This window comes from Aeromonas veronii bv. veronii (assembly GCF_000820225.1).
Taxonomy (GTDB): domain Bacteria; phylum Pseudomonadota; class Gammaproteobacteria; order Enterobacterales; family Aeromonadaceae; genus Aeromonas; species Aeromonas veronii.
This window is the reverse complement of the sequence record NZ_CDDK01000018.1, coordinates 345,385-402,812: the sequence shown is the minus strand read 5'-3', so window position 1 is coordinate 402,812 and position 57,428 is coordinate 345,385. Positions and strand designations below refer to the sequence as shown.

Below are 57,428 nucleotides of genomic sequence, written 5' to 3'. Positions count from 1 at the left end.
ATCCCCATCAGCATCATGCTCACCTTCTGCTTGCTCAAAGTGATGGATCGCACCCTCAACATCATCTCGCTGGCGGGCATCGCCTTTGCCGTCGGCATGGTGCTCGACGCCGCCATCGTGGTGCTGGAGAGTATCTACCGGCGCCACGAGCGGGGGGATTTGAGCAAGACGGAGGCGGCGCTCGAAGGTACCCGTCAGGTGTGGACGGCGCTGGTCGCCTCCACCCTCACCACGGTCGCCATCTTCCTGCCGGTGCTGCTGCTCAACGATGTGGAGGGTCAGCTGTTTGCCGATCTGGCGCTCACCATCGCCTGCGCCGTGACGGTCTCCATGCTGGTCGCCGTCATCGTGCTGCCTGCGGTGGCGGCGCGCTGGATGGGACATGAAACGCTGACCGACCCCTATGAGTCGCTGTGGCAGCGCACTACCCGTCACGTGATCCGCTGGACCTCGACCTCACGCCAGCGCTGGACGGTCATCACCCTGATGATGAGTCTGCCGGCACTGGCCACCTGGGCGCTGCTGCCCAAGATGGACTATCTGCCGGACGTGAAACGGGACGCGGTGGATGTCTGGATGAACTTCACCCCAGGGGTCAACCTCAAGGCCCAGCGGGAAGAGGTGATCGATACCCTGATCGCCCGCCTCGCCCCCTACATGAAGGGGGAGAAAGAGCCTGCCCTCAAGAACTACTACATCTTGCGCTACCCGGGGGGCGCCCAGATTGGCGTGCGCCCCAAGGACGAAAATCGCATCAAGGAGCTGGAGAGCCTGTTGATGAAACAGCTGCTGGTGGGTATTCCCGACACCCGAGTGTTCGGCGGTCAGGGGTCGCTGTTTGGCGGCTTTGACAGCGAGAACGGCGTCTCCTTGCTGCTGCAGGGAGGCAACCTGCCCGAGCTCTATCAGGCGGCCCGTGCCAGCATGGGGATCCTCAGCAAGGACTTGCCGGGAGCACAGATCCGGCCCGAGCCGAGTCTCGACTTCACCGCCCCCGAGCTCAAACTGGTGCCGCAAGATCGGCGCCTCGCCGAAGTGGGTTGGGATCGCACGCCCCTGCCCACCATCATCCAGACCTTTGGCGACGGCTTGCGGGTTGGCGAGTATTTCGATGGCGAGGATCGGCTCGACATCATGCTGATGGGGCAGAGCTCCGCCAATCCGGACGAACTGAAGGCAGTGCCGCTGGCCACCCCCTCCGGGCGCATCGTCCCCCTTGGCGAGCTGCTGCGGGTGGAGCACGACATGGGCCCGGCCAGCATCTTCCGGGCCGATGGGCGGCGCAGCATCATCCTGCAGATAGCGCCCCCGGCAGGCATGACCATGGAGCAGGTGATCGACACCCTGAAAAACCGCAGTTTTGCCGCCATCCGCCCCCTGTTGCCCGCTGGTGGCGAGCTGCGCATTGCCGGCAATGCCGACAGCCTGCAACAGGCACTCGACAATCTGGGGACCATCTTCCTGTTCGCCGTGGTGATCCTGCTGGTGCTGCTGTGGGGGGTGTTTGCCTCCATCAAGGATGCCCTGCTGGTGCTGCTCACCCTGCCCCTTGCCTCGGTTGGCGGCGTGCTGGCGCTGCAACTGAGCGGGCTGCTGGTGCCGCTGCCGATGGATCTGCTCACCATCATCGGCTTTGTCATCCTGCTGGGACTGGTGGTCAACAACGCCATCCTGCTGGTGCATCAGACCCGCACCGCCGAGCGGGACGGCATGAGCCGTCAGCTGGCGGTGGCCGATGCCCTGCAAAGCCGGATGCGTCCCATCGCCATGACCAGCCTCACCAGCATCTTCGGCATGCTGCCGCTGATGCTGAGCCCGAGCGAAGGGAGCGAAATTTACCGCGGGCTCGCCACCGTCATTGTCGGCGGCATGAGTTGCAGCACCCTGTTTACCCTGATCCTGTTGCCTGCCTTCCTGCGTCTCGGGGAGCAGGTGGCGATCCCACAACCCCTGCGCCAGCGGGCCTGAGCAAGGAGCTCATCAATGACACATATGATTACCCGAATGTTGGCTGGCGCGGTGCTGATTGCAGGCAGTGCGCTACCGGTATTGGCCGCTCAGGGCAAGATGGTGACCCTGGCGGATGTGACCCAAGGGGATGCGGCCGCCAATATCTGGGTCAGCGGCACGGTGGCGAGCCGTCAGCAGGCGGCGCTCAGCGCCGAAGTAAGCGGCCGGGTGGAGTGGATCGCCGAATTTGGCAGCCGGGTCAAAAAAGGGGACGAGCTGCTGCGCCTCGACAGCGCGGCACTGCGCCTCTCGCTGGAGCAGGCTCGCGCCGAGCAGGCGAAATGGCAGAGCAACCTGCGCTTCGCTCGCGCCGAATCCCAGCGGATCACCCGACTGCACCAGCAAAAGAGCGCCTCCCAGAGCCAGTACGACAAGGCCAGTTATGATGTGGAGCAGGCCGCGCTGGCCGAGCGACTGGCCGCCATACAGGTGAACCAGATTGAAGAACAGCTGCGCCGCAGCCACATCTATGCCCCGTTCGACGGAGTGGTGAACAACCACTTCATCCAGCCCGGCGAGCATGTGGACGCGGGCGAGCAGGCGCTGGAGCTGGTCAACCCGGATCAGCCGGATATCCGCCTGCAAGCCCCCATTCTATGGGCCCAGCAGCTGGCGCCGCAAACCCGGCTGCGGGTGGAGGGGGAGCAGCTGAGCGGTCACGGCGTCTATTACCAGCGAGCCGCCAGCGCCGATCCCAAGTCGCGCCTCATCGAGCTGCGCCTCAAACCGGAAGCGGGCAACTTCATCATCGGCTCGCCGGTAAGGGTTGCCCTGCCACTGGGGGATCAGCAAAGCATGCTGCTGCCCCGGGATGCTCTGGTGCTCGGCACCGATGGCAGCGTTGTCTATCAGGTGGCGCGAAGCGGCAAGTCGCTCAAGGTTAATCGGGTGCCGGTCACCGTGCTGTTTGGCGACAGCCAGCAGGTGGCGGTGAGCGGCGCCCTCAAGCAGGGGGATCGGGTGGTGGTGCGTGGCGCAGGCAGCCTGCAGGATGGCGACACCATAGCGTTGTTCAAGGGCTAACCAGGCTCGACGCAGGCTGGCCAATCTTTGCCCGCTTGACCCGGGACATACAGCCAAACAGGCCACAGTTTGCTATCTTGGCGGCCATCACTCGCGTTTAGAGCAATCAACACCCATGAGCATTATTTTGGGCATCGATCCGGGTTCGCGGATCACCGGATACGGGGTTATCCGGGTCGTGGGCGGCAAGGCCGAATACTTGGGCTCTGGCTGCATCCGCACCGATTGCGGCGAGCTGCCGGAGCGCCTCAAGCAGGTCTATGACGGGGTATGCGAGATCATTACCCAGTTCAAGCCCACCGAGTTTGCCATCGAGCGGGTCTTTATGGCCCGCAACGCCGACTCGGCCCTGAAACTGGGACAGGCCCGGGGCAGCGCCATCGTCGCCGCGGTCAACGCCTATCTGCCGGTGAGCGAATACTCCGCCACCCAGATCAAGCAGGCGGTGGTGGGCACCGGCGGCGCCGCCAAGGAGCAGGTGCAGCATATGGTGACCCATCTGCTGAAACTCTCCGCCACCCCGCAGGCGGATGCAGCAGATGCCCTCGGCGTCGCGCTCTGCCACCTGCACACCCGCCAGAGCCTGATCAAGATGGCCGGCCGCGCCAGCAGCTCGGTACGTGGCCGCTATCGCTGAGCCCTTATGTCGCCCACGGCTCATCTCGGTATCGTTAAATAAAAAACCGCCTCAGCTCTCCGGGGCGGTTTTTTATATTTCCCCACATAACGGGGCCATCACTGATGGCCCCGTTATGTGTCTCATGTTGAATGGATTTGCTCTACACCACCTCCCCCAGTGCGCCGATCAGGGCGTCGAGTCCTTGGTCAACCTTCGAGCGCGGGCAACCGACGTTGAGGCGGATATAACCTGTGCCTTCCGGGCCGTAGGTGTCGCCGCGCATGATGGCGACCCGATATTTCTCCACCAGCAAGGTTTGCAGCGCATCCATCCGTTCGGTGGAGTCGATGCCAAGGCCGCGCAGATCAATCCAGGCGAGATAGGTTCCCTCGGGCACCCGATAGTCGATGGCGGGGAAGGCGGCGTTGAGCCGCGCCGCCACATGGGTGAGGTTGCCGTGCAGGTAGGCTTTCAGGGCATCGAGCCAGGCAGCCCCGTCCCGATAGGCGCTGATATGGGCCAGCACCCCGAGAATGGGGGGCGATGAGAGGCCATGGGCCGCCTTGAGCCGTTGCAGATAGGCGGCCCGCGCCGCGGCGTTGGCAATAAAGGCATAGGCACCGCCAAGGGCGGGAATATTGAAGGATTTGGAGCCCGAACTCACCAGTGCCCAGCTCTCGTCCGGTGCCACCTCGCTCCACGGCAGGTAGCGGGCAAAGCTCACATCCATATGGATGTCGTCCGAGATGACCTTGACCCTGTGGCGCTGGCAGATGGCGGCCATCCGGCCGAGTTCATCCCGCGTCCAGACCCGGCCGGTGGGGTTGTGGGGGCTGCAGAGCAGCATAATCCGGCAATCGGGGCGAGCGGCTTGCTGCTCGAAACATTGCCAGTCGATCTGGTAACTCCCCTGCTCTTTTTTAAGCGGGCATGGCAGCAGCACCCTGTCGTTGGCAGTCAGCATATTGCCGAAGGCGTCGTAGGCGGGGGTATGCACCAGCACCCCCTCCCCCGGCGCCGACCAGAGGCTCACCAGCTGGGCAATCACATAGATGACCGAGGGGCCGTAGACCAGCGTCTCGGGGTCGAGGCTCGCCCCGTAGCGGTGGGCAAACCAGTTGCTCACCGCCCCCTTGAAGTCGTCGTGATTCCAGCGACTGTAGCCAAAGACCCCGTGCTCAAGGCGGGCTGCCAGGGTCTGGCGAATGCAGGGGGCGGTCTCGAAATCCATGTCGGAGATGGTAAAGGGGAGCAGATCGGCATGGCCAAAACGGTCGGCCACATAGTCCCACTGGGTGCAGTAGGTGCCGTGGCGGTCGACCACATGGTCGAAGTCATAAATATCGTGCATGAAGTTTCTCCCTCCATAAACAGGAGACATATTGGGAGAGGCAAACAAGGGAGGCTTGCGCCCCCCGTTCGGATCTTATTGGCCGGTTCAGGCCCCCATCAGGCTCTGCAGCTGGTTTTTCACCAGATGTACCTGCGGGCCGATCACCACCTGCAGGTTGTGCTCATCGAGCTTGATCACCCCGATGGCACCGTTCGCTTTCAATACCTTGTCATCGACCCGGCTCATGTCCTGCACCGACATCCGCAGGCGGGTGATGCAGTTATCGAGCGCCAGAATGTTATCGGCGCCGCCAAGTGCGTTAAGGATGATTTCACCGTTGTAACCGCTGTTGCCTGCCTTCTTGCCTGCGGGCTGGGCAGTCTCGCTGGTTTCAATTTCGCGGCCCGGGGTTTTCAGGTTAAAGCGCACGATGGCGAAGCGGAACACGCTGTAGTAGATGGCAAACCAGATAGCGGCCGCGACCGGCACCAGATACCACTTGGTGGCGGTGCCTTGCAGCACGCCGAACACCAGAAAATCGATGAGGTTGCCGTCAGTGTTGCCGATGGTGACGCCGAGCAGCCCCATGGTCATAAAGCCCAGACCCGTCAGGATGGCGTGAATGACGTAGAGCACCGGCGCCACGAACAGGAACAGGAACTCCAGTGGCTCGGTGATGCCGCCGATGACGCAGGCCACCACGCCGGAGACCAGCAGTGCCTTAATCTTGCCACGATTTTCCGGACGGGCGCAGTGATACATGGCGAGCGCCGCACCCGGCAGGCCGCCGAGGAAGGCAGGCATCTTGCCCTGAGAGAGGAAGGAGGTGGCAGAAACAGAGAAGCCGGAAGTGTCGGCGCAAGAGAGCTCGGCGTAGAAGATATTGAGGGCGCCGCTCACCTCGTGACCGCATACCAGCTGGGTGCCGCCCGCTTCGGTAAAGCGAATGAGCGCCACCAGAATATGGTGCAGACCGAGTGGCAGCAGCAGACGCTCACCGGTACCGAACAGGAAGGGGCCGAAGGGACCGGCGTGGGAGATGAGCGCCCCGATGCCGTTGATACCAGCAGCAAACCAGGGCCAGACAAATGGCACGACCAGACCGACTACACCCAGCACCAGTGCGGTAATGATGGGCACGAAGCGGGCACCGCCGAAGAAGGCGAGCGCATCGGGCATCTTGTAGGTGTAGAAACGGGCGTGCAACTTGGCGACAATCACCCCGACGATGATGGCCCCCAGAATCCCGGTGTCGATGGAGCTGATACCGAGGATCGATTTCACCCCGTAGGCCTTCTCCGCCGCCGCGTCACCGATGACGTTGGCCACGGTGAGGTAGAAGTTGATGGAGAGGTTGAGCGCCGCATAGCCGACGAAACCGGCAAAGGCCGCGACCCCCTTCTCTTCTCGCGCCAGCCCGAGCGGAATGGCCACCGCAAACATCACCGGCAGATAGATAAAGGCCACCAGCCCCACCTTGGTCATCCAGAGGAACAGCAGTTGCAGCACGGTATTGTCGAGGAAAGGCATGCTCTGCTTGACCGCATCGCTGGTGAGCGAGCTGCCGACACCGAGCAGGATGCCCGAGAAGGCCAGCAGGGCGACCGGCAACATAAAGGTCTTGCCGAGGCTCTGCAGGAACTCCCAGATGGTGGATTTGGCTTGAGGCTTGGCCATGAAACGGCTCCTTGTGAATAGACAGCAATATCTGCGGCTTTCCCCGTGGCTGCTCGTAGCAATCTCGAAGCAGAGGCGCGGGTCAGCATCAGGTTTTGCCGGATGATAAAACGTTTTATCAACTTACAAGTGCCGACAGGATCACAGAATAAGGGGGCTGGCTGGCAGCAGGTTCCAAATTTGTGAGCCGGATCGGCCCAATGGTGATGTAACGTTTCACTTGAGCATCTGAGCAGGTATGCTGGGGCCTCGCTCTCAACATGCCATCGTCCGTTCACCCTATGTCGCCCAAATCCCTCTCTGCCAAAGCCACCAAGATCACCGATGTCGCCCAGCGGGCGGGAGTGTCGGTCACCACCGTCTCCATGGTGCTCAACGGCAAGGGACGTATCTCCCCGGCCACCGCCGAGCGGGTGCAACAGGCGATAAAAGAGCTCGACTATGTGCCCAACAGCGCCGCCGCCAACCTGCGCAGCCAGCAGTCCAATCTGGTGGGGCTGATCCTGCGCGACATCACCGACCCCTTCTATACCGAGGTGACCGCCGGGGTGAGCGAGGTGCTGGAGCAGCAGGGCTATCTGCTGTTTCTGACCCAGTGCGGCCACAGCCCGGAGCGGCTGCAGCAGAGCATCCACTCCCTGTCACGCCAAGGGGTGGCGGGCATCATCTTCAATCCGGTGCGCGGCGCGGCGGCCAAGACGCTGGAGACCCTGATCGACTCCGAGCTGCCGGTGGTGTGCGCCGCCCGTTCCTACTATCGTGATGACGTCGACTTTATCGGCCCCGACAACACCCACGCCGCCAAGCAGGCCACCACCTACCTTATCGAGCAGGGCCACCGCCATATCGCCTACGTCGGCGGGCGAGCCGACTCCCTCACCCGCGCCGAGCGCATCGGTGGCTACTGCGCCAGCCTGTTGCAATATGGCCTGCCCTTCAAACCGGAGTGGGTACTGGAGTGCGAGCGCACCCAGCGCAGCGCTGCCGACACCATCGCCCAGCTGCTGCACCAGCACCCCAAGGTGACCGCCGTGCTCTGCCACTACCCCGAGGTGGCGCTCGGCGCCATCTATGGTGTCGAGGCGAGCGGCCGCACCGTGGGCAAGGACAACTACATCGGCCAGCAGGTGGCCCTGCTCGGCTTTGACGATGTGGCGGAGGCCGAACTCACCTCCCCCGCCCTCACCTTTGTCAGCTCACCGGCCCGCGAAATCGGCCGTCAGGCGGCAAAACGACTGCTGACCAGGATGCAGCAACCCGAGCTCGCCCCCAACCGCCATATCATCACCCCCAATCTGCAAAAGCGGGAGTCGGCCTGAGCTCCCGCCATTTACTAGATGAACATGAGTTGGCCCGCCACCCGGCAAGCATGGACATTTATCTCCAATCTTCTTGGGAACCATTTCTCGACAAAGCTCACATGCGTGACGAATGGCAGACAAGTCTTCTGGCCTGATTGAAGCCATCTTTTATATGATGAGGTCATTAGGTTCACCCGCAGCGAGCCATATCTCTACGGGTAGTTCCCACTCTCTTTGTAACCAGCAAGGGATCATGCAATGGGTGAATTGAATCGTCATGGCCAGCCAGTCGCTAACTACAATGCAGCACGCAACCGCGACAAGCAGTTGAATAATCTGATGGGGATCTTGGATGGCATAATCGCAGACAGTCTCATCGATGAGCAGGAGATCCTTTATCTGGATACTTGGCTCAAAGAGAGTGCCAGCCTCAACGGCTGGATCTTTCGTGAGCTACGAGAAATGGTCGCTAATGTGCTGCAAGACGGTAAGTTGTGTGAAGAAGAAAAAGTCCACCTTATGAGTGCGCTTCCCCGTCTGATGGAAACATATCGTCATTTACCGGGTGTCGACTTCTATTCAGAGGAATCAGACAAGCTATTACTCGAGGGGCTCTGTCAGGGGTTGATGGGAGATCAACAGCTGTCCGATGACGAGATCCATTACCTGAGTTGGTGGATGAAACAAAACAGCATGCTGAGGGCCCACTATCCCGGAAAACAGCTGTATCAGACAGTGGAGCGTATCCTGTTGGATGGCATTATTACTGCCGAAGAGAGAGAGGAGTTGCAGCAACAATTGATGTTGTTTATCGGCAATCCCTTCGAGCAGGGGGCTGTCACGGGTATGGCAACCAAGTTGGCCATCAGTAACTCCGAAATAGATACCCTATATGACTGTACTGTTTGCTTCACCGGCATGTTTCTTTCCGGTACACGCCGACAGTGCGAGGAAACAGCCTTGCTGTTGGGGGCAACTCCCCAAGATTCTGTCACCCAGAAACTTGATTACCTCATCATCGGTGAGCTCAGTTCGCGGGATTGGCGCTTCTCCTCATACGGCAGAAAAATCGAAAAGGCCATGTTGTTGCAGGAGAAAGGACACTCGGTACGTATCGTCACCGAAGAAGCCTGGCTTGCCCATGCCAACACTCTGCACGAGTCGGCTTGAACCTTATATTACGGCGGGGGCTCACGCCCGCGCCTTGATAATTCACTCCTTCTGCTAGCCAACAGCACGCCAAAACGTGAGGCTGCTCACTGCGCCGGCAAGGAGAGATTGAGAGCCAAGTGGAGAGATATATGATGGGTGTCTCCCTCTCTTCACGAGCCTCTTTATGAGCAACCCGCACGACCAGAATCCGCCGAGTGAAATCCATCGCTGTGACCAATGCGGCGAACGTACCCGCCATATCGTGGTGCTGGTGCCACGGGATCACAGCCAGGATGTGATGCCCAAAGACCCGCGCAAAGCCTTCTGGCAAGCCTTTCGCTCCAGCAGCCTGACCAATGCGGTATTCGGCCAGACCCTCGCCTATCAGGCCACCCATGTAAAACATCTGGTCTGCGAACGTTGCGGAGAGAAGTTTCTGGAATATTGAGGCTTAGAGGGCGGTGCGCCCCGGACAATCACCAGCACAAAGCAAGATAAAAGCGCGATAAAGATGAAGTTTGTCGAGATGGCCCCCGGTCAACTGCCGCTGGCGCTGCTGCTGGAGGCCGATCCCGCAGAGCAGAGCATCGCCGCCTATCTGCCCGGCGCCTGGGGCTTTGCCGCCCTGGCGGGCAACGAGGTAGTGGGCGCCTGTGTGGCGGGTCTGGTGGGGGAGCAAACAGCCGAGATCTTCAATATCGCCGTTGCCCCCAATCGCCAGCAGCAAGGCATCGGCTCCGGCCTGCTGCGCTTCGTGCTGACGGGCCTGGCCGGGAAAGGGGTATGCCGCGTTGAGCTCGGCACCGGCAGCTTCGGCCACCAGCTCACCTATTACCAGCGCCACGGCTTTCGTGTGGATGGCGTTGTCAAGGATCACTTTCTTATCCACTACCCGGAGCCCCTGATGGAGCACGGCATCCAGCACAAGGATATGCTGCGACTCTACCTTGAACTGGTCTACCCTCAGCAGCCTGTAGCGCCATGGAGATAAATGTTGGGGGGATCAATTCAGCGTCGCCATATCTCATCGAAAGCAACGAGAGCCATATCGATCGCCATGACACTGGTAAAGGGATGAATGCAGGATGCAGACAAGAAAAGCCAGCCCAGATGAACTGAATGCCATCTTCTGGATGGGCTTTAATGCTTGGGGCGAAGGACTGTCACCGACTGAATATCTGGCGAGCTGCCACGCCAGTCAAAAATACCGCTCCGGTGTGTGGTATGTCCTTATTGTGGGCAATCAGCCCGTCTCTTCCCTTATCGTCTATCGGGACCTATTTGGCCTTGGCCAGGGCTGTTTTGGCATAGGTTCACTGGCAACGACACCTGCGATGAGGGGGCAAGGATTTGGCACTCATCTACTACGTGGGGTGACAGGCATGCTGCTGGATAGTCCCGATGCCGTCGCCACCTTCCTCCATGCAGATATCGACCATCACTTCTACGAGAGGCTGGGGTATAGGCGCATTCCGGGGGGTGATTGCATGCATTTCTCTCATAGGCTGCCACGCTATGTCGGCGAACCGCCAACCTACTTTTAATCCACTCCCAGCGTCATCACCTCTACCTTCCAGCCTCCACACATTCTGTGACCAAACAAGCGGTGCGATTAACAAGGACGTTATGTTCAAGCTTGAAACAACACATCTTATACTGCGCGATATGCAGCCAACTGATGAGGCGGCATTTGTCGCTATCTCGCAAGAGAGCAAGTATCAGCGGTTTTACAGCGAGTCAGATTGCGACCCGGATAAATATCGACAGCTCACCCGACTGTTTATCGAGCAGGCGAGCGAACACCCTCGTAGATCCTATCAATTGGCCATCGAGTACAAAGCGACTGGGGAATTTATTGGCACGGTCTGCCTGCGTCTTGAAGCAAATAATCAGGCATCGATGGGCTGCGGCATGTCCCGGGAGTATCAGGGTCATGGCTTAATCAATGAAGCAGCGCATGCCTTGCTGGATTTTGGTTTCCGGACCTTGGCGGTACACCGGGTCTATGCAGAAACCATCAGCCGGAATCGCGCTGCGAGACGGTTATGCAAAACGTTGGGCATGAGGCAAGAGGGATATTTTCGCGAACACCGTTTCTTCAAAGATCAGTGGTGGGATACCGTGGTGTTCGCCATCCTCCAGCGCGAGTGGCAACAAAGTTCGTCACCAGCCAATTAGGCATATAAAGAGCGCTCATAGATGAAACGTATTCTGATTATTGGCAACTCGGGATCGGGCAAGAGCTGGTTGGCGGCTCGATTGGCTGAACAGTTAACTATCCGCGAGGTCAATCTCGATACCATCGTCTGGCAACCGGGCGGCTTTAACCAAAAACGGCCCCAGCATGAGATTGATCATGCCATTCAAACACTTGCTCAAGAGCCATCATGGGTGGTCGAAGGGGTATTTGGCGCCCTGGTCGAGCAACTGCTTGATGCCGCCGATACCTTGCTATCTCTGGATCTCGACTGGTCTGTATGCCGGGATTCACTGCTATCGCGCGGGTCACAAAGCGCCAGGCAACGGGATGCAGTGGCAGCGGAAAAGAACTTTCAACAACTGCTGGTGTGGGCATCGGAATATGGGCAACGAGCCGGCAAAAGCTCCCGCCACTTCCATCGCGAGCTGTTTGATCGATTCCCAAACGACAAGCACCATTTCACGACTCGTGAAGCGGTAAATAGCTATCTCACTCAACTGACCACTCATAGCTAACGGGGTAGAGGATGACGCAAGAGGAGTTGGCGAAAATGGGGGGCGCTTCGGTAAATATCCAGCTGCTGGATGGCAAACCCTGTATCAGAAAAAGCGGCGCATCGCCTGTCGAACGCCATTTCTACCAACGCGCCGCACTGCATTTAAGCAGGCTCAACACTCCTGCCCTGCTCAAGGTCGAAGGGGAGACCCTGTTCCTTGAGCAGATCCCTCATCCGGTCACGCTCACGCAGCTGCACCACAACGAACAGACCTTTGCTCAGCTGGCCAACCTTCATAACGCCAACTATCAGCCCGACTTTGCGGTGAAAACTCACGGCTGGTCGCTCGTCGACACCAACGAGGCGCTCTCTGTACTCTGCTTGCCGGAAGCGGTAAACGAGAAGATCCGCCATATCCAGCAAGTTGGTCACGAACTATTCGAGGAGTCATGCCTGATTTCGGGAGATAGCAATGAAGGCAACTGGGGCACCCGCAACAATGGTGAGCTGGTGTTATTTGACTGGGAACGATTTGGTTATGGCAGCCCGGCCATCGATCTGGCCCCGCTGGTGCCGCGGATGGGTTCACGGGCTGAGTATGAAACCATCATTGAACGCTATCAGCGCCACAGTTCGCTGCACTCTGGCGACCGGTTGCTGCGCCATCTCGTCATGGCCAAGTGCTGGCTGATTATTGAGGTCACCAATCTGCTGACCAGAAGGGAGAAGCCGCAGGCACAGCAATATCTGGAGTGGTATCGGCAACAAGTGCCCCGCTGGTTGGAGTCGGTGGCGCATATTGTGTAATCACCAGCAACATCTCGCAGGTTGTCGCCAAAGGCAGTGAAGCCCAACAGTCACCACCAAAAAAAACATAATATTTCAATATCTTATAAAAATCACTTACCTATATAACATGACCCAAGACAAACAGACTCCAAAACCTGACCATATGTTTTTCAGAAAATTTATATCCTATCTGGCTATTACCTTGCCTATCGGCCTGATCCCGGAATTTATTCGGCAGGACTTTCATCTGGATTTGCTCTCATGGCAGGAGGGCGGCCGCCTCACTCTGATAATGATTGGCGTCGCGGCAGCAATGGCGGGAATTGACTGGCTCGTGCATCGCTATCGAACCAAACGACAGCAGCCAAAGGGCCCGGTTGGACCAAACAGGTAAGGGAAGATCGGGCTGCCAAAGATATGGCAGCCCCACGCCTCAAGAGAGCATGCTTCTTAGCATCCAGGCGGTTTTTTCATGAATATCGATGCGCTGGGTTAGCACATCGGCGGTGGGCTGGTCATTGACGGCATCGACCAGATCGAACAGTTTTCTGGCTGTTCTCGCCGTGGCTTCTTGCGCCAACACCAGATGTTTGAGCATTTCACTGGCACAGGGCACCCCTTCGACCTCCTCAATGGAGGAGAGACGGACAAACTCCTTGTATGTGCCGGGAGCGGGAAAGCCCAATGCGCGGATCCGCTCGGCGATAACATCCAGCGCAGTCCACTGCTCGGTGTATTGATCCATAAACATATTGTGCAGACTGTTGAACTGCGGGCCGGTTACGTTCCAGTGAAAATTGTGAGTCATCAAATAAAGGGTGTAACTATCGGCAAGCAGTGCCGACAATCCATCTGCAATTTTCTTGCGATCGGCGGCTGAAATACCGATATCCATTTCTGGTAAAACCACACTCTCTTTTTTCATCACACTAACTCCTGTTATTGGCTTTCGGCTTGATAAATTTGGCCGATGCTTTTGCAACAATCATCCCGCCGACCGACGCTACGGCATTCAGACGATAGATACCGTGACGCTGGTCGACTATTCTGGCCGAGAGCGCTACTTTGCTGCCGATATCGATGGGAGCAATAAAACGAACGGTCAGCTCCGCTGTTAATCCTCTTATTCCCCGTTGCAGCAACGCATGTGTCATCACCGCATCGAGCAGGGTGCTGGTCATGCCGCCATGCAAAATATCGCTGTAACCCTGATGGCGCTGGTTGGCAATAAACAGCCCTTCCGTCGTCCCTTCCTCCCCCTGATAAAAGCGAATTCCCAGTGAATCCGGGTTATGAGTGCCACACACCATGCAACGGGCGTGGGACATCATGGTCTGTTGATAGTTCTCTGATTGATATTCATCCACTTGATCTATTCACTCGCTATTTGGCCACTCGCATGTTGAGAACAGAGTGCTAGGAGAGCAGCTCTTCGATGGCGGCATGTGCCTGGGTGCCATAGATGATGGAGGGGCCGCCTCCCATCAATACCGCGACATCCACGGTGGCAATCAGCTCCGCTCGCGAAGCACCGGCCTTCACGGCCCCGGCAACATGGGCGGCAATGCAGCCATCGCAGCGAGAAGCGATACCAATACCGAGGGCAATCATTTCCCGATATTTCAACGCCAGCGCCTCGTCCTCTTTCATAACGGCTTTGTGCAGCGCAATAAACGCATTCATGGTATCCGGGCTGCTCTTGCGATAAGCAGAGCCAAGCTGGTGTTGTTCTTTATTGATCTCTCGATAATTTTTCATCACGTTATTTCTCCGGTGTGAAAATCTCACCTTTATAGAATGACTGCACTGTCATGCTGATTAACCAGATGATCAATACAATCAGGGCACACACCACTGTTTTGGCCAGATAATATGGAATGATATTCCCGGTTGCGTCGGCAAACATGGCCGAGGCTGCGGAAAATGCCGCCAATGGAAATGAGTACGCCCACGAAGAGAGAAAGAATTTCAGTTTCAAAAAAGTGAGGGTGTTGTACATCAGCAAGATAAATACAAACAGCGCAAAATAATAAATGACATGGGCAAACAGGTCGCTGGAGCTGGCTATTTCGCTATACGAGATAAATCCGATGGAAGGCGGTGCCAGCAGAATAAACATGGTGGGCATCAGCTTCTCGGGCAGACTCTCATGAAAGAACAGCCGATAGAGCACTATGGTCAGCAGAGAGAACCAGAAAATAAGGCCAATGCTGAAGAAGAACAGGCTGATCTCGTGAAAGCCAAGCGGCACGCCACCCAGAGGCACCACGATATTGCCGACAATCGGAATAAACCATGCCGGATTGGTATGGGTGATTGTGAAATGGTCGCGATGGATCCAGTTGCTCATGATGTAGAGGGTGAAGAGCAGCTGCAAGCTGGCTCCCGCCGACCAGAGGGCCAGCGCTGCATCATGCCAGCTGGCCCAGTAGGCGGATTGCAGCAGCAGGCTGATTGAGATGGTCGGGAAGAAATTGATCCTGACCGGGTGTTTCAGCTCATGCAGGAACTCGTCATTGTGTCTGAGGATTTTCCAGCCATACATCACCAGAAACGTCACCAGTAGCAGGGAAGACAAGACCCCGAACAGGAAACCTGCCGACTGCAACAGCAGCAGATCCGGAAATGCTTTGCGACAGGCAATTGCCGCCCCCGTCAGCCCCATGATGATTGAAAACAGTGTGACAGGCATATGTGCAATCTTGGTTATGGAGGGGATTTGCTTACCCTCTTGATTCAGGTTTTCCATCAACTTTCCCCTCCAGTTCGGCCTAACGGTTGTGCTTACTCTTCACAACATTTCTTGTGGTTGCGCTGACGGTTACCCTGACAACCCTGCTGTTGTCCGGAGGCTGACTTGCAGCAACCCCCTTTGCCAAGGCGGCCACGGGGAGCGCATTGACGGCTTCCCTTGCCGTGATGGCCAGCCCCCTCGGCGCAGCGCGATGCACTGCCCTGTTCAGCGGATGTCAGCTCGGTCAGATGGCCCGACTCATTGCTCAGCATGTCGGCCATAGCGAGACGCCCCTGACTGGCCTGATAGACGGCAAGCCCGCTGCCCAGCAGCTTGCCAAGCATCTTGCTACCGATATTTTTCAGCACGATACGACGGGCTCCCTGCGCCTGGAGCAGCTCCGCCAACACACTTTTACACTCGTTGCCTGCCACCGGGTTGGCGATTTCTGCCAGGGTGCTCCCCTGTTCATCTACGAATACAAAGCGCTCTGCCTTGGCAAAATGTCCTGCGATATGGTCGTCATTCATCGGAATGGCTGTGATGATGGTCATTTGACCTCCTGCTATCACTGTTGATATTCCAGCCCTGCCCCTTACCACTCTGCACTCGTCCCCTTGTTCAGGATCTTCCCGCAGGCTTGCCGGTTGGCATGGCCATGTTCCCAGCCTCTTGCAGCAACCAGATGAAGAGCCGTACGCATCAACTTTTACTGGTTTAGTCACGCATCATTCGGCTCGATAAGCGTCTGATCATGATGCCGCCGTAATTGGCATATGCCATGTATACGCTCAGTTTATGGCATATGCAACAAACTATTTTTTCCAACGAAGAGGTTTGGGGACTCATTAAAGCTCGCCCTGGCATCATTCCAGGGCGCGCCAATCCGCTATCAGCGAGGGCAAAAGGCAGGGGGAGAAATGGCGCATAAAAATCCTAACCCTCCCGGCGAAATGGCGACTTTTTGTGAGAAGGGTCACATCTGACGGCGCCGTTTAACCACATATAAATCCAGACCCTGCTGATGATTAATTTATTGATATGGCGCATTACAAACCTGACGGTGAGCCTGACACCAATGCATTTATCTGTTTTTAAAGAAGAAATGGATGGCTGACTGAAAATGGCGAGTCCTGCCTGAAAACGGGATCTTCATCACATCTCGTTTTTTTTCGCACAAAAATCCAGTGATTAGCACATTTGTCCGATAGGGAGGGTGCGGGCGAGCCGCGATAATGATCAGGTCATTTTTATCCAGTACGTCGATACGTACTCACGCATAGCTTCCGTCACCGGAAGCGGGGAGAGCGCCATGATCACCACCTTGATCAATGAACATCTGATCAACCTCGATTTGAAAGCGACGCGTAAGGAAGAGGTCTTCACCGAGATGGCCCGCCTGCTGGCGTCGCAAGGCAAGGTCAGCGACGAGCAGGCCTTTATCAAGGATCTGTGGGCCCGCGAAGAGCTGGGCAACACCGGCTTTGAAGATGGCGTAGCCCTGCCCCACGCCAAGAGTGCAGCGGTATGCAACCCGGCGGTCGCCATCGGCATCAGCCGCAACGGCATCGAGTACGGCGCCGAAGATGGCAAGCCGTCCCATATTTTCTTTATGATCGCCTCCCCCGATGGCGGCGCCAACCACCATATCGAGGTGCTGGCCGAGCTCTCCGGCAAGCTGATCGAAGAGGGCTTTATCGCCAAGCTGCTGGCGGCCAACACTCCGGCCGATGCGCTGGCGCTGCTGCTGGCCAAGAAAGAGGAGCAGAGCGCGGCCCCAACCACCAGCAAGGGCTTTATCATCGGTGTCACCGGCTGCCCGGCTGGTATCGCCCACACCTATCTGGCGGCCGAGTCGCTGGAGCGCGCCGCCAAGGAGCTCGGTTATGAGGTGAAGGTGGAGACCAACGGCTCCATCGGCGTCAAGAACAGCCCGACCGCGGACGAGATCGCTCGCGCCAGCGCCATCGTGGTCGCCTGTGACAAGCAGGTGGATATGGCCCGCTTCAACGGCAAGCCCCTCATCAAGACCGGCGTCAAGGCCCCCATCAAGGATGGCAAGGGTCTGATTGAGCAGGCCCTGAAAGCCCCCGCCTATGTGGCTGGCAAAGAAGATAAAAAAGGTGAAGAGAAGAGCGCGGGTGGCAGTTCCGATCTCTATCGCTACCTGATGAACGGTGTGTCGCACATGATCCCGTTCGTGGTGACAGGTGGTCTGCTTATCGCGCTGGCACTGGCCATCGGCGGCAACCCGACTCCGAGCGGCATGCAGATCCCGGAAGGGAGCATGTGGAACCAGATCCTCAACGTCGGCGTGGCCGCCTTCACCCTGATGATCCCCATTCTGGCGGGCTATATCGCCTACGCCATCGGTGATCGTCCGGCGCTGGCACCGGGCTTTATCGGTGGCTGGATCGCCAACAACGGCAGTTTCTACGGCGCTGACGCCGGTACCGGCTTTATCGGTGCCATCATTGCGGGCCTGCTGGTCGGTTATCTGGTGCGCTGGATCGCCACCCGTCAGTACCACAAGATGGTGCAACCGCTGGTGCCGATCCTGATCGCCCCCATCGTCGGTTCCCTGTTTATCGCTGCGGTCTTTATCTTCATCATCGGCGCCCCGATTGCCGACATGATGACCGGCCTCAACGCCATGCTGCTCTCCATGAGCGGTGGCAGTCTGGTGCTGCTGGGCATCGTGCTGGGTGGTATGGCGGGCTTTGATATGGGTGGCCCGGTCAACAAGGTGGCCTTCCTCTTCTCCGTCGGCATGATCGCCTCCGGTCAGACCCAGTTTATGGGTGCCATGGCCTGCGCCATCCCGGCTGCGCCCCTTGGCATGTCGCTGGCGACCGTGCTCGGTCGCAAGCTCGGCATCTTTGACGAGTCCGAGATCGAAGCGGGTAAAGCCGCCGGTGCCATGGGTCTGGTGGGTATCTCCGAGGGTGCGATTCCGTTCGCCGCCCGTGACCCACTGGCCGTCATTCCGGCCAACGTGCTGGGCAGCATGACCGCCGCTGTGATGGCCTTCCTGTTTGGCATCACCAACAGCGTTGCCCACGGTGGCCCCATCGTGGCCCTGCTGGGTGCGGTCAACAAGCCGCTGCTGGCCCTGCTCTGCATGATCTGCGGTGCCATCGTCACCGGCGTGGTGGCTGTTGCCCTGAAAAAACTGCGGGTCAAAAAGAGTGATGAGGTAACTCTGGCCAAGGCGGCCTGAGACCTCCATCGCCATCGCGGCTCGTAGAGCATAAAAAGAGGCCACCCCACGGGGTGGCCTCTTGTTTTTTGGGATGGCTGGCGAGCCGTATTTCCCAATATCACCCCCCGAGAAATGGTGGTCAACAAGCACTCTTCCTCGTCTCTCCCTTCACCTCTCTCCTTGCCTTTCCCTTGCTCCCTTCTGGCCTATCCATCCCACCTCCCCAGCCCAGCCCAGCCCTCGCACAGAGCGCCAAACTGGCTGAAATGGCAGCAATCCGGCGTCAGCGGTGTGATGTTTCTCACGCTTTGTCCGCGAAAGCGCAAAAACTAGGAAAATTTCCTAGCCCCACTAGGGATGGCTCTCAAGCCATTTTTTGCCCCTCTTATTAGAGTCACCCCACCTGATGTCGTGACCCGCACCGCGACGGGCAATGTGCCCCGTTATCCCGTGTCGGGCCCGGGTTTATATGGATGGAGCGTCGAGCGCAGCAACGGCTGACAGCCCCGACGTTCCGTTCCCCCTTCCGTGGCGTGACCTCGAACAACCTATCTACAAATGAGGGGCGCGGCGGAAATACCGTCTATCTCGCAGAGGATGAACGAAGATGTTGAAATTGCTCCAACAGGTCCGGGTCCCCACCCTGGATCTGCCGGTCGAAGCCCGGCGCAAGCTCTGGTTCAAGCCGTTTATGCAATCTTATCTGGTTGTATTTATTGGCTATTTGACCATGTATCTGATCCGCAAGAACTTCAACATTGCGCAAAATGACATGATCCAGGAGTACGGTCTCTCCATGACCGAGCTCGGCATGATCGGCCTTGGCTTCTCCATCACCTACGGGGTGGGCAAGACCATCGTCTCCTACTACGCCGATGGCAAGAACACCAAGCAGTTCCTGCCGCTGATGCTGATCCTCTCCGCACTCTGCATGCTGGGCTTCAGTGCCAGCATGGGCGGCACCGGTTTCAGCCTCTACTTCATGATCTTCTTCTACGCCCTGAGCGGTTTCTTCCAGAGCTGTGGCGGTTCGTGCAGCTACTCCACCATCACCAAGTGGACCCCTCGCAACAAGCGCGGCACCTATCTGGGCATGTGGAACCTCTCCCACAACGTGGGCGGTGCCGGTGCGGCCGGTGTGGCGCTGTTCGGTGCCAACTACCTGTTTGATGGCAACGTGCTCGGCATGTTTATCTTCCCCTCCATCATCGCCCTGATCGTCGGCTTTATCGGCCTGCGCTTTGGTAGCGATTCACCGGAAGCCTATGGCCTTGGCAAGGTGGAAGAGCTGTTTGACGAAGTGGCGAGCGAAGAGGATATCGCCACCGAGGAGCAGCAGCTGACCAAGTGGCAGATCTTCGTGAAGTACGTGCTGCTCAACAAGGTGATCTGGCTGCTCTGCTTTGCCAACATCTTCCTCTACGTGGTGCGTATCGGTATCGACCAGTGGTCTACCGTCTATGCCCACCAGGAGCTGGGCTTCTCCAAAGACGTGGCTATTCAGGGCTTTACCTTCTTCGAAGTGGGCGCACTGGTCGGCACCCTGATGTGGGGTTACCTCTCCGATCTGGCCAATGGCCGTCGTGGTCTGGTTGCCTGTGTGGCACTGGCGCTGATCATCGCCACCCTGGGTCTCTACCAGCATGCGACTACCCAGTTTATGTTCCTGGGTTCCCTGTTCACCCTAGGCTTCCTGGTGTTTGGTCCGCAGTTGCTGATCGGCGTCGCCGCCGTGGGCTTCGTCCCCAAGCAGGGCATCAGCGTGGCCGATGGCGTCAAGGGCACCTTCGCTTACCTGATTGGTGACAGCTTCGCCAAACTGGGTCTGGGCATGATCGCCGATGGCACCCCCATCTTCGGTCTGACCGGCTGGACCGGCACCTTCGCGGCGCTGGATATCGCAGCCGCCGCCTGTCTGGTACTGATGGGTTGTGTCGCAGTCGCCGAAGAGCGCAAGATCCGCCGCATCAAGCGCGAACTGAAAGCCGCCGAGCTGGCTGCCCAGACCGCCTGATAGCCATAACAACAGACGCAGATTGTTCAGGGCCACCCACAGGGGTGGCCCTTGTTGTTTGGAGCAACCAGACACTGGGCTGGCCCGGCATGAGCCTGCACTGCCGTTCAAGGGACGGGCATATCCCCATCAAGATCCCACTTTTCATATGGACTTTTGGTAAAAGCCCCCCGCTGGCGCTATCTTGTTGCTCCCCCTTGTCAGCATCACAGAGAGCAGATGAAGATCGTCGCCGTCACCGCTTGCCCGACCGGTATCGCCCATACCTATATGGCTGCCGATGCCCTGCAAAAAGCCGCCACTGGGCTGGGACTCAAGATCAAGGTCGAGACTCAGGGCGCCATGGGCATGGAGAACATGCTGACCGCCCGCGATATTGCCAGCGCCGACCTGGTGCTGATTGCCTCCGATATCGAGATTGAGCAGAAAGAGCGCTTCCTCGGCTGCACCATCCATCAGGTGAGACTGGAAACCGTGCTGCTGGATGCCAACGCCGTACTCAAGGCCCTGCCGATCCCGGCCTGATGCTGACCCGCGAAATCACCTTCTACTGCCAGCAGGGGTTGAGCATCACCCAGGCCAAGCAGTTGAACCGGCTGGCGGGGATGTTCAAATCCACCATCCGCTGCGCCAACCTCACCCGGCGTCAGACCGTTGCCGCCAGCAACCAGCTCTCCCTGTTGACCCTCGCCACCCAGCCCGGCGATCTCTGCCAGTTGCAAATTGAAGGGTGCGATGCCGAGCTCGCCCACATGGCCTTCACCTGCTGGTGCGGGGAACTGGGTCAACCGCTGGTGCGCCCGCGCACCGCCGCGCTGGCGGAGTTGCGACTGGTCAACGCTCTGCCCGACTACCATTTTGCCCTGCGCCAACTGGCCCATAGCACCGAACCGCTGACCAAGGCCGAGGCCCTCGAGCATCTGATCGATCTGCTGCCCGCCGAGCTGATCACCGACTGCGCCACACTGACCGCCGCGGTAGAGCGGCGCGAGCAGGTCTCGGCCACCATCATTCGCCCCGGCCTTGCCATGCCTCATGTATTGAGCGAAGGGATCAGCCAGCCAGCGCTGACCCTGCTCAATTGCAAGGAGCCCATCGAGTGGGGCTCTCAAATCGGGCCGGTGCAGACTATTATTCTGCTGGCGGTGCCGGTTGGTAGCGGACGGGAGACCCTGCGCCCCCTTACCCGACTGGCGCAGGCGATGATCGACGATGTGGTCAGCCACGCTCTGTTGCAGGCAGGCTCTGCCCCCGCCCGTCAGGCTATCGTCATCGAGAGCCTGCTGAGCTAGGCGAATTGGCTCTGGGCGCTGCTTGCTGTGACGCCAGCCATTCATCCAGCCCTCAGCACCCTGTGGTACACTCGCTGCCATCGTCTGTCTGAAGTGTGTATCCGATGAAATCTCCCCGCTCCCGTCTCTCTGTCAGCCGCGCGCCGCGCGATAACGCCCCGCGCACGGCGGCCAAACCAGCCGCACCCCGCCATGCATCCCCCCGCAAACCGGAGCTGGCCCCAGAGGATCGCAAATTGCTCCTGCTGAACAAGCCCTATATGGTGCTCTGCCAATTCACCGACGAGGCGGGCCGGGAGACCCTCAAGGATTACATCAAAGAGCCCGGCATCTACGCCGCAGGACGGCTCGATCGCGACAGCGAGGGGCTGTTGCTGCTCACCAACGATGGCAAGCTGCAAGCGCGCCTCACCCAGCCGGGGGAGAAGACCCCCAAGACCTACTGGGTGCAGGTGGAAGGGATCCCGAGCGAAGAGAAACTGGCCGCCCTGCGCGCCGGGGTGGAGCTCAATGACGGCATGACCCTGCCCGCCGGGGCGCGCATCATGGATGAACCTGCGGTGTGGCCGCGCAATCCGCCGATCCGCGAGCGCAAGGAGATCCCCACCAGCTGGCTGGAGATCAAGATCATCGAGGGGCGCAACCGGCAGGTGCGGCGGATGACCGCCCATATCGGCCACCCCACCCTGCGCCTTATTCGCTACGCCATCGGCGACTGGACCCTCGATGGTCTGGCACCCGGCGAGAGCCGCAGCCTGCCCGCCCCCGAGCTGACGCCGAGCTCCAGCCGCAGCCCGCGTCCCGCCTCATCCCGTTCAGGCGCTCATACCGCCAAACCGGCCAAACCGGCAGGGGATGCGCCACGGCGGGCCAGCCAGCCGAGACAGGACGAACGCCCCCGCAGCACTCATCCAACCGAGCGCGCAGCCACGAACCCGACCGGCGGAAAACACCGCAGCAGCGGGCGAGGAACGGCACGCAGACCCGCCCGAGCGGGCAATCCCAATAGCAACGACAAGGAGTCATGATGAGCAATCAGGCAGAGCAATCGACCACCAGTCACGCCCGCATGGAGGCGCGTCTGACGGTCGCCGCCCTGGTGCAGTGGCAGGGGCGCTTTCTGGTAGTGGAAGAGGAGATCAAGGGCCAGCGCCGTTTCAACCAGCCCGCCGGACATGTGGAGCCGGGGGAAAACCTGCTTGAAGCGGCCTGTCGTGAGCTGAAAGAGGAGACGGGGCTGACCGCCATGCCGACCGCCTGGCTTGGTACCTATCTGTTCAAACCGGCCGACAGCGAGGCCACCTATGTGCGCACCGCCATCATCTTCGACCTTGAAAAAGCGCCGGGTCAGCACCATCCAGAGGATCCTGACGGCGATGTGCTGGCTTGCCACTGGCTCACTCTGGAAGAAATAGCGGAATGCAAACCGGCCCTGCGCAGCCCCTTGGTGTGGCAGTGCATTCAGGACTATCTGGCGGGGACACGGCTGCCACTGTCGGCACTCAAGGCCTTTATCTGAGGCCATTTGACACTCTTTTTCGGTGACAAAGGCCAACAACAGAAAAACGATTTCCTGCTATCAGGCTCCTGATGGGAACTGCGGCATGGATATGTGACCGGGGGCGCAAAACTCTGGTAGAATACGCCCCGTTTAAACGAACTGGTAACTTCGACTAATGACAGACAACAGCCAAATCAAGGTGATCGTCGGCATGTCCGGCGGCGTGGATTCTTCCGTCTCGGCCTACCTGCTCCAGCAGCAGGGCTATCAGGTCGAAGGCTTGTTCATGAAGAACTGGGAAGAAGACGACACGGACGAGTACTGCTCTGCCGCCCAGGATTTGGCTGATGCCAAGGCCGTCTGCGACAAGCTGGGGATGAAACTCCACACTATCAACTTCGCGGCCGAGTACTGGGACAATGTGTTCGAGCACTTCCTCGAAGAGTACAAGGCTGGCCGCACGCCGAACCCGGATATCCTGTGCAACAAGGAGATCAAGTTTAAGGCGTTCCTCGAATTTGCCGCCGAAGAGCTGGGTGCCACCTACATCGCCACCGGCCACTATGTGCGCCGTGACGACAGCACAGGCCGCCCGCGCCTGCTGCGCGGTCTCGATACCAACAAGGATCAGAGCTACTTCCTCTACACCCTGAGCGAAAAGCAAGTGGGTCAGAGCCTGTTCCCGGTTGGCGATCTGGAGAAGCCGGAGGTGCGCCGCATCGCCGAGCAGCTGGATCTCATCACCGCCAAGAAGAAAGACTCCACCGGCATCTGCTTTATCGGCGAGCGCAAGTTCAAGGACTTCCTGGCCAAGTTCCTGCCCGCCCAGCCCGGTAAAATCGAGACCGTGGATGGCAAGGTGATCGGCGAGCATCAGGGTCTGATGTATCACACCCTGGGCCAACGCAAGGGGCTCGGCATCGGTGGTCGCAAAGATGCCACCGAAGAGGCCTGGTATGTGGTCGACAAAGAGGTCGAGCGCAACGTGCTGGTCGTGGCGCAGGGCGAGCATCCCCGCCTCTACTCCGACGGCCTCATCGCCAGCCAGCTGCACTGGGTGGATCGCACCCCCATTCGCGAGCCGCGTCGCTGCACCGTCAAGACCCGCTACCGTCAGCAGGATATCCCCTGCCTGATCCAGCCCATCGACGACGAGACCATCCGGGTCATCTTCGACGAGAAGCAGGCTGCAGTGACCCCGGGCCAGTCCGCCGTCTTCTACGACGGGGAAGTGTGTCTGGGCGGCGGCATCATCGAACAACGTTTCAGCCATCCGGTTTGAATCCTTAACAGAAGGCAGCAGACGTGAGCGATAAATTCCAAGACAGAACCATGGCCTTTGCCGGCATCTGCCAGGCCGCGTATCTGGTGCAGAAGGTGGCCCGAGACGGCAGCTGTGACGAGGCCGCCCTGCGCGAGAGCCTCTCCAGCATTCTGGTGACCAACCCGAGCCAGCCGCTCGAGGTGTTCAACAACACCCATCTGGCCATTCGCGACGGCTACCGCGCGCTGGTCGAGCAGCTGGGTGCCGACGGCAGCCAGAAGAATGCCGAGCTGACCCGCTACGTGGTAAGCCTGATTGCACTGGAGCGCAAGCTGGCCAAGCGCAAGGACATTCTCAATATGCTGGGTGAGCGGATCAGCCAGATTGGCCGCCAGCAACAGCACTTCGATCTGCTCGACGAGCAGATTTTGGCCAACATGGCGAGCATCTACAGCGATCTTATCAGCCCCATCGGGCCGCGCATCCAGGTGGCGGGTACCCCGCTATTCCTGCAGCAGCCGCTGGTGCAGCACAAGGTGCGCGCCCTGCTGCTGGCTGGCATTCGTGCCTGCGTGCTGTGGCGTCAGCTCGGTGGCAGCCGCACCCAGATCATCTTCGCTCGCAAGAAGATGGTGGAGCTGGCCAAACGTTACTAATCATCGGCTCGCGCGCGGGCAAGCGAGGTCAACATCAGGGCAAATAGCCGCACATCCGCCTTGATGACGACTCAGCCCCACGCGCGAGTGGATACGGATCCCCCACACAAATCATCAGGAGTTCACCCCATGGAGCTGTCCGCGCTGACTGCTGTTTCCCCGATTGACGGTCGTTATGGCGACAAGGCCGATGCCCTGCGCCCTATCTTCTCCGAATTCGGCCTGCTGCGTTTTCGCGTCGAAGTCGAGGTGCGCTGGTTGCAAAAACTGGCCAGCCACGCCGGGATCCCGGAAGTCCCTGCCCTGAGCGCGGCCGCCAACGCCCTGCTCGACGGCATCGTCAGCAACTTCAACGAGAGTGACGCCGCCCGCATCAAACAGATCGAGCGCACCACCAACCATGATGTGAAAGCGGTGGAGTACTTCCTCAAAGAGAAAGTCGAAGTGAACCCGGAGCTGGCGGCTGTCAGCGAGTTCATCCACTTCGCCTGCACCTCGGAAGACATCAACAACAACTCCCACGGTCTGATGCTGAAAACCGCCCGCGAAGAGGTCATCAAGCCTTATTGCGAAAAGCTGATCAGCGAGCTCAAGCGCCTGGCCCACGAGTATCGTGACATGCCGCTGCTCTCCCGCACCCACGGCCAGCCGGCGACCCCGAGCACCATGGGCAAGGAGATGGCCAACGTCGCCTACCGTCTGGAGCGCCAGTTCAAGCAGATCATGGCGGTGGAGATCCTCGGCAAGATCAACGGTGCGGTCGGCAACTACAACGCCCACCTCAGCGCCTACCCGGATGTGGACTGGCACCAGTTCTCCGAGGAGTTTGTTACCTCCCTGGGTCTGACCTGGAACCCCTACACCACCCAGATCGAGCCGCACGACTATATCGCCGAGCTGTTCGACGCCATGGCCCGCTTCAACACCATCCTGATCGACTTCGACCGCGATGTGTGGGGTTACATCTCCCTGGGTCACTTCAAGCAGCGCACCATCGCGGGCGAGATCGGCTCCTCCACCATGCCGCACAAGGTCAATCCCATCGACTTCGAGAACTCCGAAGGCAACTTAGGGTTGGCCAACGCGGTGTTCCAGCACTTGGCCGCTAAGCTGCCCATCTCCCGCTGGCAGCGTGATCTCACCGACAGCACAGTGCTGCGCAACCTGGGTGTGGCAGTCGGCTATTCGCTTATTGCCTATCAGGCGACCCTCAAGGGGATCGCCAAGCTGGAAGCCAACGACGCCGCCATGGCCGCCGATCTGGATGCCAACTGGGAAGTGCTGGCCGAGCCGATCCAGACCGTGATGCGCCGCTACGGTATCGAGAAGCCCTACGAGAAGCTCAAGGAGCTGACCCGTGGTCGCCGCGTCGATGCCGAAGGGATGCGCACCTTTATCGACACCCTGGAGTTGCCGGAAGCGGTCAAGGTTGAGCTGAAGAAGCTGACCCCGGCCAACTACATCGGTGACGCCCAGCGTTTGGTCGATCTGCTGAAGTAAGCCAACCGGCAGTGACGAAGGGGCCCTGTGCACGATACGCCACAGGGCCCCTGTTATTTTCCCTGCCACGGCAGGATCCCGAGTGGCTTTTCCCAAGCCTGCCTTGGGCAAAACCTCTTTGCGAGACACGAGAAACAGCATGTACGAACTCAATCTGGATATCGCTCACTTCCTTGAGCACTACTGGCAGAAGCGCCCGCTCCTTATCAAGGGTGGCTTCAAGGACTTTCAGGATCCCATCAGCCCGGACGAGCTGGCGGGTCTGGCCATGGAAGAGGTGGTAGAGTCCCGCCTGGTCACCCGTTTCGACGGCAAGTGGGATGCTGCCCACGGCCCCTTCGAATCCTACGACCATCTGGGCGAAGAGAACTGGACCATTCTGGTACAGGCTTGCAACCACTGGGCTCCCGAGGTGAACGAGCTGGCGGTGCCGTTCCAGTTCATTCCGGGCTGGCGCTTTGACGATGTAATGGTGAGCTTCTCCACCCCCCATGCGGGTGTCGGCCCCCACATCGACAATTACGATGTGTTTATCACCCAGGGTCTGGGCAAACGCCACTGGCGGGTTGGCGATGCCAAGCCGCTCAACGAGTTCGCCGCCCACGCCGCCCTGCTGCACTGCGAGCCGTTCGAGGCGATCATCGACGTCATCATGGAGCCGGGCGACATCCTCTACATTCCGCCCGGATTCCCCCACGAAGGCTACGCCATCGAGCCCTCCATGAACTTCTCGGTGGGCTTCCGCGCACCGGATGCCAAGGCGCTTATCTCCTCCTTTGCCGATCACCTGATCGACAACGAGGTGCGTACCGAGCGTTACGGCGATGCCGATCTCAAGCCCCGCGCCCGTCACGGCGAGATCCAGCCCCACGAGCTGCACCGTCTGCGCGAGCTGATGCAGCAGGCCCTCGATGACGAGACTCTGTTCAAGGAGTGGTTCGGCACCATGATCTCCGAGGCCAAGCACGATCTCGACGTCAATCCGGTCGAGCCGGACTACAGCGCCGAGGAAGTGGCCGACCTGCTGACCCAGGGCGAACCTGCCATCAAGGTGCCGGGTCTGCGCACCGTCTGGTTCAGCGGCGAGAGCCAGCAGTGCTTCATCGACGGCGAAGCTTGGACGCTGCAAAGCGAAGACGCAGCAGCCATTTCGCTCTTGTGTGACAAAGACATCATCACTCAAGCCGACATGGTGGAGCTGGCCGATCAGGCTGGCTTCCTGCAACTGCTGACCCGTCTGGTCAACCGCGGTTACTGGTTCTTCAACTGATCCGGCGGTAACTGAAGGATAAAAAGGCGCCTTATGGCGCCTTTTTTGTCACTCAGAGGCGGTTCAATTAACAATCGATGCGCGAAGCTGAACCTACTCTTGATGAACCGACAAGTGGTGATTTATTGAACTAAGATCGATGAGTATCATGCGTCCGTCCCTGTTCAAAAGAGAAGCTCCACCATGCAAATCACCTCCCGGCCCATGCCGCTGCCTGATTACGGCAAATACCCCTCCTCTCCCGCTGTCACACCCGAGCAGGTCAGTCAGGCCCGTAACGAAGCACTGAACAAGAAGGATGAATTGCAGGCACAGAGCGAAGAGAAAGCAACGGCTCGCAGAACCCTGGCGGTCTCTTATACGGCTAACCAGCAAGATAAAGCCGTGGTGGAGCGCTACCTGGAGGCCAGCGGTCAGGAGAGCGACAGCAAGTCGGGCCCGAGCACGGCTGATATGTATCAGGCTGCGAATCGCTACCAGCGCCAGCAGAATCTCAGCGACTACATGCAATTCCAGCAGAGCCCGCTCGCCCAGCAGATGGGTGACATGGTGGGCGAAGATAATCGCAAGGGCACCCAGCTCGATATCATTGCCTGAGCCAATTTGCTCGAATAAGCCCGGCAGGGACCAATACAAGATGAAAAAGCCCTCGATGAGGGCTTTTTCGTTATGGCTTGTCGCTGCGACGTCTCGCTATAAATGGGACTCTTCTGCCTGCGCGTCCGGCAGCTCGTCGGGGAGTTCATCAAACAGCGGGTGATAGAGCACCTCACCCTGCACACCCGCAAAACCGCGCTCCTGCAGCTCCATCGCCATAAAGCAGTCGGCAGGCACCTCATAGATGCAGTGCAGGCCAAACTCGCTAGCCGGGCGGAAACCGAAACGGCTGTAATAGGCCGGATCCCCGAGTACTACCACCCCTTTCCAGTCCATCTCAAGCGCCGTATCAAGCCCTTCGCGGATGAGATCAGAGCCAATCCCCTGACCTTGCCAGTCGGGATGAACCGCGACCGGCGCCAGACCGAGCCAGGGCCCTTCCATTCCGTTAATGGTGATCGGGCTTAGCATCAGGTGCCCCATGAACTCGTACTCTTCCTCTTCGACCATGGTCACCACGGCAGCGCCACATTCGCGCAGGCGGTTGACCAGTTCGGCCTCATCGGAACGACCGAAGGCGGCACTCAGCAGCTCATAGACCGGCAGCATGTCACCGGGGCGCTCGGTTCTCAACATCAGGTATTACTCCTCGTACAGCAGAGCGGGCATTATTCCACACAACGGCTGGTCATTCTGAGTACCTTTGTCCAAAAATGGGAGGGTGCACTCAGGAAAACGAGCTGCAAACTGTTGCTGCAAAGCGGTTAGCGTAGCCGGGGTGGCCCTGTTCATCGCCTCCCGGTAGGCAAGCCAGAGGGCGGGAGCCTCCCGCGCCAACCGCTCAAAGGTCAGTTCGGGCGTTTGATGCCAACAGCCATCCAGCTCGTCGACCAGCTCCGGCAGCTCCACCAGCAGCCGTAACTGCTGATAGCGTATCTGCGAAGAATCACCGTTGCCGCCCAGCGCCTGCGCCATCAATTGTTTGAACCAGTGGCGCCGTGATGCGCGCTCCTCGCGGCTGAGCAGCTCGGGCCCTTGACGCTGCAGCGCGGCCAGTTGCAGCAACCACGCCAGCCCCTGTTCATCCCTGTCTTTCAGCAAGACGCCGCCAAGATGGGACAACTGCTCCGGTTCGGCCTGCTCCAGCAGTTCGACGGGGTAACAGTGCACCTCCAGAGACCTCTCAAGATGCGGCGGGCAGCGAATAGAGCAGGACTCCTCCCCCGCGCCCCTCTCATCCACAAAGAGCGAGATGGCCAGCTTGCCGTTGGCACTCTGCCGATCCAACGTTACAGGATCCCACAGGATCACCACGGCGATCCGCTCATCAGCCAGCCAGCGGGAAATCTCCCCGGCCAAGGGATTGGGTAAGGAGGGTGCGCGATCCAATCGCCAGTAGCTCACCTCGCACGGCTGGCGACCACTGATATGGCGCCGCCCGCGATAGTGCATCCCCACTTTTGCCATCACCCGGCCGGAGGCTAAATTGTCCGGCATATGGCGAGCCGTCAGCGCCGGCAGTTGCAGTTGGTCAAAGGCAAACTCCTTGACCAAGCCAGCGGCCCGGGTCGCCAGACCGCGATTCTGCCAGGGCACGCCCACCCACCAGGCGAGCTCGCCATTCCAGTGCAAGGAGATCACCCCAACCAGCGCCGCCCCTTGCTCCTCTGGCAAGGTGATGGCCCAGCTCCAGCCAAGGCCCAGCGCCGCCTTGCGCCAGCTGAGCGCCAGCCAGTCGCGGGCCCCCTCCGGCGGATAGGGGTGAGGAATATTGAGGGTGTAGCGGGCCAGCGCCTCGTCGCTGCAGTAGCGCACTATCTCGCGCTCATCGGCGGCCTGCAGTGGTCGCAGCACGACGCCTGATAGCGGATGCCCCTCAGCCAGGGTCGGCGCCGTCACGCGGCGCGCCAGCAGGCGATTGAGCACGGCGCCCAAATCGGCCTCGGGGGTGAGCGGCAGATCGGCCCCCACAGGGCCAAGGGTGAGCAGTCCCTGCTCCCTGGCGAGGGTCAATAGGGAAGTAGAGGCGCTGATCAGGATCTGGCGGCTGGGATCAACATGAAAATCCGCCAGCAGATCGCCATCGAGCCAGGCAGCCAGCAGGGCTCCAGGGCAGAGCACCCCGTCTGGAGGGCTGCTCGCCCAGGGTGCATCGGTTTGATCGAGGGCGGCGGCCGCCTCTTTGCCCAGCAGCAGCTGCCAGCGATGACCTTGCTGCTGCCAGTGCGGCAACAGCGCAGCCCACTGCGGTTGCCACAGACTGGCCTCGATCAGCAGTTCCATCAGCTGGCCTGACAGGCCGCTGGCAGCGTCAGGTGACGGGGATGGGCTTCGATACGGGCGATCCAGCTACGGATAGCGGGCCACCCCTGCAGGGAGAAGATCCCCTCCTCTGCCACGTGGGTGTAGGCATAAAGGGCGATATCGGCGATGGTCGGCGCATCACCGCACAGATAGGGGCTCTGTTTCAGCTGCTGCTCCATTACCGCCAGCGCTTTCTCGCCACCGGCTTTCAGTCCGTCGAGCCGCGCCTCCTGCGACTCGGGGCGGCCGAGATAGTGAACAATAAAGCGGGCCACCGCGATATAGGGCTCATGGCTGTATTGCTCAAAGAACATCCATTTGAGCACCTCGGCCTGCTGGCGCGGATCGGTTGGCCACAAGGCGCTGCCGTGCGCCAGATAGAAGAGGATGGCATTGGATTCCGCCAGCGTATCGCCCTGGCCAATCTCCAGCAACGGGATCTTGCCGTTGGGGTTCATGGCCAGAAATGCGGGGGTACGGGTATCCCCAGCCTGAATATCGACCTCTACCCACTCAAGGGGCAGATCCAGCCAGCGGGCCAGCAGCCACACCTTGTAGCAGTTGCCGGAACGCAGATCACCATACAGACGCATACACACTCCTTGTGAAAACAGATTTGAACAGCACGATCAGGGAGCCAGACGCTCGATATGCCAGCCATCCCCGTCGCGGGTGTAGTAGAAGCGGTCGTGCAGCCGGTGCTCGCCCCCCTGCCAGAACTCCACCGTCTCGATCACCACCCGGAATCCGCCCCAGAAGCTCGGCAGCGGCACTTCGCCATTAGCAAACTTCTGCTTGAGCTCGAGGAACTTGGCCTCCAGCACGCCGCGGGCCGAGATGCGGGTCGACTGCTTGGAGACCCAGGCAGCGATCTGGCTATCCTTGGGGCGGCTGTGGAAATACTTCATCACCTCGAAGGTGCTCATCTTCTCCACCCGACCGGTCACATGAACCTGTCTGTCCAGCGTGTGCCAGGGGAAGAGCAGGCTGATACGTGGATTGCCTTCCAGCTGCTGCGCCTTACGGCTGCCCATGTTGGTGTAAAAGACCATCCCCTGGGCGTCATAGTGCTTGAGCAGCACGGTGCGCTGCCAGGGCTGACCATCGGCATCCACCGTCGCCACCACCATGGCGGTGGGATCGGTCAGTTTGGCCTCACAAGCCTGCGCCAACCACTTCTCGAACAGCGCCAGCGGCTCGGCCGGCAGATCGGCCCGGTGCAGCCCGCCACGGGAGTATTCACGGCGCAGATCAGCAACATCCATCATCTTGATTTTCCTTCAAATAAATAATGGTTCCACGACCATCAAGAGAGTGACGCAGGCATTGTGCGCTCGATAAAGCGACCTTGTAAACCATACAAAAAAAGCGAAGAGGCTAACGCCTCTTCGCTTGGTTCATCAATTTACCAAAGATGGGTAATCTCATCCTTGGGGTATCTGGTTTAGTAGCTCATGGTCTCACGACGACGCAGCAGCGCAGCGATACCAAGGCCCAGCAGCGCGAACAGACCAGTCGAACCGCCACCACCACCGCCGCCATTGCTTTCAGGCTGGGGAGCCGGTGTGTTACTGCTCTTAGTCGCCAGTTTTGGCGTAATGGCATAGAAGATATTGTCGCTACAGGCCAGCTTGAGGCGAACAGCGCTGCCAACATTGGCCGGAATGGTCACCTCATGGGCGCCATTGTTGTTCACGCCATTGACCAGCGGCTGCCAACTCTTGCCTTCATCGTTGCTATAACTGATATCGACCCGCTGGCAGTTGATGCGGCCACCATCGGTTCCAGCTACTTGCCAATTCACTGTGGTCGGGCTGCCAACCAGAATACGCTGGTCAGGGGCTGGCAATATCTTGAAGGTTTGTGAACCTGTATCGACCACCTCGACCGAGGTCTCATCATAGGCACCACCACCTTTGCCATCACGGGCCACCAAACGGAAATTCAGAGTGCGCGGTACATTGACCCACGGATCGCCCTTCTCTTCATCTTTTATTAGCTCAGGCTGTTGCAACATAAATCGTTCATATCCCCTTAGCTGAGTCGCTAAAGAAGGAAAGTGACGTTCAGGAGACGTTGTAGGCGCAACAAAACGATATAAGGGTCCATCGCTCAATTTCCCATAATATATATCAGATGCACTCTCAGTCGCCCGACCAATATCAACCTGTTCCCAGGTAAATGTCATTCCATCTTCACCGAAACCAATCCCTGTGAGTGAAAATGCAGTTCGAACAGGAATAACTTTTGATTGCGATGCTGGCGAGATATTCACATCAATATCTTGCTTGATCATAGGCTCAACAGCGCCACAATTATCTGGACGGTTGGCTAGCACAGCACGCATCTGATCAATGGACTTGCTATGAAAATAACCTGTCGTTTTAGATTGCAGATTTTGTGATCCCATGCCTGCTCTGCCAGGGTACCCCATGATGGTTGTGCCACTACCAACCTCCCAAGCGGAATTAGCTACACGTCCACCAGTATTGACATTAAAAATATGCTCTGCACCGAGTTGATGGCCCACTTCATGCGCAAAAGTATCGACAAACATCGCATCGATCTCTGCAATTCCCGCTCCCGAGCTGCCATTACCAGCTCCACTCATTGCATTAGATCGCAAGTTTCGACCAGGGGACTGATTCCCGAAATAATCGAGATTTGGAGCTGCGCACAGCGTCCCCCATGCCAAGCCAGAATAATTGGTCGTCATCAGCACGTGGCCAATATCAAACTCACCTAACTTTTTCGCAGGATCGGCTTCTCTTTGAGCCAACAGTTGAACAAGCTCATTTCGATGTGCATCATCACGGTCTATTGTAGGCGTGGTAAATGTGCGGTCTTTATTATACCCGTTAAAAAACTGGTCTTTATCCGGGTCGTCAAAAATGATATTGTCATTGCCATCAGCCAAGATAAATTTTATACCGAGATCACGCTCATATATCTCATTTACACGAGCCAGCAATGTTACAATAGATGACAATGCACCTATTTTACCATGAAATGAGGTGGTATACTCTCCAGTGGTAGATATCGCAATCCGATAAGTTTTTATTCCAGGAAAGTTATATTTTTGTGCTGCTTGCTTAGTTGCACTATCTAACAATAAGCGCTTTTTTCCACTTTCATACTCACTTGTATTATTCTGCATCAACTCTTCATGATGCCCATTTTTTCGCGGTTTTACATTTTTCTTGTAATAAACAGAATAAAGACCACTACGTTGAACATCAATAAACACCTGCTCCCCTTGGTGCATAAACATGCCATTAAAACCACGTGGGGAAATATCAAAACTGCCGGTATTATTTTCATTGCCCACTTCATGGCCTTTAAAGGTCATGATATCCGGATACTTGGCGGCCAATGCAGGTGGCAACACCGACGAGGGCTGCACTTCAAATTGCACCATTCCACCATTTGGTAATGGCAAAGTAATCAGCGTATCGCCAGCACGTAGATTTTGAATAAACTCTTCATCGACCTTAAAGCTGGTATAGGCACTAGTTGTGACGGTATCAGCCGCCTGCCTATTGTGTGCTTCGACCATATGCCATGGGGATGCCAGCGCGATATTGGCTGACATTGCGATGACAACTGAGATTGCATTTATTGTGAACTTCATCATTATTAATCACCTGACTGAACAGCCGGCGAGAATAACGTGACGCAAATCACAATTCAACTTTTTCAATAAAAATTAAATGAATTTTATTTCATTTAAAATCATGCAGTTAGTGAGTTATAGTTTATAAATAGCTCATTTTGTTAGCATTTTCAGCAGTTCTTTTTAATAGAGTTAAAACTCCAAAAAAATTATATGGAGGCTCATATGTGAGTCATCGACTCATTCCCATGAGGCTATAACTATGTTTGGAATATTAGAGTTATAACTCCAATCATGCCGATTTACACGCCGTTGTTGAACAACCACTACGGCCTTGAAATCGCCTCCGGCATGCACCTTTCCAGCATCTGTCGGTTATATCGGGTGGCATAGTCAATCCGCTGCTCAAACTCCAACTCCTTACCCATCTCAATCACATCACCGAACCCTTTCAGATAACGGACTCCGCACCGGGTTCTCGCTTCTGCTTGCAATGACTCCACAACCCCCGGAGCCATACCGCCGCGCCCGCCACGCACGATGAGCCGATAATCCTGAGCAGCAAGACTTTCATCTATTGCCTCGGTCAGTGATGCGGCCACAACAGGCGCTGCGCAGATATATAGAAACAGCAAACTGACGGCTAACCGTAATACCTGCGCCATCCGGCTGCCCCTCCCATCAGGAGGATCACGATAAGATTCACTGCACCACCACCACCGCCGCCACCCGCATTGTTGTCGGTAATGACCGTTGCACTTTCCGTAGTGGCAGACGCATTACCTCTTATCCCATTGATAGAGAAAAAAATATTATTGCTGCATGCCAGCTTCAGCCTGGCCGTGCTGGTCAACGGTGCAGGCAACACCACACTGGCCGAACCGTTATTGGCAAGCCCGCTTGCCAGCGTAGTCCAGGTAGAGCCGCCATTCTGTGTCAGTGCCAAATCCACGCTGGGACAATTGATAGGAGGCTGATCGGTCCCGGCAACATTCCATGTCACTAGCTGAGTGCTACCCGCCACCATGGCGCCGATCTGCGGAGCTGTGATGGCAAATGCCGCGCCGGTATTGATCACCTGAACCACCATTTCATCACTGCTCACCGCCCCCTGACCATCACGTACGGTAAGGCGGAACTGGAGATTGCGATTGGTCGCAGGCCACGCCTCTCCTTTGGCCAAAACACCCGATATCAGAGAGCTCATGGCGGGCAATGTTCTGCGGGGATCCGATGTCGGTGAAACAAAGCGAAACAGCGGGCGGGTTCCATCATCCACCATGGTTGCCACGCTGTAGGATGCATTGCCAAGATCAACCTGCTCCCAGGTGTAACTGAGGGGATGACCATCCAGATCCAGCGCACTACCGACAAGAGTGAAAGGCGTATTGGCGGGGATCACCCTATCGCCCCCCGCATCCACAACTGGCGCGTTATTGGCAAGCGCCAGGTCGGTGCCGCAGGAGGGCAGAGAGGCCATCAGAGCCCGCATCTGCTCGATCGACTTGCTGTGAAAAAAAGGTGTGCTGTAAACCTGCAGATTCTCCTCACCACAGATCCCGGCATAGGCCATGATGGTCGAGCCACTGCCCGGTTCCCAGGCTGAGCTAGCCTTGCGACCCGTGGCACAACTGTCGGCCATGCCATTGAAGGAGTGCTCGGCCCCCAGCTGGTGCCCCAATTCGTGAGCCACATAATCAATAAAGAACGCATCACCGATAGGCTGTGAGCCTCCGGTCATGCCCCGTGAACGGCTGAAAGGGTTGCATAAAGATCTCAGGGTCGCCACCCCGCCGCCTGATGTCGCCAGCAGATGGCCCACATCAAAAGAAGGATTGAGCAACACCCCCTGTTGGGTCTGGTTGATTGCGATATCCTGGGTCGAGTTGGTGAAAGGATCCGTCGCAGGATCGGTGAAAATCACATTATCCGTATCAGCTGCAAGCTGAAACTCGGCCCCCACATCACGGCGATAGACTTCATTGACCCGATTAAGCAGTGTTGCAATGGCCGAGAGTGCTGCAACCTTGGTACCACCGTGATACTGGGTATATTCCCCGGTTGCCGAGATGGCGATAGTGTAGCGCTTGCGCAAATTGCCATCGACCAGCACAGCTCGCTCACGCTCGATACCATGAGGATCAATCACCTGATCCACATCCTGTCGCCGCCAAGCATCTTGCTGTTCATAAACAGCATAAGAGAAACCGTCCTGAAGCGGATCGACATAAAAGGTACGCCCCTGATGGGTAAACATACCGTGAAAACCATGTATGGTGACATCAAATCGGCCTGTATCCGCCGCCCGATCAATAGCCTTCCCACTGTAAGTATTGATAGAAGGGTAGCGCTGGGCCAAAGGCTCCGGGAGCAAGGCATTGGGATGAACATCAAACTGCACCGTAGTGCCATCCGGCAATGGCAAGGTCAATACACTGGCGAGATGCCCGGGTTCAAAAGGCTTGTCAGGAACCACCACTCTGACCTTTTCAGCGCGCACATCATAGACCCCTCCCCTTGCCAAGTTTTCATCCATGAAGGTCCACTGGGGTTCTGCTGCAACCTGAATAGACAAACTGGTGATAATCACCGCAATGCCATGCTTCATAGAGCCTCCTTGCCCTACCTTGGTGACAACAAGTATGGTGCAGCGTCAATTGACGATCTGCGTGACAGACAGAAAAGAAAAATCGCACAAGACTTCTGTCACGCCGAAAAATCGTGCTATTACCGATCTCCACACCTCCGGTGAAACAAGCTGATTCTGTTCAAAAGCGGAAAAAATGAAGGCGCCATTGGCGCCTTCACGGATAACTTGGGGGCAGAAGTGCCCCTCATCTGGATAGGTATATTGACGTATTACTGCTTGTCCGCACCCGATGCTATCGGGCAATAAATCACCATACGCTGGTTATACTCGCTGGCGTAAGCGCTCAACTTGGCATGTATCTCTTGCTGACCGGGCCTTATCACATCGCCCAATCCATCCAGATAACGCTTGCCACAGCGCGCCTTGGCCTCTGCCTGCTGCTCGGCTGCAATACCGGGGGCGAACTCTCCCCGCCCGGCTATCACTATCAGGCGGTAATCCTGCCTGGCGAGGTTTGCACTCAGCTCCTGTTCCAGCGTGCTGGCATCGGCCTGACAACCGCCGAGCATGACAAGCAGCAACAGAGGGACTCCCTTCATGTGCGCCTCCGTTGCCAGCCGAGCAGCGCCAGAGCCAGCGTCCACAATCCGAGCGCCCCGCCACCACCGCCGCCACCTGAAGTCGAGCCACCTTGTACCAGAGGCAATTTGAGGGGACTGATGGCAAAGAAGATATTGTCGCTGCATGCCACTTTCAGCCTGACGCTGCTGGTGAGATCGGCAGGCAACGTTACCGTTGCTGCGCCGTTATTGGGTTGTCCGGCGGCAAGCATTGTCCAGCTTACGCCCTCATCCTGGGTCACCGAGATGTCCACCTTGCTGCAACTGATCGGCGCCACAGTTGTGCCCGCCACATCCCATGCCACTGCCTGACTGGCCCCCGGAGTGAGAGTCACCCCGTAAAACGGGTTGGTGATGCGAAATGCCGTGCCGGTATTGACCACCTGCACTTTCATGTCATCACTGGCAACGCCACCCTGACCATCACGCACCGTCAGTCTGAAATTGAGATCCCGGTTGGTGCTCGGCCAGGCCTCTCCTTTGGCAAGCGTGCCGGAGAGCAGGGATGGCAAACTCGGCAGGATCCGCTCCGGCGATGCCGTGGGAGAGACAAAACGAAACAGCGGCCGAGAGCCATCGTCAATCATGGTGGCGGCACTACTCGATTCAGTACCCAGATCGATCTGCTCCCAGTTGTAGAGCAGAGAATCATTATCCAGATCTCCACCAGCCCCTTTTAACATAAAGGCTGTATTGGCAGGGATCACGTAGTCCCCCCCTGCAGCTGCCTGCGGGGCATTATTGCTCAACGCGAGTGTGGTTCCACAAGTCGATACGGTCGCCATGTGCGCACGCATCTGCTCGATGGACTTGCTATGAAAATAGGGGTCGCTGTGAGTCTGGATATTCTCATCACCACAAATACCGGCATAGGCCATGATGGAGCTGCCACTACCAGGCTCATAGGCTTGACTCGCAACCCGGGTACCAGCACCGCAACTCCCAGTAGTGCCGTTGAAGGTATGATCGGCACCAAACTGGTGGCCAATTTCATGAGCCACATAGTCAACGAAGAAGGCATCTCCCACCGGTGTGGGTGAACCCGACATCCCGCCAGACTTCTGATTGGTGCAGAGCACTGCCAAACCGGCCAGACCACCGCTACCGGTATTGAGTACATGGCCGACATCAAAATTACCGAGCTGCATATTGGTGAAATAGTTGGCCTGCACCAGCACGTTCTTGTTGGCATCATTGGCTTCATAGATGCTGCTGACATTGTTCACATAGTTAGGGTTATATCCGTTGTAGAAGGGATCTGTGACTGGATCGGTAAAGATCAGGTTGTCATTGCCACTGGCCAGCACGAATTCGGCGCCCACATCCCGTTGATAGACCTGATTGACGCGGTTGAGCAAGGTCGCAATCGCCGCCATGGTAAGCGCTTTGGAGCCACCGTGGTATTGGGTAAATTCTCCTGTCGCCGAAATGGCAATGACGTAGCGCTTGCGAACATTGCCATCCACTTGCACCTTGCGCACCAGTTTGCTGAGCTTGGGCCCTATCACCTCATCAGCCGCCTCTTCCAATCGACTATGGGCATCCTGCTGGTAATAGACGGCGTAGCCTTCGGCATTGCGCAGCGGATCGACAAACACCATCCTGCCCTGATGGCTGAACATGGCGTGGAAACCTTGCGGCCCCAGATCGAAGCGCCCCGTCTCTATCGGATGTGCCGGGTTGTGACCCTTGAAGGTGCGGATCTGCGGATACTTGGCGGCGAGATCTGCAGGCAGCACGTCGTAGGCTTCCAGAGCAAAGGTGACCTCCCCCCCATCGGGCAGCGGCAGGGTCAGCTCACTCGCCCCGGCTTGCAGCCCGGCAAAATAGTCGAGCGGCACCTTGGCCACCCGAAACTGATTGGCCCGCACCTCATAACCTTGCTCCGCAGTCGCTCTGGCGGCTACCGTGCTCCACTCGCTGGCCATCAGGCTGGTTGACCCCAACAAACTGGCCACCACCAGGGCCAACGAACACTTACTGGTCACATGCATCTTTGTCATCCTTGTAGTCATGCACTTTTTTGAACCAAAACCGGCATCATTATCCCGCCGAATCAAGAAGCTCGGCACCACTGTTTCAGCCACTCACCCATGGGGAGTGTTGCGCCAACCCCGTCTAACCCCTATCATTGCGCGGATTTGTCAATTTTAGAACTGCCCCTCTTCACAAAGGTGCGGTTCATCTTTATCTGGCCAAGGTTAATCTCATGCTCAAATCCCCACTGTTGCCCCGTTTCGGGGATCTGGTCGTTGCCATTGTTGACGATGTGCTCGGTCAGGGTCTTACCCTCGACCGCGCTTATGCCCGTCACTTCTCCGGCATCGAACTAAAACCGCAAGAACAGGCAAGGATTGCCCTGGTCACCGGCGACCTGCTGCGCCGTCTCAGCCTCTATTGCTTCCTCACCGGCATTCAGGTGCGTCAGGCCGAAAAGAATGTCTGGCCACTGCTGCACAGCTGGCACGCCTTCCACAAAATTGCCCAGCCCAACAACCCGACCCTGGATCGCTTCAATGAAGAGGCGTTCCGCCGCCGTCTGACCGAGGCGAAGAAGAACCCGGTACTGATGGATGGTTGCCCGAGCTGGCTGGAGAAACTGGGTAGCGAGCAGCTGGGTGAAGCCTGGCCTGCCGAGCGTGCCGCCCTGGCCTGGATGCCCAAGCGTTACCTGCGGGTCAACACCCTCAAGTGCACCCGTGATGAGCTGCAGGCCATGCTGGCCAAAGAGCAGGTCACCACCATTCCGGTTGAAGCTGTGGAGACTGCCCTGCAGGTCACCTCCGACGCCGCCCTGTTCCGTACCAAAGCCTTTGCCGATGGTTGCTTCGAACAGCAGGACGCTGGCTCCCAGCTGGTTGCTGCCGCTTTGGAAGTTGCCCCAGGCATGCGCGTTATCGACGCCTGCGCAGGTGCCGGTGGCAAGACCCTGCACATCGCCGCCATGATGCAGGGCAAAGGCCGTCTGCTGGCGATGGATGTGGAAGAGTGGAAGCTGGAGAACCTCAAGCAACGCGCTCGTCGCGCCGGTGCCCACAACGTAGAGACCCGGGTCATCACCAGCAGCAAGACCGTCAAGCGCCTCAAAGAGAGCGCAGACCGTGTACTGCTTGACGTGCCCTGTTCCGGTCTTGGCGTACTCAAGCGCAATCCGGATGCCAAGTGGCGTGATACTGCCGAGCGTCTGCCGGTGCTGGTCGCGCTGCAAGAAGAGATCCTGCAGCGTTACAGCCAGATGGTGAAAGTCGGCGGCCTGCTGGTCTATGCAACCTGCTCCATCCTGCCCGAGGAGAACCGCCAGCAGGTGGACAAGTTCCTCGCCGCCAACGAAAACTTCCGTCTGCGTGACGATCACACCGTGAGCCCTTCCGAGACCGGCTTCGACGGCTTCTACATGGCTCGTATCGAACGGATCGCCTGATCTGCCCGATGACCAGATAGAAAAAGCGGCTGCCATTGGCAGCCGCTCTGTTTTGGCTTGCTGACACACTCCCGATGGGGTTACAGCGCAGCAATCGCCTCTATCTCGATCTTCACATCCTTCGGTAACCGAGCCACTTCCACGCAGGAGCGAGCCGGATACATGGCATCATGCTCGGTGAAGAAATCGTTGTAGACCCGGTTAACCGCAGCAAAGTCATTCAGGTCCGAGACGAACACCGTGGTCTTGAAGATATTGCGCACCTCGCCGCCTGCCGCCTCGACAATCGCCTTGACGTTTTGCAGGGAGCGCAGGGTTTGCGCTTCGATACCCTCTGCAATGTCACCGCTCACCGGGTCCAACGGGATCTGGCCGGAGGTGTAGAGGATGTTGCCAATCCGGGTGGCCTGCACATAGGGGCCGATGGCGCCCGGCGCCGCTTTGGTAGTGATAACCTGTCGCATCTGTTACTTCCTCGTGCTGACAAACAAAAAGTAGGCCCGGAGCAAGCCTGCTCACCCCGGGCATGAGTGTTACATCATGTTGGTGAAAGTTCTGGAGATGACGTCCTGCTGCTGCTCGCGGGTCAGGGCGTTGAAGCGCACCGCATAACCGGAGACCCGGATGGTCAGGCTGGGGTACTTGTCCGGATTGTCGATGGCGTCCAGCAGCATCTCGCGGTTCATCACGTTGACGTTGAGGTGCTGGCCCCCTTCCACATCCCGCTCATGATGGAAGTAGCCATCCATCAGCCCTACCAGATTGTTCTCGCGATTGGCGGGTTCCTTGCCGAGCGCCCCCGGCACGATGGAGAAGGTGTAGGAGATCCCGTCTTTGGCATATTTGAACGGCAGCTTGGCTACCGAGGCGAGCGAAGCGACCGCCCCCTTGCGATCCCGACCATGCATCGGGTTGGCCCCTGGGGCAAACGGGGCACCGGCGCGGCGGCCATCCGGGGTGTTGCCGGTCTTCTGGCCATAGACCACGTTGGAGGTGATGGTCAGGATCGACTGGGTCGGTACCGCATTGCGGTAGGTCGGCAGCGCCTGGATCTTCTTCATGAAGCGCTCGACCAGATCGCAGGCGATGGAGTCGGCCCGCTCGTCGTTGTTGCCGTACTGGGGATACTCCCCCTCAATCACGAAATCGACCGCCAGCCCGTCAGCATCGCGCACCGGCTTGACCCGGGCGTACTTGATGGCCGCCAGCGAATCGACCGCCACCGACAGACCGGCAATGCCGCAGGCCATGGTGCGATAGACGTCGCGATCGTGCAGCGCCATCAGCGAGGCTTCGTAGCTGTACTTGTCGTGCATGTAGTGAATAAGGTTGAGCGCGCTGATGTACTGCACCGCCAGCCAATCCATAAAGCTGTCGAGGCTCGCCATGACGGTCTCGTAATCCAGCACCTCGTCCATGATGGGCGCCACTTTCGGGCCAACCTGAATCTTCAGCTTCTCGTCCACCCCGCCGTTGATGCAGTAGAGCAGGGTCTTGGCGAGGTTGGCGCGAGCACCGAAGAACTGCATCTGCTTGCCGATCACCATGGGGCTCACACAGCAGGCGATGGCATAGTCATCGCTCTCGAAGTCGGTGCGCATCAGGTCATCGTTTTCATACTGCAGGGATGAGGTATCGATGGAGACGCGGGCCGCATAGGTCTTGAAGGCCCGCGGCAGTCCTTCCGCCCAAAGGATGGTGAGGTTGGGCTCAGGCGCTGGCCCCATGGTCTTGAGGGTGTGGAGGTAGCGGAAGGAGTTCTTGGTCACCAGGGTGCGACCATCCAGCCCCATGCCACCAATCACCTCGGTGGCCCAAATGGGGTCGCCGGAGAAGAGGGAGTCAAACTCGGGAGTACGCAGGAAGCGCACCATGCGGATCTTCATGATGAAGTGATCGACCAGCTCCTGGGCATCCTGCTCGTTGATGAGCCCCGCCTTCAGATCCCGCTCGATATAGATGTCGAGGAAGGTAGCGGTACGACCGAGGGACATGGCGCCACCGTTTTGCGACTTCACCGCCGCCAGATAGGCAAAGTAGAGCCACTGCACTGCCTGCTGGGCAGTGCGTGCCGGCCCGGAGATGTCAAAGCCATAGCTGGCCGCCATCTGCTTGATCTGCACCAGTGCCCGCTTGTGCTCGGCCAGCTCCTCGCGCTGGCGGATCACCTGCTCCAGCTGTTCTCCCCGCTCGAGCGCCGGTTGCAGATCGGCAAACTGCAGCTCCCGCTCACGGATTAGATAATCTATGCCATAAAGCGCGACCCGACGATAATCTCCGATAATGCGACCACGGCCGTAACCATCCGGCAAACCGGTCAAAATCCCTGATTTTCGGCAGCGCAACATCTCGGGAGAGTAGACGTCGAACACGCCCTGGTTATGGGTTTTGCGCAATTCGCTGAAGGTATATTCAAATTCGGGATCCATCTCCCGGCCATATGCTTCAAAAGAGCTGCGGATCATATTTACTCCGCCAAACGGGTGCAGCGCTCTTTTAAGGGGCTTGTCGGTTTGCAGGCCAACAATCTTTTCCAACCCCTGCTCGATATAACCGGGTCCGTGGGCAGTAATGGTCGTGGCAATATTGGTATCAAAATCGACCGGCGCATGGCTCGCATTCTCGATGCGGATCCCATCCATCACCTTATTCCACAAGGTGGTGGTCGCCTCGGTGGCATCAGCCAGAAACTGTTCATCGCCTTCATAGGGGGTGTAGTTCTGCTGGATAAAATCACGGACGTTGATCTCGTGCTTCCAGTTTTCACCGGCAAACCCTTGCCATGCCTGGCGGAATTTATCCTGATCCAATTGCATATCAACTTTCATCAAATAAACCTCATTCACTACTCCTGACACTACAGTGGAATATGTCAGACGCACTCGGTCTGACGAACCAACTGCCCCAGACGAATGGCATCCAGCGCGATCATTTTCTCTTCATTGGTGGGAATAACTGCCGCCAGTACCATGGACTCTGCCGCCGAAATCACCCGGCAGCCCTCGCTATTGGGACGCTGGTTAAACGGCTCGCTGATCGCTACGCCAAATACCTGAAGTCGTTCGCATACCAGCTTTCTGATAAAGGCCGAGTTCTCGCCGATCCCGCCGGTGAAAATAACGGCATCCAGCCGGCGCAATGAGGTGGCATGGCCGCCGATATGGCGGGCAATACGGTGGACAAAAGCGTGAATGGCCAGTTTCGCGCCGGGATGTCCTTCGTGATAGGCAGCTTCCAATACCCGCATATCGGAGGAGAGCCCCGAAATACCCAGCAGACCGGACTGCTTGTTCAATACCTGCTCGATATCCTCGATGGATTGCCCCGTCTTGCTAGCGATATAGGCCAGCGCGCCAAAATCGATATCGCCGCTTCGGCTGCCCATGATCAACCCTTCCAGCGGCGTCATCCCCATCGAGGTATCGACGCTCTTGCCATCCTGTACCGCGCAAATAGAGGCGCCATTGCCCAGATGGGCGATAACCAGACCGGCATGCTGCTCATCCAGCCCCATAAATACGCAGGCCTGCTCGGCCACATAGCGATGGGAGGTGCCATGGAAGCCATAGCGGCGCACGCCGTAATCCTGCAAATATTGGTAAGGCAGCCCATAGATATAAGCTTCCGGCTTGAGGGTCTGGTGAAAGCCGGTATCAAATACCGCAATTTGGGGCTGGTTGGGAAATAGCTGGCGGGCGGCCATCACGCCACTTAAATTGGCGTGATTGTGCAGGGGGGCCAAGGGTGACACCTGCTTTATTTTGGCCAAGACATGTTCATCAATGATCACGGCTTCGCTAAATTCACTACCACCATGAGCAATACGATGACCCACCAGTGCAATGGCACCCAGCAGATCCCGTTTTTTCAATTCCGCCGCGATGGCAGCCAATGCACAGGTGTGGTTATTTTCAGTTAATGACATAGCGGGCTCTTTACCCACTTGCAATTGGGGATGGGCCGTCTCAATACCATCCGCCATACCGGATATCACCACCTCACAGGATTGACTCTCCAGTACCGAGAATTTGACCGATGAGGAGCCGCAATTGATAACCAGAACCAACGAATCAAACTTCATTACATCGCCTCGAGATTAATAGTGTCGAGTCACTGCAGTCAGGGCATTTCGCCATAAACAGAAAGTCAAAAAACGGCAAGCCTTACCCAGGGCCCACATAATTGTGGCCAACGAAGAACCGGTTATTGCTCATGTCTGACTGCACCATCCAGACCCCGCCAGGGGGGCCTGAATGGTTGATGACTTGCAGAAAAGGTTTTCAGAACAGCTTGGAAACTATATTCAGGATGGTCAGCACACCGATGATGGTGACAAACAGGTTGCTGGCCTGACCTTTATATTTTGCAAGTGCCGGTGTCTTGCTCACCGCATACATCGGCAGCAGACAGAGCAGGGAAGCGATGATTGGCGCCCCCATTGCCTCAATCAGGTCGAGGATGTTGGGGTTCACATAAGCGACCAGCCAGGTCGAACCCATGATGAACAACATACTGACCATGTTGAGTTTTTTACTGGAAACCTTGCTCTTGTCACCCTGGTAGCCAAAGCGGAGGATAAGGCCGTTCAACCCTTCCAGCGTCCCCAGATAGTGGCCAAAGAAGGATTTGAAGATGGCAACCAGCGCAATGATGGACGCCGCATACTCCAAAGTGGTGGCAAACGCAGACTTGCTGCCCGTCATTGAGGAGAAGTGGTTGGCCAGATAGGAGAGCACCGGAATGTTCTGGGCTTTGGCTTCCGCCATATTTTGCGGTGACAGGGTAAAGAGGCAGCTGAAGGCAAAGAACATCACCACGGCCACCATCAGCATGCTGGCACCGGAGATAATCTTCGAGCAGCGCTTCTCGGTAAAATCACGCCCGAACTCCTGCTCATACTCTTCCCGTTTGGAGACAATGAAAGAGGAGACAATCGGCGAGAAGTTGAAGGAGAAGACCATGATGGAGATCCCCAGCCAGACGGTGACCAGAATACCATCGTGACCAAACATCGATATCTCGCTCAGATTGACCTGATCAAAGACGGCACTGTTCCAGTACGGAACGAGGGAGAGAGAGATAACGATCAGACTGGCAATAAAGGGAAAGACCAGATAGCTCATCACCTTGACCATCAGATCTTTACCGAAGTAGATCACGAATGCCATCAACATCAACAATGCCAGTGCAACCACACCTCGATTAAGCGGAACCAACTGTAGTTGATGCTCCCAAAATGCCATAAAGGTATTGGTGATCGTCACACCATATATCCACAGCAGTGGGCAGATGGCAAAGAAATAGAGGAAGGTAATTACTACCCCACCCATTTTGCCAAAATGCTCTTCGACGGTTTCGGTGATATTGGCTGAAGGATTGCTGCCAGAAAGACATAATCTAGCCAACGCTCTGTGGCAATAAAATGCAATGGGGTAAGCCAGCACCAGCATGATTAATATTGGGATCAGGCCACCATATCCGGCCCGGATTGGAAAGAACAAGACCCCCGCCCCGATAGCAGTACCGAACAGACCTAATCCCCATGTGGTATCCGATTTACGCCATGTACGCGTATTCTCATTACTGCCGGTGACAACACTGTCTAATATCATGACTGCATTCCTTACAGGCTAAATTGACGAATATTGTTCTGTTCGATAATTTCGGCGATCCGGGTCAGATCAATATTGCCACCCGAAATAATGCTGACGGTCTTTTTACCTTCGACATAATGTTTCAGCTTGCCACTGAGCAGCGCTGCCGAGGCCAGAGCTCCCGCCCCTTCGGTAATCACCTTGTTGCGCTGAATAAGGTCAACCATGCTATGACGAATATCATCCTCGGTGACCAGTACAATATCATCCACCAATTGTTTGACGATTTCGAAGGTCAGTGAACCGGGTCTTGCCACATCACAGCCATCGGCCAGCGTGCTGCTGGTTCTGTGATTGGTCATGGTACCGGCATAGAAAGAGGCCGCCATACCGTGCACATTCTCGGATTGCACACCAATCACCTTGATGGTCGGATTAATAGATTTGATAGCCATGGCAACACCGGCAATCAAACCACCGCCACCGATCGGCACTATGATGTTATCGACATCATACAAATCTTCGATAATTTCCAGGCCAATGGTGCCCTGGCCGGCAATCACTTTTGCATCGTCGAAGGGGGGGATAAATACGCGGCCTTCCACCTCCACGATTTCGCTGACTTTGGCAATGGTGTCATTGAAGCTATTTCCATGGAGGATCACTTTGGCTGAATAGTCACTGGTTGCAGCAATTTTTGATTTGGGGGCACAGCAAGGCATGACCACCTTGGCATCAATTCCCAGCATAGCACTGGAGAGTGATACACCTTGGGCATGATTACCCGCCGAGCAGGCGACAACACCTTTTTGTCGGTCTTCCAGACTTAATGAACTGAGCTTGTTGAAGGCGCCACGAATTTTAAAAGAGCCTGTACGTTGCATGTTTTCAAGTTTGAGGTAAACCTCGCCATGACAACGTTCGCTGATGTAGTTAGAGGGTAGTTGCGCGGTCTTGTATATATGATTGGTCAGTCTTTTTTTGGCTTCAGTAATATCATGAAGACCAATGGGCAGATTGCTATACATCTTCATCGCAAATCTCTTTTTATTTATTAATTTGTAGGGTTTTATTTCACAGGGCGAAGCGATACTAGGTTCTATCACTTGCAATTAATGTGAGCATAAACACAAAAAAATCTACAAAGAGACTGCGTTACGGTGAAATTATCAAAAAATGTGATGGCAGCAACACTTGAATCCAAATGGATTAAAAAAAGTAATCATATATTGGCAAATAATATAATTAACAACTCTAAAACAAAGCCGTAAAGATTAGATTTTTCAGGGCAATTGCGTTGCTTTTTGCAACCGGCAATCAGTTGCTTGCCTGCCAGAACCGGGACAATAAAAAAGGGAGCCTATAAGGCTCCCTCTCGACAACACAGAACCGATTACTCGGCTGCAGCATCATCTTTCTTGTACTTGGCAGCAGTCTCTTTGATCAGAGCCTGCAACTCGCCAGCCTGGAACATCTCGATCATGATGTCACAGCCACCGATCAGCTCACCTTCAACCCATAGTTGGGGGAAGGTCGGCCAGTTGGCGAATTTTGGCAATTCGGCGCGGATATCCGGATTCTGCAGGATATCAACGTAGGCAAACGGCTCGCCGCAGGACATCAGAGCCTGGGAGGCCTGGGCAGAGAAGCCACAGCTGGGTAGCTTGGGGGAGCCCTTCATGTAGATGATGATGGGGTTGTCAGCCAGCTGCTGCTTAATCTTTTCAATAGTTTCCATAGGTGCCTCACTAGAGCGATTTCGGCGGCCATTCTACTGCAATCTTGCCCGAGCACAAACTGACAAAGGGGTGACCCGGCTCGAATTGTGCAAAGAACCCACACAGGATTGATCGCGATCATGGCGCCAATCAAGAGTTGTTAGGCCATCTTTGATACTGCTACAATCCCTTGGCTTTGGGCTACCCAGCCCCATCATTTTAAAAACAACTCTTTTCACATATAGAAAAGAGTACGCAATGTCTTGCAACCGTCGCCTTCGCACGGTCCAGCCAATGGAGAGTAGAAAATGGCATTCGAACTTCCCGCTCTGCCCTATGCAATCAACGCTCTGGAACCGCACATCTCCCAGGAAACTCTGGAATATCACCACGGCAAGCACCACAACACCTACGTGGTCAACCTGAACAACCTGGTGCCGGGTACCGAGTTTGAAGGCAAGTCTCTGGAAGAGATCATCAAGACCTCCAACGGCGGCATCTTCAACAACGCCGCCCAGATCTGGAACCACACCTTCTACTGGCACTGCCTCTCCCCAAATGGTGGTGGTGAGCCGACTGGCGCCCTGGCTGATGCCATCAACAAGGCATTCGGCTCCTTCGCCGAGTTCAAAGATGCCTTCACCAAATCAGCCATCGGCAACTTCGGTTCCAGCTGGACCTGGCTGGTGAAGAAAGCTGACGGCTCTCTGGCTATCGTCAATACCTCCAACGCTGGCTGCCCGCTGACTGAAGCCGGTACCACCCCGCTGCTGACTGTTGACCTGTGGGAGCACGCCTACTACATCGACTTCCGCAACCTGCGTCCGAAGTACATGGAAACCTTCTGGGCTCTGGTTAACTGGGAATTCGTGGCCAAGAATCTGGCTGCCTAATCAGCCTCGCTTGCCAAAACGCCCCGCACTGCGGGGCGTTTTTTTATCTCGATATGGCTGCGAAAATGAATAAGGCGCCCGCAGGCGCCTTTTACATATCGGGATGACCCGCTTACTGGTCCAGCTCGTCCATGTATTCATCCAGATTTGCGTCGTCAGCCTGCTCTTGCTGAGACGCTTTCAGCTCGGTCTGCTTGCCCGTCACCTTGCCCTGGTTATATTGCAGGTAGAAGTCCTTGGTCAGCGCATAAGGATCGAGGGAGTTGTCGATGATCCGCTCCTGATCGATCAGCTTGGCACGTGTGCCCAAGCCATCCAGTGCCCAGTGTGCAACCTTCATCGGGAAGGTTAACAGGGCATAGGGGAAGTAGAAGCTGTCAATCGCATCACCAACCAGCTCCCGGGTGGTAGTCGGGCCGTAGACAGGCACCATGATGTAGGCACCATTACCGATATCGGCCCTGCCCAGCACGGTATCCATCTCCAGCTTGTTGCGTTCGAGACCGGCATGTTTGGCCACATCGAAGATACCCAGCAGACCGACCGTGGTATTGAGGGTAAAGCGCCCCAGGTTGGTGCCCGCCCCCTTCAAGTCACCGGTGATCAGATGGTTCACCATGCTGCTCGGTTCATCAAAGTTGGCAACAAAGTTGGCAATGCCATCCTTCACCCCTACCGGAATGTAGCGGGCATAGGCATGTACCACTGGACGTGCCACATAGGGCTCCAGCACATCATAGTTGACCGCCCACATGGCCCGGTTGGCCCCCTGGAAGGGATCGCGGGGATCGGCCGCCGTACTGGTGGCACCCGGATTATTCATACCGGGATTGAGATCCAGACTCTCTGGGCCAGGCTTGGGTGGGCCACCGGCACAGCCAGCCAGCAAGAGGGCTGCCAGTATGGCCCCTGAACGAAGATACATATGATTGTCCTGACGTTTTATTTTGATTTATCAGAAGTATAGATAACCCGGCTCCTATCCAGGAGCCGGGTTATCCAAAGGCATATTAGAGGGCGTGATCGATGCGGATGTCAATCGGAGCAGCAGGGATCTCGGCCGTCTTGACCGGCACGGATACTCCTTCGAAGGCTCCTTCCTTGTTCATCACATTGCCACCGCGCGAGAGACGTGCCTTGAACTGCAGCTCCGGATAGGCCGCCAGTTTGCTACCTTCCATCATGGCATCGCCATCCCCGAGTGACAGGGTAACTGGCAGGGTTGGCCCTGCGATACGCTTCACGGCGATGGGCATGGGCGGCCCGTTGGGCACCACGGCAAAGACGAAGAGATGGGCATCTTCCGGCATCTGAATGCCCGCCGCCAACGTGACGTGGATGGGGAATTCCCCCTCCTTCACCGCGAGCGGTTGTCCCTCAACTGCGCCCGCTTTGGCTGCGCCTGAATTCGTCACCTCGATGCCGCGCTGCTTGAGCTGCGCGCGGGCATACTCCATGGAGCGCTCGACCATCACGTAACGGGGGGTACCTTTCTCCATCAGTGGCAACATCGCCTGCCAGCGAGCCAGCGCGGTCTGGAAGTCCTCTTTTTGCAGCGCCATAAAGGCATAGACGGAACGCGCTTCAATATTGCCCGGATCCTGCGCGATTGCAGCCTGCAACAGGGCATCCGCTTGCGCCTCATCCCCCGTCATCATCAGCGCCTGCGCGTAGGGCACCGCCACCAGCGATTTCTGGGGGGCAAGCGTGTAGGCCCGCTCCAGCGCCTCGCTGGCCATCTCGGGATCATTGCCATCCAGCGCCAAGCGTCCCAGCAGCAGCCAGCCGCGGTAGTCGTTCGGTTCATCCTTGAGGCGGGTACGCAGTGCCAGCGTGAAATCCAGCAGATCCTGCTCGGTCACCTGGGCATCGCGTTCCACCAGAATGCGGTTGCTCAGCTCGCCAAGACGGCTGCTGGCATCTTGCCAGCGACTCACCTCTTGCCAGGAGCCCAACTTGTAGTAGAGCCCCAGACTCACCACCAACAGCACCAGTACACCCGGGATCCAGATCAGACTCTTGCCACTGCGGGCAGTCTGCTCCACATCGGGAATATCATCCAAGAGGCTTCGTTGCAGCTCGACCAGCGAGTCGGACTCCTCAGCCAGGACACCCTGCTCGCGCTCTTCGCCAATCTCCAGCAGCCGCTGGCGATAGAGCTGTTTGTTGAGCGCCGAGCGACTGATGCTCTGTTTGCCTTCACCACGCCACAGCGGCACGACGAGCGCCAGACTCACCAGCACCAGCAAGCCCGCAATCACTATCCAAAAAGCGGTCATTGTTTCTCTTCCTCTTTGAGCAGCTCGGCCAGTCGGCGCTGCTCCTCCTCGCTCAAGGCGTTATCCAGTTGTTTTTTCACCGCAGGGGGCCGGCGGCTGCGCATCACGACCACGGCGCCACCGATCAGGATCACCAGCAGCGGGCCGAGCCAGAGGATCAGGGTGGAGGCCATCAAGGGCGGGTTATAGAGGATAAAGTTGCCGTAGCGGGCCACCATGTAATCCACTATCTCCTCTTTATCCTTGCCCTCGCGCACCATCTGGTAGGTCTTGTCGCGCAAGTCCTTGGCCAGCCCCGCATTGGAGTCGGCGATATCCTGGTTCTGACACTTGGGGCAACGCAGCTCCTTGGTCAGTTCGCGAAAGACCTGCTCCTGATTGTCGTTGTCGAAGGTGTAGACATCGATAGCGGCCATGGCGGGTGCTTGCACTATCCATCCCAGCAACAGCAGCAGGGAAGCAATAAATACTCTCATCAAGACTCCCCTCACTTCATGGCATCAAAGATGGGTTTGAGGGTCGACGCCCAGTTCTCGGGGTTGATATCCCCCACGTGGCGATACCGGATGATCCCCTTGCTGTCGATAAAGAAGGTCTCCGGCGCGCCATATACCCCGAGATCCAGCCCCAGCATGCCGTCCGGATCATAGAGGTTGACCTGATAGGGGTTGCCCAGCTCCGCCAGCCATTTGATCGCCTTGTCACGCTCATCCTTGTAGTTCATGCCGATGATGGGAATGCCCTGCCCTGCCAGCTGTTTGAGGTAGGTGTGCTCGCCATAGCAGGTCGGACACCAGGTAGCCCAGACGTTGAGCAGCATGGGGCGACCGGTCAGGATACTGCGATCGTGCTGCTTGTTCAGATCGTAAATGTCCTGCAGGGTGAACACTGGCACCTCTTTGCCCACCATCACGGACTCAAGCTTGGTGGGATCGGAGTAGAGCCCCTTGAACAGGAACACAGCCCCCAGCAAAAAGACGATAAAGGGGATTAAAAACAACCAGGTCTTTTTGTTCATGCCTTGGCCTCCTCCTCACGACGGCCGAAACGGTAACGCTTGTCGAGCATCGCCAGCACGCCACCAATAGCCATAAAGACGCCGCCGAACCAGATCCAGCGCACGAACGGCTTGTAGTAGATCCGCACCGCCCAAGCACCGTTGTCGAGCTGTTCCCCCAGCGCCGCATAGAGATCGCGGGTGATACCGGCATCGATGGCCGCTTCGGTCATCGGCATCCGGCTCACCTTGTACATCCGCTTCTCGGGCTTGAGCAGGGCGACCTGCTTGCCATTCTTGTGCACTTCCAGCACGCCCTTGAAGCCATCGTAGTTGGGGCCGTTCTTCTCTTTTATCCCGGCAAAGACGAACTCGTAATCGGCAAAGTGCACCCGATCACCCGCCTGCATTCGCAGATCCTTCTCGATGCTGTAGTTCTGGGTGCAAGCGATACCTATGATGCTGACTGCCAGCCCCACGTGGCCGAGGATCATGGCCCAGTGGCTGTTGCCAAGCTTGCGCACACCGACTGCAAAGCTGTGCTTGTGGGTCGCTCGCGCCCAGGTCTCCTGCACGCTGGTGACGATGATCCAGGCCCCCAGACCAATCCCTACTGCCGCCCACGGCTTGAAGGTTTCGGCAAAGAGCTGCGGCAACAGCAAGGCTGCGGCCAGACTCAGCACCAGTGCCACGACCACCTTGCTTTTGAGTTCCCCCAGCTCCTGACGACGCCAGCGAAACAGCGGGCCACCCCCCAGCAGCAGGGCAAACGGGATGATCAGCCAGCTGTAGATGTGGTTGAAGAAGGGGGTACCGATAGAGATGCTCCCCAGCCCCAGCTCCTTGTGCACCAGCGGCAGCAAGGTACCGAGCAGCACGGTCAGCAGACCTGCAACCAGCATGATGTTGTTGCAAAGCAGCAGGGTCTCGCGGCTCCACAGCTCGTGTTTGCCGTGGCTCTTTACCTGCGAGCCTTTAAAGGCAAACAGCAGCAAGGATGAACCGATCACCGCCAGCAGGAAGCCGAGAATAAACAGACCGCGGGTCGGGTCGGAGGCAAACGCATGGACCGACACCAGCACGCCGGAGCGTACCAAGAAGGTACCCAGCAGGCTCAGCGAGAAGGCAGAGAGGGCCAGCAGCACGGTCCACGCCTTGAAGGTGGCGCGCTTCTCGCTCACCGCCAGCGAGTGCAGCAGAGCGGTACCCGCCAGCCAGGGCATGAAGGAGGCGTTTTCTACCGGATCCCAGAACCACCAGCCGCCCCAACCGAGCTCGTAGTAGGCCCACCAAGAGCCGAGCACGATGCCGAGGGTCAGGAATACCCAGGCAGCCATGGTCCAGGGGCGCGACCAGCGGGCCCAGGTTGCATCGAGACGGCCGGTCATCAGCGAAGCAATGGCAAAGGCAAACGCCACAGAGAAGCCCACATAACCCATGTAGAGCATCGGCGGATGGAAGATAAGACCCGGATCCTGCAGCAGCGGATTGAGGTCACGACCATCGACCGGGAAATAGGGCAAGGTACGGGTGAAGGGATCGGAGGTGAACAGCACGAAAGCAGTGAAGCCGACCGAGATCAGCCCCAACACGCCGAGTACCCGCGCGACAGCATCGAGCGGCAGACGGCGACTGAACATAGCCACCGCCGCAGTCCAGCCACCCAGGGTCAGTACCCACAGCAGCAGGGAACCTTCGTGGGCCCCCCACACCGCCGAGATGCGATAGGCGAGCGGCAGCAGGCTGTTGGAGTTAGTGGCCACATACTGCACGGTGAAGTCGTTATCGATAAAGGCCCAGGTCAGGCAGAGAAACGACAGCAGCAGCAACAAAAACTGGGCATAGGCGAGCGGACGGGCCGCCGACATCATGCCAAGACGCCCCCAGCTGGCGCCCAGTAGTGGGTAGCTCCCCAGCAGCAGGGCAGTGGCAAAGGCCAGGATCAGCGCAAACTGACCTAATTCCGGGATCATGAAGGCATTCCTTTCAATTGAACGGTGACAACAGCCGCACCACGCACGGCAGGCAAAGCGGAAAAGGCAAACACCACAGGGATCACTGCTTGGCTCCCTTCAACTGCGCCTCGGTATACTCCGGCTTGAAGTGCATACCGTTGGTGGCATCGGCCACTTCCGGCGGCATGTAGTTCTCATCGTGCTTGGCCAGCACCTCGAACGCCTCTACGGTCGTGGCATCCTTGAGGGTGCCCTGGGCAACAATTCCCTGCCCTTCACGGAACAGATCCGGCAGGATGCCGTCAAACTCGACCTTCACCAGATGACCGCCGTTATCCACCAGCTTGAAGGCAACCTTGAGGCTCTGGGGATCCCGCTGCACCGACCCCGGCACGACCAACCCACCGATGCGCAGGCGCTGCCCCTCTTCCGGCTTGATCTTGTCCGGCCCCTTCCCCTCCACCAGCTCGCTCGGGGTATAGAAGAGGTCGATATTCTGACTGAGTGCGTAGAGCACCAGCCCGCTGACGGTCGCCAGACCCAGGGTAATGGCCAGAATGATGGTGAGGCGTTTTTTGCGTCTCGGGTTCATAGGGTGTTCTCCATCTGCTGGGCCGCCTTGCGACGGGCCTCACGCGCCTGTTTGCTGCGCAACTCGGCGAGCAGGCTGCGGGTTTTCATGCGGGTAGAAATGATGATGCCGACCAGACACACCAGCGTCAGGCCAAATGAGAGCCAGACATAGAAGGCGTAACCGCCCATCGCCATAAAATCACTGAAAGAGGCAAAGTGCATGCTTACTTCTCCTGCTCTGCAATCTCTTTGACCCAGGGGCGATGCCACTCCCGCATCAGGAGTTCATTGCGAAAACGCATCAGGGTCAGAGCCCCGAGAAATGCGGCAAACGCCAGGATCATGATCAACAGCGGCCAAAGCATCTCGGGTGAAATGGAGGGTTTGTCAAATTTGGTGATGGTGGCCCCCTGATGCAAGGTGTTCCACCACTCCACCGAGTAGTGAATGATGGGCAGGTTGATCACCCCAACCAGTGCCAGAATGCCGGCCGCACGGCCAGCGACCACCTTGTCGCTGAAGGCGTTGTAGAGAGCAATCACGCCGAGGTAGAGAAACAGCAGGATCAGTTCAGAGGTGAGCCGTGCATCCCACACCCACCAGGTTCCCCACATGGGTTTGCCCCAGGCGGCACCGGTAAAGAGGGCAATAAAGGTAAATACGGCGCCGACCGGCGCAATGGCTGCAACCGTCATGTCCGCCATCCGCAATTGCCACACCAGGCCGATAAAAGCGGCCACCGCCATGGTGGAGTAGGCTCCCATGGAGAGAATGGCGGAAGGCACGTGGATATAGATGATCCGGAACGAATCTCCCTGCTGGTAATCCGCTGGCGCAAACGCGAGGCCCCAGACAGTACCGATCACAAACGAGAGCAGACTAATCACCGCAAACCAGGGCAACAGCGTGCCTGCCAGCTGATAGGCACGCTCCGGTTTGGCATAAGGGTGCAACCATTTCCACATAGCTCACAAAACCTTTTTGTTATTAATCGTTTGGCGAGGCCTACCATACCGACCACGGGGCTGCATCAAATACCCCGAAAGCAATAAGCGGCACTCTCCTTGATCCATCGCAACATTATTTCTTGCAAAAAGACTCCGTTCGGAGCCAAATCCGGTTCAGCTCACGGCCATCAGTTGAGGCTGACCCGCAACGCCGCCGACACAGCCAGCGGCGTCAGTGTCAAAGCCCCCACCAGCATGGCAGCCAGAATGGCAAGCTGCCCGCCATAGGGCAAGCTCATCCCCGCGGCATCGATGGCTGAGGTGGCAAAAATCAGTACCGGAATATAGAGCGGCAGGATCAGCAGACTAAGCAGCACCCCGCCTTTGCGCAGTCCCACCGTCAACGCGACCCCGACCGCGCCGAGCAGGCTCAATACCGGAGTGCCAAGTGCCAGCGTCGCGACGACGGCTAGATAGGTGTTCATATCCAGCGACAGCAAAATCGCCAGCAAGGGAGAGATAAGCAGCAGCGGCAAGCCGGTCAGCAGCCAGTGAGCAACCACTTTCGCCAGCGCCAGCAAGCCCAGCGGGTGCGGCATCAGCATCATCTGCTCCAGCGCGCCATCGGCAAAGTCGTCGCGAAACAGCCGCTCCAACGACAACATGGCCGCCAATAGCGCCGCCACCCAGATAATCCCCGGGGCAATACGGGCCAGCAGTTTGGGCTCCGGGCCAATCCCTAACGGAAACAGGGTGATGACGATGAGGAAAAACCAGAGCGGGTTGAGAATATCGGAACGCTGGCGCAGAGCCATCAGCAGTTCACGGTGAATAAGGTGCATAACAGCGCGCAACATGGCGTTACTCCTGCAATGTCGAGGCGAAGGGGGTCAACGAGATAGTCTTCAGCCGTCCCTGCATCAGGGTCAGATCCTGATGAGTGGTTAGGATCACCATGCCGCCCCGCTCGGCGTGGGCCAGAAAGAGCTGTTCGAGCACCTTGACCCCTTGCTTGTCGATGGCGGTAAAGGGCTCATCGAGGATCCAGAGTGCCGGTTTCTGTGACAGCCAGAGTCTGGCCAGAGCCACCCGGCGTTGCTGGCCGGCAGAGAGTTGCCCGGTCGGGTTCTCTTCAAATCCGGCCAGCCCTACCCTGGCCAATATCTGCCACAAGTCAGTCTCTGTTTGCTGCGGGTGATGTAACTGCTGGTAGAACTTCAGGTTTTCAAAAGGGGTCAGCGCCGCTTTGACACCGGGCTGGTGACCGAGATAGAGCAGATTGGCATGATACTCA

At 57.5% G+C, this 57,428-nt stretch carries 56 protein-coding genes (2 of these 56 only partly in view); 24 read left to right on the top strand and 32 right to left on the bottom strand.

The features are described 5' to 3' along the window. The 3 genes from BN1139_RS08135 to ruvC all read left to right on the top strand — a co-directional run. Nucleotides 1–1,968, top strand: partial view of an efflux RND transporter permease subunit gene (locus BN1139_RS08135; protein WP_005353559.1) — the 3' portion only. It extends 1,095 nt beyond the left edge of the window; 1,968 of the gene's 3,063 nt are visible here — the last part of the coding sequence; its start codon lies beyond the left edge, outside the window; the stop codon is at nt 1,966–1,968. A 15-nt stretch (nt 1,969–1,983) separates the two neighbouring features. After that, on the top strand, nt 1,984–3,033 hold the full coding sequence (locus tag BN1139_RS08130; protein ID WP_005353562.1) for an efflux RND transporter periplasmic adaptor subunit: 1,050 nt from the start codon (nt 1,984–1,986) through the stop codon (nt 3,031–3,033). A gap of 115 nt (nt 3,034–3,148) precedes the next feature. Continuing rightward, the gene (gene ruvC, locus BN1139_RS08125) at nt 3,149–3,670 is read left to right on the top strand and encodes a crossover junction endodeoxyribonuclease RuvC (protein ID WP_005334512.1); all 522 of its coding nucleotides are present in this window, start codon (nt 3,149–3,151) and stop codon (nt 3,668–3,670) included. Between the two features lie 142 nt (nt 3,671–3,812). Here ruvC and BN1139_RS08120 read toward each other — a convergent pair whose 3' ends face one another. Further along, a complete protein-coding gene (locus BN1139_RS08120; RefSeq protein ID WP_005353567.1) occupies nt 3,813–5,003 on the bottom strand; it encodes a MalY/PatB family protein in 1,191 nt (396 codons plus the stop codon). A gap of 87 nt (nt 5,004–5,090) precedes the next feature. Further along, a complete protein-coding gene (gene malX, locus BN1139_RS08115; RefSeq protein ID WP_005353570.1) occupies nt 5,091–6,662 on the bottom strand; it encodes a maltose/glucose-specific PTS transporter subunit IIBC in 1,572 nt (523 codons plus the stop codon). A 281-nt stretch (nt 6,663–6,943) separates the two neighbouring features. On the opposite strand from malX, the gene BN1139_RS08110 reads away from it, so the two are divergent. The 8 genes from BN1139_RS08110 (at nt 6,944) to BN1139_RS08075 (ending at nt 12,618) form a co-directional block, all read left to right on the top strand. Further along, nucleotides 6,944–7,981 (top strand): Mal regulon transcriptional regulator MalI, encoded by a 1,038-nt coding sequence (locus BN1139_RS08110; RefSeq protein ID WP_005353573.1) that lies wholly within the window; start codon nt 6,944–6,946, stop codon nt 7,979–7,981. A gap of 240 nt (nt 7,982–8,221) precedes the next feature. Continuing rightward, nucleotides 8,222–9,133, top strand: coding sequence for a BRCT domain-containing protein (locus BN1139_RS08105; RefSeq protein WP_005353575.1), 912 nt, complete (start codon nt 8,222–8,224; stop codon nt 9,131–9,133). 166 nt (nt 9,134–9,299) lie between these two features. After that, a complete protein-coding gene (locus BN1139_RS08100) occupies nt 9,300–9,563 on the top strand; it encodes a hypothetical protein (RefSeq protein ID WP_005353577.1) in 264 nt (87 codons plus the stop codon). Between the two features lie 63 nt (nt 9,564–9,626). Beyond that, nucleotides 9,627–10,106, top strand: a complete 480-nt coding sequence (locus BN1139_RS08095; RefSeq protein WP_005353579.1) for a GNAT family N-acetyltransferase — start codon at nt 9,627–9,629, stop codon at nt 10,104–10,106. A gap of 94 nt (nt 10,107–10,200) precedes the next feature. After that, complete coding sequence (locus tag BN1139_RS08090) at nt 10,201–10,659, top strand: GNAT family N-acetyltransferase (RefSeq protein ID WP_005353582.1); 459 nt, start codon at nt 10,201–10,203, stop codon at nt 10,657–10,659. Between the two features lie 82 nt (nt 10,660–10,741). Continuing rightward, on the top strand, nt 10,742–11,293 hold the full coding sequence (locus BN1139_RS08085; protein WP_005353585.1) for a GNAT family N-acetyltransferase: 552 nt from the start codon (nt 10,742–10,744) through the stop codon (nt 11,291–11,293). 21 nt (nt 11,294–11,314) lie between these two features. Then, the gene (locus BN1139_RS08080) at nt 11,315–11,830 is read left to right on the top strand and encodes a P-loop NTPase family protein (RefSeq protein WP_005353589.1); all 516 of its coding nucleotides are present in this window, start codon (nt 11,315–11,317) and stop codon (nt 11,828–11,830) included. 11 nt (nt 11,831–11,841) lie between these two features. Further along, nucleotides 11,842–12,618: a phosphotransferase family protein gene (locus BN1139_RS08075; RefSeq protein WP_232297620.1), complete on the top strand. Its 777-nt coding sequence runs from the start codon at nt 11,842–11,844 to the stop codon at nt 12,616–12,618. A 415-nt stretch (nt 12,619–13,033) separates the two neighbouring features. On the opposite strand, the gene BN1139_RS08065 is transcribed toward BN1139_RS08075, so the two are convergent. The 5 genes from BN1139_RS08065 to BN1139_RS08045 are packed head-to-tail and all read right to left on the bottom strand — an operon-like array spanning nt 13,034 to nt 15,888. Next, nucleotides 13,034–13,525: a Dps family protein gene (locus BN1139_RS08065; protein ID WP_005353597.1), complete on the bottom strand. Its 492-nt coding sequence runs from the start codon at nt 13,523–13,525 to the stop codon at nt 13,034–13,036. A 4-nt stretch (nt 13,526–13,529) separates the two neighbouring features. Then, a complete protein-coding gene (locus tag BN1139_RS08060) occupies nt 13,530–13,967 on the bottom strand; it encodes a PaaI family thioesterase (RefSeq protein WP_013723564.1) in 438 nt (145 codons plus the stop codon). A gap of 49 nt (nt 13,968–14,016) precedes the next feature. After that, nucleotides 14,017–14,358, bottom strand: a complete 342-nt coding sequence (locus BN1139_RS08055; protein ID WP_005353600.1) for a carboxymuconolactone decarboxylase family protein — start codon at nt 14,356–14,358, stop codon at nt 14,017–14,019. 4 nt (nt 14,359–14,362) lie between these two features. After that, complete coding sequence (locus tag BN1139_RS08050) at nt 14,363–15,349, bottom strand: SLAC1 anion channel family protein (RefSeq protein ID WP_005353603.1); 987 nt, start codon at nt 15,347–15,349, stop codon at nt 14,363–14,365. Nucleotides 15,350–15,384: 35 nt separating this feature from the next. Continuing rightward, nucleotides 15,385–15,888 carry a NifB/NifX family molybdenum-iron cluster-binding protein gene (locus BN1139_RS08045; RefSeq protein WP_005353606.1) on the bottom strand — a complete coding sequence of 168 codons (504 nt, stop codon included), beginning with the start codon at nt 15,886–15,888 and terminating at the stop codon, nt 15,385–15,387. A 758-nt stretch (nt 15,889–16,646) separates the two neighbouring features. Between BN1139_RS08045 and BN1139_RS08040 the strand changes: the two genes are divergently transcribed. The 11 genes from BN1139_RS08040 to BN1139_RS07990 all read left to right on the top strand — a co-directional run bounded on the left by BN1139_RS08040 (nt 16,647) and on the right by BN1139_RS07990 (nt 28,630). Continuing rightward, entirely contained in the window at nt 16,647–18,554 is a 1,908-nt protein-coding gene (locus BN1139_RS08040; RefSeq protein ID WP_005353608.1) for a PTS fructose transporter subunit IIABC, read from the top strand. Between the two features lie 589 nt (nt 18,555–19,143). Further along, the gene (gene uhpT, locus BN1139_RS08035) at nt 19,144–20,550 is read left to right on the top strand and encodes a hexose-6-phosphate:phosphate antiporter (RefSeq protein ID WP_005353611.1); all 1,407 of its coding nucleotides are present in this window, start codon (nt 19,144–19,146) and stop codon (nt 20,548–20,550) included. A 219-nt stretch (nt 20,551–20,769) separates the two neighbouring features. After that, nucleotides 20,770–21,075: a PTS fructose transporter subunit IIB gene (locus tag BN1139_RS08030; RefSeq protein WP_005334611.1), complete on the top strand. Its 306-nt coding sequence runs from the start codon at nt 20,770–20,772 to the stop codon at nt 21,073–21,075. Next, nucleotides 21,075–21,842, top strand: a complete 768-nt coding sequence (locus tag BN1139_RS08025) for a PTS sugar transporter subunit IIA (RefSeq protein WP_013723563.1) — start codon at nt 21,075–21,077, stop codon at nt 21,840–21,842. Before BN1139_RS08030 ends, BN1139_RS08025 begins: the two co-directional genes overlap by 1 nt. A 104-nt stretch (nt 21,843–21,946) precedes the next feature. After that, nucleotides 21,947–22,870, top strand: a complete 924-nt coding sequence (rluE, locus tag BN1139_RS08020) for a 23S rRNA pseudouridine(2457) synthase RluE (protein WP_005353617.1) — start codon at nt 21,947–21,949, stop codon at nt 22,868–22,870. Further along, nucleotides 22,870–23,361, top strand: coding sequence for an NUDIX hydrolase (locus BN1139_RS08015; RefSeq protein ID WP_005353618.1), 492 nt, complete (start codon nt 22,870–22,872; stop codon nt 23,359–23,361). Before rluE ends, BN1139_RS08015 begins: the two co-directional genes overlap by 1 nt. A 157-nt stretch (nt 23,362–23,518) precedes the next feature. After that, on the top strand, nt 23,519–24,625 hold the full coding sequence (gene mnmA / locus BN1139_RS08010; protein WP_005353619.1) for a tRNA 2-thiouridine(34) synthase MnmA: 1,107 nt from the start codon (nt 23,519–23,521) through the stop codon (nt 24,623–24,625). Between the two features lie 23 nt (nt 24,626–24,648). Continuing rightward, entirely contained in the window at nt 24,649–25,263 is a 615-nt protein-coding gene (gene hflD, locus BN1139_RS08005) for a high frequency lysogenization protein HflD (RefSeq protein WP_005334622.1), read from the top strand. A gap of 129 nt (nt 25,264–25,392) precedes the next feature. Then, nucleotides 25,393–26,763 (top strand): adenylosuccinate lyase, encoded by a 1,371-nt coding sequence (gene purB / locus BN1139_RS08000; RefSeq protein WP_005353620.1) that lies wholly within the window; start codon nt 25,393–25,395, stop codon nt 26,761–26,763. Between the two features lie 139 nt (nt 26,764–26,902). Next, entirely contained in the window at nt 26,903–28,033 is a 1,131-nt protein-coding gene (locus BN1139_RS07995; RefSeq protein WP_005353621.1) for a ribosomal protein uL16 3-hydroxylase, read from the top strand. A 183-nt stretch (nt 28,034–28,216) separates the two neighbouring features. Next, a complete protein-coding gene (locus BN1139_RS07990; protein WP_005353624.1) occupies nt 28,217–28,630 on the top strand; it encodes a hypothetical protein in 414 nt (137 codons plus the stop codon). Nucleotides 28,631–28,726: 96 nt separating this feature from the next. Here the strand turns inward: BN1139_RS07990 and BN1139_RS07985 are convergent, their stop codons facing one another. From BN1139_RS07985 to BN1139_RS07935, 9 genes are all read right to left on the bottom strand, one after another. Beyond that, nucleotides 28,727–29,266 (bottom strand): GNAT family N-acetyltransferase, encoded by a 540-nt coding sequence (locus tag BN1139_RS07985; protein WP_005353625.1) that lies wholly within the window; start codon nt 29,264–29,266, stop codon nt 28,727–28,729. A gap of 6 nt (nt 29,267–29,272) precedes the next feature. Then, the gene (locus BN1139_RS07980; RefSeq protein ID WP_005353626.1) at nt 29,273–30,913 is read right to left on the bottom strand and encodes a GNAT family N-acetyltransferase; all 1,641 of its coding nucleotides are present in this window, start codon (nt 30,911–30,913) and stop codon (nt 29,273–29,275) included. After that, the gene (locus BN1139_RS07975; protein WP_005353627.1) at nt 30,913–31,527 is read right to left on the bottom strand and encodes a glutathione S-transferase family protein; all 615 of its coding nucleotides are present in this window, start codon (nt 31,525–31,527) and stop codon (nt 30,913–30,915) included. Before BN1139_RS07975 ends, BN1139_RS07980 begins: the two co-directional genes overlap by 1 nt. A gap of 36 nt (nt 31,528–31,563) precedes the next feature. Beyond that, on the bottom strand, nt 31,564–32,202 hold the full coding sequence (pdxH, locus tag BN1139_RS07970; protein WP_005353629.1) for a pyridoxamine 5'-phosphate oxidase: 639 nt from the start codon (nt 32,200–32,202) through the stop codon (nt 31,564–31,566). A 176-nt stretch (nt 32,203–32,378) separates the two neighbouring features. Then, entirely contained in the window at nt 32,379–34,568 is a 2,190-nt protein-coding gene (locus tag BN1139_RS20915; RefSeq protein WP_013723556.1) for a reprolysin-like metallopeptidase, read from the bottom strand. Between the two features lie 305 nt (nt 34,569–34,873). Then, nucleotides 34,874–35,212 carry a hypothetical protein gene (locus tag BN1139_RS07950; RefSeq protein ID WP_005353635.1) on the bottom strand — a complete coding sequence of 113 codons (339 nt, stop codon included), beginning with the start codon at nt 35,210–35,212 and terminating at the stop codon, nt 34,874–34,876. After that, nucleotides 35,191–37,155: a reprolysin-like metallopeptidase gene (locus tag BN1139_RS07945; protein WP_005353639.1), complete on the bottom strand. Its 1,965-nt coding sequence runs from the start codon at nt 37,153–37,155 to the stop codon at nt 35,191–35,193. Before BN1139_RS07945 ends, BN1139_RS07950 begins: the two co-directional genes overlap by 22 nt. 251 nt (nt 37,156–37,406) lie before the next feature. After that, on the bottom strand, nt 37,407–37,736 hold the full coding sequence (locus BN1139_RS07940; protein ID WP_005353641.1) for a hypothetical protein: 330 nt from the start codon (nt 37,734–37,736) through the stop codon (nt 37,407–37,409). Continuing rightward, a complete protein-coding gene (locus tag BN1139_RS07935) occupies nt 37,733–39,751 on the bottom strand; it encodes a reprolysin-like metallopeptidase (protein WP_005353643.1) in 2,019 nt (672 codons plus the stop codon). Before BN1139_RS07935 ends, BN1139_RS07940 begins: the two co-directional genes overlap by 4 nt. 215 nt (nt 39,752–39,966) lie before the next feature. On the opposite strand from BN1139_RS07935, the gene BN1139_RS07930 reads away from it, so the two are divergent. Continuing rightward, on the top strand, nt 39,967–41,178 hold the full coding sequence (locus BN1139_RS07930) for an RsmB/NOP family class I SAM-dependent RNA methyltransferase (RefSeq protein WP_005353644.1): 1,212 nt from the start codon (nt 39,967–39,969) through the stop codon (nt 41,176–41,178). Nucleotides 41,179–41,258: 80 nt separating this feature from the next. Here the strand turns inward: BN1139_RS07930 and BN1139_RS07925 are convergent, their stop codons facing one another. The 6 genes from BN1139_RS07925 to BN1139_RS07900 all read right to left on the bottom strand — a co-directional run bounded on the left by BN1139_RS07925 (nt 41,259) and on the right by BN1139_RS07900 (nt 48,510). Further along, nucleotides 41,259–41,642 (bottom strand): RidA family protein, encoded by a 384-nt coding sequence (locus BN1139_RS07925; protein ID WP_005353645.1) that lies wholly within the window; start codon nt 41,640–41,642, stop codon nt 41,259–41,261. A gap of 69 nt (nt 41,643–41,711) precedes the next feature. Further along, entirely contained in the window at nt 41,712–44,006 is a 2,295-nt protein-coding gene (pflB, locus tag BN1139_RS07920; RefSeq protein ID WP_005353646.1) for a formate C-acetyltransferase, read from the bottom strand. Nucleotides 44,007–44,050: 44 nt separating this feature from the next. After that, on the bottom strand, nt 44,051–45,259 hold the full coding sequence (tdcD, locus tag BN1139_RS07915) for a propionate kinase (RefSeq protein WP_005353647.1): 1,209 nt from the start codon (nt 45,257–45,259) through the stop codon (nt 44,051–44,053). 199 nt (nt 45,260–45,458) lie between these two features. Continuing rightward, nucleotides 45,459–46,790, bottom strand: coding sequence for a threonine/serine transporter TdcC (gene tdcC / locus BN1139_RS07910; protein ID WP_005353648.1), 1,332 nt, complete (start codon nt 46,788–46,790; stop codon nt 45,459–45,461). 11 nt (nt 46,791–46,801) lie between these two features. After that, nucleotides 46,802–47,806, bottom strand: coding sequence for a bifunctional threonine ammonia-lyase/L-serine ammonia-lyase TdcB (tdcB, locus tag BN1139_RS07905; RefSeq protein WP_005353649.1), 1,005 nt, complete (start codon nt 47,804–47,806; stop codon nt 46,802–46,804). 359 nt (nt 47,807–48,165) lie between these two features. Continuing rightward, nucleotides 48,166–48,510 (bottom strand): Grx4 family monothiol glutaredoxin, encoded by a 345-nt coding sequence (locus BN1139_RS07900; protein ID WP_005353650.1) that lies wholly within the window; start codon nt 48,508–48,510, stop codon nt 48,166–48,168. A 288-nt stretch (nt 48,511–48,798) separates the two neighbouring features. Between BN1139_RS07900 and sodB the strand changes: the two genes are divergently transcribed. Next, nucleotides 48,799–49,383: a superoxide dismutase [Fe] gene (sodB, locus tag BN1139_RS07895; protein WP_005334664.1), complete on the top strand. Its 585-nt coding sequence runs from the start codon at nt 48,799–48,801 to the stop codon at nt 49,381–49,383. 112 nt (nt 49,384–49,495) lie between these two features. Here the strand turns inward: sodB and BN1139_RS07890 are convergent, their stop codons facing one another. From BN1139_RS07890 to ccmA, 10 genes are all read right to left on the bottom strand, one after another. Beyond that, entirely contained in the window at nt 49,496–50,308 is an 813-nt protein-coding gene (locus tag BN1139_RS07890) for an MlaA family lipoprotein (protein ID WP_005334673.1), read from the bottom strand. Nucleotides 50,309–50,393: 85 nt separating this feature from the next. Beyond that, a complete protein-coding gene (gene ccmI / locus BN1139_RS07885; RefSeq protein WP_005353653.1) occupies nt 50,394–51,662 on the bottom strand; it encodes a c-type cytochrome biogenesis protein CcmI in 1,269 nt (422 codons plus the stop codon). Further along, nucleotides 51,659–52,138: a cytochrome c-type biogenesis protein gene (locus BN1139_RS07880; RefSeq protein WP_005353654.1), complete on the bottom strand. Its 480-nt coding sequence runs from the start codon at nt 52,136–52,138 to the stop codon at nt 51,659–51,661. Before BN1139_RS07880 ends, ccmI begins: the two co-directional genes overlap by 4 nt. 11 nt (nt 52,139–52,149) lie before the next feature. Beyond that, entirely contained in the window at nt 52,150–52,680 is a 531-nt protein-coding gene (locus BN1139_RS07875) for a DsbE family thiol:disulfide interchange protein (protein WP_005353655.1), read from the bottom strand. Then, nucleotides 52,677–54,632: a heme lyase CcmF/NrfE family subunit gene (locus BN1139_RS07870; RefSeq protein WP_005353656.1), complete on the bottom strand. Its 1,956-nt coding sequence runs from the start codon at nt 54,630–54,632 to the stop codon at nt 52,677–52,679. Before BN1139_RS07870 ends, BN1139_RS07875 begins: the two co-directional genes overlap by 4 nt. 82 nt (nt 54,633–54,714) lie before the next feature. Next, nucleotides 54,715–55,206: a cytochrome c maturation protein CcmE gene (ccmE, locus tag BN1139_RS07865; RefSeq protein WP_005334685.1), complete on the bottom strand. Its 492-nt coding sequence runs from the start codon at nt 55,204–55,206 to the stop codon at nt 54,715–54,717. Next, the gene (gene ccmD / locus BN1139_RS07860; RefSeq protein WP_005353657.1) at nt 55,203–55,409 is read right to left on the bottom strand and encodes a heme exporter protein CcmD; all 207 of its coding nucleotides are present in this window, start codon (nt 55,407–55,409) and stop codon (nt 55,203–55,205) included. The genes ccmE and ccmD overlap by 4 nt, the downstream gene beginning before the upstream one ends. Before the next feature lie 2 nt (nt 55,410–55,411). Further along, the gene (locus BN1139_RS07855) at nt 55,412–56,152 is read right to left on the bottom strand and encodes a heme ABC transporter permease (RefSeq protein WP_005334687.1); all 741 of its coding nucleotides are present in this window, start codon (nt 56,150–56,152) and stop codon (nt 55,412–55,414) included. Nucleotides 56,153–56,322: 170 nt separating this feature from the next. Next, nucleotides 56,323–56,991, bottom strand: a complete 669-nt coding sequence (gene ccmB / locus BN1139_RS07850) for a heme exporter protein CcmB (protein WP_005353658.1) — start codon at nt 56,989–56,991, stop codon at nt 56,323–56,325. A 4-nt stretch (nt 56,992–56,995) separates the two neighbouring features. Further along, nucleotides 56,996–57,428, bottom strand: the 3' portion of a protein-coding gene (gene ccmA / locus BN1139_RS07845) for a cytochrome c biogenesis heme-transporting ATPase CcmA (protein WP_005353659.1). It continues 212 nt past the right edge of the window; 433 of the gene's 645 nt are visible here — the last part of the coding sequence; the start codon falls outside the window, past its right edge — the gene reads right to left on this strand; its stop codon occupies nt 56,996–56,998.

Coding starts and splice junctions, on each gene's coding strand:
- sodB (WP_005334664.1), top strand. CDS start 48,799: ATGGCATTCGAACTTCCCGCTCTGCCCTATGCAATCAACGCTCTGGAA.
- BN1139_RS08085 (WP_005353585.1), top strand. CDS start 10,742: ATGTTCAAGCTTGAAACAACACATCTTATACTGCGCGATATGCAGCCA.
- BN1139_RS07880 (WP_005353654.1), bottom strand. CDS start 52,138: ATGAGAGTATTTATTGCTTCCCTGCTGCTGTTGCTGGGATGGATAGTG.
- BN1139_RS08040 (WP_005353608.1), top strand. CDS start 16,647: ATGATCACCACCTTGATCAATGAACATCTGATCAACCTCGATTTGAAA.
- BN1139_RS07985 (WP_005353625.1), bottom strand. CDS start 29,266: ATGTTGAGAACCGAGCGCCCCGGTGACATGCTGCCGGTCTATGAGCTG.
- uhpT (WP_005353611.1), top strand. CDS start 19,144: ATGTTGAAATTGCTCCAACAGGTCCGGGTCCCCACCCTGGATCTGCCG.
- BN1139_RS07980 (WP_005353626.1), bottom strand. CDS start 30,913: ATGGAACTGCTGATCGAGGCCAGTCTGTGGCAACCGCAGTGGGCTGCG.
- BN1139_RS07870 (WP_005353656.1), bottom strand. CDS start 54,632: ATGATCCCGGAATTAGGTCAGTTTGCGCTGATCCTGGCCTTTGCCACT.
- pdxH (WP_005353629.1), bottom strand. CDS start 32,202: ATGATGGATGTTGCTGATCTGCGCCGTGAATACTCCCGTGGCGGGCTG.
- ccmD (WP_005353657.1), bottom strand. CDS start 55,409: ATGCACTTTGCCTCTTTCAGTGATTTTATGGCGATGGGCGGTTACGCC.
- ccmB (WP_005353658.1), bottom strand. CDS start 56,991: ATGTTGCGCGCTGTTATGCACCTTATTCACCGTGAACTGCTGATGGCT.
- BN1139_RS08095 (WP_005353579.1), top strand. CDS start 9,627: ATGAAGTTTGTCGAGATGGCCCCCGGTCAACTGCCGCTGGCGCTGCTG.
- BN1139_RS08075 (WP_232297620.1), top strand. CDS start 11,842: ATGACGCAAGAGGAGTTGGCGAAAATGGGGGGCGCTTCGGTAAATATC.
- BN1139_RS07950 (WP_005353635.1), bottom strand. CDS start 35,212: ATGGCGCAGGTATTACGGTTAGCCGTCAGTTTGCTGTTTCTATATATC.
- malX (WP_005353570.1), bottom strand. CDS start 6,662: ATGGCCAAGCCTCAAGCCAAATCCACCATCTGGGAGTTCCTGCAGAGC.
- pflB (WP_005353646.1), bottom strand. CDS start 44,006: ATGAAAGTTGATATGCAATTGGATCAGGATAAATTCCGCCAGGCATGG.
- tdcB (WP_005353649.1), bottom strand. CDS start 47,806: ATGAAGATGTATAGCAATCTGCCCATTGGTCTTCATGATATTACTGAA.
- BN1139_RS08100 (WP_005353577.1), top strand. CDS start 9,300: ATGAGCAACCCGCACGACCAGAATCCGCCGAGTGAAATCCATCGCTGT.
- BN1139_RS07930 (WP_005353644.1), top strand. CDS start 39,967: ATGCTCAAATCCCCACTGTTGCCCCGTTTCGGGGATCTGGTCGTTGCC.
- tdcC (WP_005353648.1), bottom strand. CDS start 46,790: ATGATATTAGACAGTGTTGTCACCGGCAGTAATGAGAATACGCGTACA.
- BN1139_RS08055 (WP_005353600.1), bottom strand. CDS start 14,358: ATGAAAAATTATCGAGAGATCAATAAAGAACAACACCAGCTTGGCTCT.
- BN1139_RS08105 (WP_005353575.1), top strand. CDS start 8,222: ATGGGTGAATTGAATCGTCATGGCCAGCCAGTCGCTAACTACAATGCA.
- BN1139_RS08120 (WP_005353567.1), bottom strand. CDS start 5,003: ATGCACGATATTTATGACTTCGACCATGTGGTCGACCGCCACGGCACC.
- BN1139_RS07995 (WP_005353621.1), top strand. CDS start 26,903: ATGTACGAACTCAATCTGGATATCGCTCACTTCCTTGAGCACTACTGG.
- tdcD (WP_005353647.1), bottom strand. CDS start 45,259: ATGAAGTTTGATTCGTTGGTTCTGGTTATCAATTGCGGCTCCTCATCG.
- BN1139_RS08045 (WP_005353606.1), bottom strand. CDS start 15,888: ATGACCATCATCACAGCCATTCCGATGAATGACGACCATATCGCAGGA.
- purB (WP_005353620.1), top strand. CDS start 25,393: ATGGAGCTGTCCGCGCTGACTGCTGTTTCCCCGATTGACGGTCGTTAT.
- BN1139_RS08065 (WP_005353597.1), bottom strand. CDS start 13,525: ATGAAAAAAGAGAGTGTGGTTTTACCAGAAATGGATATCGGTATTTCA.
- BN1139_RS08110 (WP_005353573.1), top strand. CDS start 6,944: ATGTCGCCCAAATCCCTCTCTGCCAAAGCCACCAAGATCACCGATGTC.
- ccmI (WP_005353653.1), bottom strand. CDS start 51,662: ATGACCGCTTTTTGGATAGTGATTGCGGGCTTGCTGGTGCTGGTGAGT.
- BN1139_RS07940 (WP_005353641.1), bottom strand. CDS start 37,736: ATGAAGGGAGTCCCTCTGTTGCTGCTTGTCATGCTCGGCGGTTGTCAG.
- BN1139_RS08015 (WP_005353618.1), top strand. CDS start 22,870: ATGAGCAATCAGGCAGAGCAATCGACCACCAGTCACGCCCGCATGGAG.
- BN1139_RS08080 (WP_005353589.1), top strand. CDS start 11,315: ATGAAACGTATTCTGATTATTGGCAACTCGGGATCGGGCAAGAGCTGG.
- BN1139_RS07975 (WP_005353627.1), bottom strand. CDS start 31,527: ATGCGTCTGTATGGTGATCTGCGTTCCGGCAACTGCTACAAGGTGTGG.
- mnmA (WP_005353619.1), top strand. CDS start 23,519: ATGACAGACAACAGCCAAATCAAGGTGATCGTCGGCATGTCCGGCGGC.
- BN1139_RS08130 (WP_005353562.1), top strand. CDS start 1,984: ATGACACATATGATTACCCGAATGTTGGCTGGCGCGGTGCTGATTGCA.
- BN1139_RS07990 (WP_005353624.1), top strand. CDS start 28,217: ATGCAAATCACCTCCCGGCCCATGCCGCTGCCTGATTACGGCAAATAC.
- BN1139_RS07875 (WP_005353655.1), bottom strand. CDS start 52,680: ATGAACAAAAAGACCTGGTTGTTTTTAATCCCCTTTATCGTCTTTTTG.
- ccmE (WP_005334685.1), bottom strand. CDS start 55,206: ATGAACCCGAGACGCAAAAAACGCCTCACCATCATTCTGGCCATTACC.
- BN1139_RS08030 (WP_005334611.1), top strand. CDS start 20,770: ATGAAGATCGTCGCCGTCACCGCTTGCCCGACCGGTATCGCCCATACC.
- BN1139_RS07945 (WP_005353639.1), bottom strand. CDS start 37,155: ATGAAGCATGGCATTGCGGTGATTATCACCAGTTTGTCTATTCAGGTT.
- BN1139_RS07935 (WP_005353643.1), bottom strand. CDS start 39,751: ATGCATGTGACCAGTAAGTGTTCGTTGGCCCTGGTGGTGGCCAGTTTG.
- BN1139_RS08050 (WP_005353603.1), bottom strand. CDS start 15,349: ATGGAAAACCTGAATCAAGAGGGTAAGCAAATCCCCTCCATAACCAAG.
- BN1139_RS07890 (WP_005334673.1), bottom strand. CDS start 50,308: ATGTATCTTCGTTCAGGGGCCATACTGGCAGCCCTCTTGCTGGCTGGC.
- BN1139_RS07855 (WP_005334687.1), bottom strand. CDS start 56,152: ATGTGGAAATGGTTGCACCCTTATGCCAAACCGGAGCGTGCCTATCAG.
- BN1139_RS08025 (WP_013723563.1), top strand. CDS start 21,075: ATGCTGACCCGCGAAATCACCTTCTACTGCCAGCAGGGGTTGAGCATC.
- BN1139_RS07900 (WP_005353650.1), bottom strand. CDS start 48,510: ATGGAAACTATTGAAAAGATTAAGCAGCAGCTGGCTGACAACCCCATC.
- rluE (WP_005353617.1), top strand. CDS start 21,947: ATGAAATCTCCCCGCTCCCGTCTCTCTGTCAGCCGCGCGCCGCGCGAT.
- BN1139_RS07925 (WP_005353645.1), bottom strand. CDS start 41,642: ATGCGACAGGTTATCACTACCAAAGCGGCGCCGGGCGCCATCGGCCCC.
- BN1139_RS08090 (WP_005353582.1), top strand. CDS start 10,201: ATGCAGACAAGAAAAGCCAGCCCAGATGAACTGAATGCCATCTTCTGG.
- BN1139_RS20915 (WP_013723556.1), bottom strand. CDS start 34,568: ATGATGAAGTTCACAATAAATGCAATCTCAGTTGTCATCGCAATGTCA.
- ruvC (WP_005334512.1), top strand. CDS start 3,149: ATGAGCATTATTTTGGGCATCGATCCGGGTTCGCGGATCACCGGATAC.